The following is a 53760-nucleotide window of genomic DNA, read 5'->3' on the forward strand; positions in this document are numbered from 1 at the left end:
TTTATACAAACTTCATCCTTCCACTCTACTTGAATTTCATTTAATCTTTCATCCATTGCAGCCTCAATAACTTCATATAAGTCACTCTCCATTAAATGAAGCACTGATTGAGTTTCTGGGTCACCCATTCTAACATTGTACTCTAGTAGGTATACTCCCTTTTTAGTTATCATAAGACCAAAGAAAATAATCCCCTTAAAGTCAAAGCCTTCTTCTTGTATTCCCCTTAAAGTATTAGCCATAATGTTATCTTCAAAGTCTCTCATTACTTCGCTAGTAACATATGGATTTGGTGCAAGAACTCCCATACCACCAGTATTAGGACCCTTACCACCATCATATATTTGCTTATGATCTTTAGCAGATATAAATGGGATTATTCTTTTTCCATCACATATAGAAAGGATTGAAGCTTCAACACCTTCTAAGAATTCTTCCACTACTATCTTTTGCCCTGCTCCATTAAAAGCATCATCAATCATAAGGTTTTGCACAGCCTTCATAGCATCTTTTCTGCTTTCGCAAATAACTACACCCTTTCCAGCTGCAAGTCCATCTGCCTTTATAACTATTGGATATTGACAATCATAAAGATATGATAGAGCCTCTTCTGGGTTTGTAAATACTTCATATTCAGCAGTTTTAACTCCATATTTCTTCATAAAGAACTTTGAAAAACTCTTACTTCCTTCAAGTTTTGCACCTTCAGAATCTGGTCCAAAACATCTTAATCCTTCTGCCTTAAACTTATCAGTTATTCCTTTAGTAAGAGGGTCCTCAGGTCCAACCACTGTTAGATGTATATCATTATTTTTTGCAAACTCTACTAATTTATCTATATCTGTTATATTGATATTTTCACATTTATTTTCTAAAGCTGTTCCACCATTACCTGGCGCTACATATATTTTATCTACCTTTGGACTTTGTGCAAGCTTCCAAGCAATAGCATGTTCTCTTCCACCTGACCCAACTAATAATAACTTCATATTTATCCTCCCAAAAACTATTAATTCTTCACTAATTAGTGTTTGAAGTGTCTTAGCCCTGTAAATACCATAGCTATTCCATGTTCATTACATGCATCTATTGATTCTTGGTCTCTTAAAGATCCACCTGGTTGAATTATAGCCTTAATTCCAGCTTTAGCTGCTTGATCAACTACATCTCTAAATGGGAAGAATGCATCTGAAGCTAATATTGTAGCTCCCTTACCTCTCTTTAATGCATCTTCTGTTGGCCAAATTCTATTAACTTGTCCACCACCAATTCCTAGTGCAATTCCATCATGTGCTACCACTATAGCATTAGACTTAACATACTTAACTACCTTCATACCAAAAATTAAATCCTTCATTTCTTCTTCAGTAGGAGCCTTTTCTGTAACAACTTTTATTTCCTCAATTAACTTTTTATCTTCTTCTTGAACTAAGATACCACCATCAACTGTAACCATGTATCTTTCATCCTTTGGAGTGTTATGCATTCTAAGAACTCTTAAATTCTTCTTAGTTTTTAATACTTCTAAAGCATCTTCATCATATTCTGGAGCTGCTATTACTTCTAAGAATATTTTAACCATTTCTTCAGCAGTTTTCTTATCTACTTTTCTATTGAAAGCAACTATTCCACCAAAGATTGATGTAGGGTCAACTTCATAAGCCTTCATATATGCTTCATAAGCATCCTTACCAGTTGCAACACCACATGGAGTATTATGCTTTAATGCACAACAAGTTGGTTCATCAAATTCATTTACACATTTCCAAGCAATATCCATATCCTTAAAATTGTTGTATGATAACTCCTTACCATTTAATACATCAAATGTATTCATAGCACCTTCTACTGTTGTAGATTCATAGAAAGCTGCACTTTGATGAGAGTTTTCACCATATCTTAAACCTTGCTTTTTCTTAAATGAAACTGATAGATATTCTGGATATTCTTCAACTCCTTCTAACATAAAGTTAGCAATAGCAGCATCATATGCTCCCATTAAGTTAAATACTTTACCAGCTAATCTCTTCTTTGTATTATAAGAAACTTCACCTTCTGCCTCTATTTCTTCCATTACCTTTCCATAGTCATTCTTATCTGAAATTACAACTACGTCTTGGAAGTTCTTAGCTGCTGCTCTTAACATTGTTGGACCACCAATATCAATAAACTCAACCTTTTCTTCAAATGTTAAGTCTTCTTTAACCTTTTCAAAGAATGGGTATAAATTAACTACAACGTAATCTATTGTGTTTATGTTTCTTTCCTTTAAAGTGTTCATATGTTCTTCATTATCTCTTATTGCTAAGATTCCTGCATGAACTAGTGGATGTAATGTTTTTACTCTTCCATCTAACATTTCTGGGAAGTTAGTAACTTCATTTACTTCAATAACATTAACTCCATTTTCTTTTAAATGCTTGTAAGTTCCACCAGTTGAAAGAATTTCAACTCCTCTTTTTTCTAAAAACTTAGCAAATTCTAATACTCCATCTTTGTAAAATACGCTAATTAACGCTCTCTTTTTCATTAACTTGGCCTCCAATTTAATAAATTTTACTTCTTCCATCTATAACATTAACTTTACCTTCTGAAATCAACTTTATTGCTTTTGGTAGTAACAGGTGCTCTTTTACTAATATTCTTTTTTGAAGATCTTCCGCACTATCTTCAAAATATACTGGTACAGCTTCTTGTAAAATAATTGCTCCCCCATCTACTTCATTATTTACAAAATGAACTGTACAGCCAGAAACCTTAACTCCCTTCTTAATTGCAGCTTCATGTACATGAAGTCCATACATTTTAGGGCCACAAAATGAAGGTATTAAGGAAGGGTGTATATTAATAATCCTATTTTTAAACTTATCTAAAATTTCCCCATCTAGTATTGATAAATACCCTGCAAGGACTATTAAATCTACCTTTCCTTCAGTTAATTCTAAAATTCTATTTGATTGATTTTCCCCATATTCTTTCTTACTAACTACATATGTATCTATACCTGCTTCCTTTGCTCTCTCTAAGGCATAGACATAACTTTTACTACTTATGACCATTTCTATTTTGCAGTCTAATTCCCCAACTTTAACTGCATCTATTATGGACTGAAGGTTTGTTCCTCCCCCTGATACAAGAACTGCTATCTTAAACAAATACCTTCACCTCCAGAGGTTACATGACCAATTACATAAGCCTTTTCTCCCATTTCTATAAGAGCTTTTGTTACTGATTCAGCATCCTCTTTTTTAACACATAAAACAAATCCAATTCCCATATTAAATGTGTTATACATATGGTCTTTATCAACTCCAAGTTCAACCATTCTATCAAAAATAGCTGGTATTGGATAACTACCCTTGTTAATAACAGCTGTTAACTCTCTGCCATTAAACATTCTTGGAACATTTTCTATAAATCCTCCACCAGTTACATGAGCCATTCCTCTAACTTCAAAACTTTCCATAAGCTTTAAAACTGGTTTAACATAAATCTTAGTTGGAGTAATTAATGTTTTCCAAACTTCTTCTCCATTAAATTCTTCATCTAAGTTTGTAAACAGCTTTCTAACTAAAGAAAAACCATTTGAATGAATTCCTGAAGATGCTATCCCCACTAAAGCATCTCCATCTTCAATTTTTGAACCATCTATTATTTCGTTCTTATCTGCTATCCCCACAGCAAATCCTGCTATATCGTAGTCCCCCTCTTTATAGAAACCTGGCATTTCTGCTGTTTCTCCACCTACTAAAGCGCAATCTGATTGAAGGCATCCTTCTGATACACCTTTAACTAAATCTGCAGCTACTTCTGCTTCAAGCTTTCCACAAGCTATATAATCTAAGAAAAATAGTGGCTTTGCTCCATGACAAAGAATATCATTAACACACATTGCAACACAGTCAATTCCAACTGTATCATACTTTTTCTTTTTGCAAGCTATATCAAGCTTTGTTCCAACCCCATCAGTTCCAGAAACTAAAACTGGTTTCTTGTACCCTTCTGGAAGTTCAACCATTCCTGCAAAGCTTCCAAGACCATTTAAAACATAATTGCTCATTGTTCTTGCTGCATAGTCTTTTATAAGCTTAACTGATTTATAACCTTCTTCTATATTAACCCCTGAATCTTTGTAAGTTATCATTTTCTCTCCACTACCTTTCAAGATGATCTTTTGAAGTTTCTATTGGTGTTGATACTGGATATACTCCATTGAAGCATCCAACGCAGAATCCTTCTTTACCTTTGAATGTATTGTACATTCCATTCATGCTTAAATATCCTAAAGAATCTGCCCCTATCATATCTGCCATTTCTTCTATAGAGTGATTTGCACCTATAAGTTCACTTCTATATGGAGTATCAATTCCAAAGTAACAAGGGAACTTAACTACTGGTGACGCTACAAGGAAATGTACTTCTTTAGCCCCTGCTCTTCTTAAAGAATCAACTAAATGCTTTGAAGTAGTTCCTCTAACTATTGAGTCATCTATTAAGATAACTCTCTTACCTTTTACATTTACCTTTAAAGGATTTAACTTAACTGCTACAGCCTTCTCTCTTATTTCTTGAGAAGGTGTAATAAATGTTCTTCCTACATATCTATTCTTTACAAAGGCTGTGTCATATGGAATTCCTGATGCTCTTGCATATCCTATAGCTGCAGGTATACCTGAATCTGGTACTGCTGATACTATATCTGCTTCAATAGGATGTTCCTTATATAACTCTTCCCCTGCCTTAACTCTTGTAACCTGAACATCTAGTCCATCAATTACTGAATCAGGTCTTGCAAAATAAATATATTCAAATGCACAAGTGTGGCACAATGTGTTTTCTGAGTACTTTATAGATTTTATTCCATCTTCATCAATAACCACAACTTCCCCTGGTTCAACATCTCTAACAAATTCAGCTCCTACTGCATCTAATGCACAGCTTTCTGATGACATTACATATGCGTCATCAACCTTACCTATGCAAAGAGGTCTTATACCATGTGGATCTCTAGCTCCAATAAGCTTATCCTTTGTTGCTATAACCATAGCAAAGCTTCCTCTAACTGCTTGTATAGCATCTACAACAGCTCTTTCAATACCTCTCTTAGCACCTCTTGCTATTAATGTTGCTATAACCTCTGAATCTATTGTTGTGTGGAATACATGTCCACCATCTTCTAATAAATCTCTTATAACATCCGCATTAACTAGGTTACCATTATGAGCCATTGCTATATGACCAAGCTTTGATGATGCTAGAAGCGGTTGTGCATTTTCAACCTTAGTTGACCCTGTTGTTGAATATCTAACATGACCAATTGCTATATGTCCCTTTAATCTATTTAAGTCATCTTTTGTAAAAGCCTCAGTTATTAAACCTAATCCCTTATGAATATCTACTTCTGTCCCATTTCCTACTGCAATACCTGCAGACTCTTGTCCTCTATGCTGAAGTGCATATAATCCATAATATGTCATACCTGATACATCCATAGGTGAGTTTGAATAAACCCCAAACACACCACATTCATCCTTAAATTTATCAAGACTTGGATCTAGTATTAATTGAAAGTCAGCTTTTTTCATCCTAACTATTCCCCTTTAATTCTGTTTAAAATTTCAATGTAAGCTTCTTCTACGTTACCCATATCTCTTCTGAATCTATCTTTGTCTAACTTTTCTCCTGTAGTTGCATCCCAGAATCTACATGTGTCTGGTGAAATTTCATCTGCTAAAACAATTTCTCCATTTGGAAGTTTACCAAATTCAATCTTAAAGTCTATTAAGTTAATATTTAACTTAGAGAAGAATTCCTTTAATAAGTCATTTATCTTAGCTGTCATATCTAATATTGTTTTGATTTCTTCAAAAGTTGCAGCTCCAATTGCTACTGCATGATAAGAATTTATTAGTGGATCTCCTAACTCATCATCTTTATAAGAGAATTCAAATACTGTAGTCTTTAGCTTGTACCCTTCTTCAAGTCCTAATCTCTTAGCCATGCTTCCTGCTGCTACATTTCTTACTATAACTTCTAGTGGTACTATTTCAACTTTCTTACAAAGTTGTTCTCTGTCATTTAGCTTCTTAACAAAGTGAGTCTTTATACCATTTTCATTTAACATTTCAAATATCATTGAAGTTATTGCATTGTTTAAGATACCTTTGTTATTTATTTGATCTTTCTTTTCTCCATTAAATGCTGTTGCATCATCTTTGTAATATACGATAACCTCTTCTGCATTTTCTGTAGCATAAATCTTCTTTGCTTTTCCTTCATACATCATTTCTAACTTTTCCATTATAGTTCCACTCCTTCTCCATTTTCTTCTATAAACTTTCTTTTCATGTTAATTCTAAAATCAACTAATTTTTCTTTAATCTCTGGATATTTTAATGATAATATTTGTACTGCAAGCATCCCTGCATTGTAGCTATTATTAATTCCAACAGTTGCTACTGGAATTGATTTAGGCATTTGTACAATTGATAATAATGCATCCATCCCTTCAACTGCTGCTTTAACAGGAACTCCTATTACAGGTAAAGTAGTTTGTGATGCTATAACTCCTGGTAAATGTGCTGCAAGACCTGCTCCTGCTATTATTACTTCGCAACCATCCTTTTCAATCTTTTCAATTGTTTCTGCTAACTTTTCTGGAACTCTATGAGCTGATAAAATATAAGCCTTGTAATCTACTCCAAATTCTTTTAAGGCATTTGCTGCGCCCTTCATCACATCGGTATCTGACTTGCTACCAAAAAATATTGCTACCTTCATTTAAAATTCCCTCCTTAAGTTAATTAATAATCTATTACCTTCAACCAGCATTTTTCCTACATATTTATATAAATACATATTGTTATATTTATATATTGGTATATTTATATATTGTTTTATTTTTATATTTATATATTTTTAACTACTTTATTTTCTAAAGTAATTAACTCCTGATTTAAATATCTTTTGATCAAATTCTCCTGGAACATTTCTATATAAGTTTTCTCCAATTCTTTCAGAGTGACCCATCTTACCTAAGACTCTTCCATCTCTGCTTGTAATACCTTCAACACCTAACATTGATCCATTTGGATTGTATGGCATATCTAATGATACTTCTCCATTAAAGTCAACATATTGAGTTGCTATTTGTCCATTCTCTTCAAGTTCCTTTAATAAACTTTCTGGTGCTACGAATCTTCCTTCGCCATGAGAAATTGCTACATTATGAATATCACCTGCATTTACTTCACTGAACCAAGGTGATTTAACTGAAGAAATTCTTGTTCTTATTATTGAAGACATATGTCTATTAATATTGTTATAAGTTAATGTGGCCATATCTTCTTCGATATCTCTGATTTCACCATAAGGTACTAAACCTAGCTTAATTAATGCTTGGAAGCCATTGCAGATACCTAACATTAATCCATCTCTATTATTTAAAAGATCCATTACAGCATCCTTTATCTTTTCATTTCTAAATACTGTAGCTATAAATTTAGCTGATCCATCTGGCTCATCCCCTGCTGAGAATCCACCTGGAAGCATAATTATTTGAGCTGTTCTAATTTCTTTTTCTAATCTATCAACTGATTCTATTAATGCTTCTTTATTTAAATTTCTAATTAGAACTTGTACAACTTCTGCTCCTTCTTTTCTAAAGGCTCTTGTACAATCATCTTCACAGTTTGTTCCTGGGAATACTGGAATAACAACCTTTGGATGTTCTATTCTTTCCCTTGGTTTAGATGTATTTCTTTCAGTATAAAGCTTTGATTCAACCTTTTCTTCCTTCTTCTCAGTGCCTATCTTAAATACTCCATTTAATTTTCCTTCTATAGCATTTTCTAGTTCCTCAATGGAGAAGTCTATATCATAATCTCCTGAAATTATTCTTTCTTCACTAATTGTTACACCTACTACCTTAAAGCTTGTACCAGCAAATTCAGTTGGTACATCAACATTTCCTTCTACTTCTAGTAAAAGTGTTCCATAGTTTAATCCAAACAACTCTTCTAAAGTTAAATTAGAGAATTGAGCACCTATTCTGTTTCCTAAAGACATCTTTGTAAGCGCTTCTGCTGCTCCACCAAATTTCAATGAAGAAGCTGATATAACCTTTTTATCTCCTATTAGTGAATATAATACTTCTAAGTTCTTTTTGAACTTGTCCATATCTATTGTTCCATCACTTAATTTTTCACTCATAAGAAGAACTAATTTTGACCCAACCTTCTTAAATTCTGGTGAAATAATTCTCTCCGCCTTTTCATAACCCACAGCGAAAGACACTAATGTTGGTGGTACATCAATATCATCAAATGTTCCTGACATTGAGTCCTTACCACCTATTGCTGGTATTCCTAAATCTACTTGTGCTTTATATGCACCTAATAATGCTGCAAATGGTTTTCCCCATCTTTCAGCCTTCTTACCTAATCTTTCAAAATACTCTTGGAATGTAAGTCTAACTTTTCTGTAATCTCCACCCATAGCTGCTATCTTAGTAATTGATTCAATTACTGAATAGAATGCCATGTGGAAAGGACTCCAAGTACCTAAGTTAGGATTATATCCAAATGTCATAAGTGAAGCATCCTTTGACTCTCCATTCATAACTGGAATCTTAGCTGCCATACCTTCTGAAGGAGTCTTTGAATACTTACCTCCAAATGGCATAAGTACTGATCTTGCCCCTATTGTTGAGTCAAATCTTTCAACTAATCCTTGTTGTGATGCAATATTTAAATCCTTTAAGTTTTCAACCCACTTATCCCTGACGTTAACTGTTCCAACATTATATGGGAAGTTTTCTGGTGCTACTACCTTTACATCTGTAACTTGAGTTGCTCCATTTGTGTCTAAGAAGCTTCTATGAATATCTACTATTTTATTGCCTCTCCAGTACATTCTTAATCTTTCATTATCAGTAACCTCTGCAACAACTGTAGATTCTAAGTTTTCCTCTTCAGCAAACTTTATAAATCTTTCTACATCCTTAGCTTCTACTACAACAGCCATTCTTTCTTGAGATTCTGATACTGCAAGTTCTGTTCCATCTAACCCTTCATACTTCTTTGGAACCTTATCTAAATCTATATCTAATCCTCTGCATAATTCTCCAATTGCAACTGATACTCCACCTGCACCAAAGTCATTACATCTCTTAATCATCTTTGCTGCTTCTGGAATTCTAAACAATCTTTGAAGCTTTCTTTCTGTAGGTGCATTACCCTTTTGAACCTCTGCACCGCATGTATTTATTGATTCTGTAGTATGTTCCTTTGATGAACCTGTTGCTCCACCAACACCATCTCTACCAGTTCTACCACCTAATAAGATAACAACATCGCCTAAGCTAGGTTCTTCTCTAACTACATTTTCCTTAGGTGCTGCTGCAATTACTGCACCAACTTCCATTCTCTTTGCTACATAGTTTGGATGATAAACCTCTGTAACTTGTCCAGTAGCAAGACCTATTTGGTTACCATATGAGCTATATCCATGTGCTGCTCCCAGGGTAATAGTTCTTTGTGGTAATTTTCCCTTTAAAGTTTTTTCTACAGGAACTGTTGGATCTGCTGAACCTGTAACTCTCATTGCTTGGTATACATAAGTTCTTCCTGATAGTGGATCTCTTATTGCTCCACCTAAACAAGTAGCAGCTCCACCAAAAGGCTCTATTTCAGTTGGATGGTTATGTGTTTCGTTTTTAAACATTAAAAGATATTTTTCAATTCCTTTATCTGTTTCAACATCTATGTTTATTGAGCATGCATTTATTTCTTCAGATACATCTAAATCCTCTAACATGCCCTTCTTTCTCATTTCTTTAACTAGGATACAAGCTATATCCATAAGGGTTTCATTTCTATCTGTATTTTCTCCATATACAAAATTTCTTGACTTAATGTAGGCGTCATAAGCTTTTACTATAGGAGTTGTATATTTATTTTCTTCAATTTCTACTTTTTCTATTTTTGTTGAGAATGTTGTATGTCTGCAATGGTCTGACCAATAAGTATCAATAACCTTTACTTCAGTAATGCTAGGGTCTCTCTTTTCTTCATTTTTAAAGTATTCTTGAATCATCTTTAAATCATCAATGCTCATTGCAAGGCCTTGTTCCCTGTGGAACTCTTTTAAAGCTTCAAGACTCTTTTCATTAAACCCTTCTAAGATTTGAACATCATTAGGAATGCTAAGTTGTGTATCTATAGTTCTATCATCTATAGCAACTTCTTTAGAATCAACAGAATTTATATAATAGTTTTTAACTCTCTCTACATCATTATCTGATAAATCTCCCTTTAAAATTATAACCTTTGAAGATTTTACTTCTACTCTATCTCCACTAGTTAATAATTGAAAACACTGAGATGCTGAATCTGCTCTTTGATCGTATTGACCTGGTAGGTACTCTACTCCAAAAGCAATATCTCCTTTTTCAAGTGGTAATGTTTCTTCATATACCCTATCTACAGTTAATTCAGAAAATATAGTATTTAGTGCTTTTTTATAATGCTCTTCTGAAACTGCCCCTAAAATATATTTGTTAATAACTCTTACTTCTTGTAGGTTGTCCATTCTTAAATTGCTCTTAAAGTCATTTAATAAACTTTGTGCTTCTACGTCAAAACCTTTTTTCTTTTCAACGAATACACATCTGATATTCATCATTTAAATACCTCCACCCATTAATTGTCATACCGAATATTATATCTATATTTAATTTTATACTTCGTATTTATATTTTAAGATTAACACTCATTGTATTCATTGTCAATATTAACTATAATTATAAGTAATAACATTCGTATATATCCGTATATTAATATGCAATTATCCTTTAAATATACGCACTAACGAATATTTACTTATAGATTTTTATAAAAGCATAACTTTTATGCACAAAAAAATACCGATAGATAAAACTACCGGCAAAGAAACCTACGCAACCTAAAAGGTCATTTATATTATTATCTAAGAATCCGATACATATTCACATTATTAATAAATATTATTATAATCTCTCACTCCAACCTTACTTAAAACTTTTATAGAAAATTCTCTCTTATTTTTTATTTCCAATTCTTGTTGATTGATTAAATAAATAATATTCTACTTATCAAAGTTTAAATTAAACATTACTTAAATCCTTCCAATCTGTTAAATGTGACCAAAATTTTTTATTGACAAAACAAACCATCTATGTATACTATATCTTGTGAAGTTTAATATTGTTTAACTTTAAGTTTAGTTTAACTAAACTTTTGCAAAATTTTTTCATAATTTTTCTTACCTATTCTAAGGGAAATATAAAATTAAGGGGGTTTTAAATTGAAACTTGAACAGTTAGGAAGACATATCTTAGTAGAGTTTTATAATTGTGATACTGATATTTTAGGGAATCACGAAAAAATTGAAAAAATTATGTGTGAAGCAGCAATTAAGTCAAACGCAACCATAGTAACTAGTTGTTTTCACAAATTTAATCCTTGGGGAGTAAGTGGAGCTGTAATTATACAAGAGTCACACTTAACAATCCATACATGGCCTGAATATGGATATGCATCAGTAGATCTATACACTTGTGGAGATTCAGTTAATCCATGGATAGGCTTTGACTATCTCGAAAAAGAATTATGCTCTGAGAGAAGTGAGTCAACAGAAGTTGCAAGAGGCATGGTAGAAAAAATCAAAAATTTTTCCCACACAACTTTTGAACAAGTAACTCATAAACCAACAGCTTAGAAAGGAGAACAATATGGAACTTTGGTACACAGAGAATCAAACAGATAATGTTAAATTTTCAATGAGAGTAAAGAAAACTCTTTATTCTAAAAAGAGTCAATTTCAACAAATAGATGTAATAGACACCTATGATTTTGGAAGAGTCCTTGTAATTGATGGATGGACTATGATTACTGAAAAAGACGAATTTATATATCACGAAATGATAACTCATGTTCCTATGATGGTGAATAAAGATATAAAAAATGTTTTAGTAATAGGAGCTGGAGATGGTGGTACAGTTCGTGAACTTACTAGGTTTAATTCAATCGAAAGAATAGATATGGTTGAACTTGATGAAGAAGTGGTTAAAGCAGCAAGGGAATATTTACCTTTTACTTCTTGTAAATTAGATGATCCTAGAGTTAACCTATATTTTCAAGATGGAATAAAGTTTGTAGAAAACAAAAAAAATCTTTATGACTTAATAATAGTTGATTCTACAGACCCTATAGGACCTGGTGAAGGTTTGTTTACAAGAGAATTCTATAAAAATTGCTATGAGTCATTAACAGATAAAGGTATTCTTGTTAATCAAGGAGAAAGTCCATATTATGATATGAATAAGAAGGAAATGAAAAGATCCAACGAGAAGTTGAAAGATATATTTCCAATCTGTGAAGTATATCAATATATGATTCCAACTTATCCTTCTGGCTATTGGTTCTTTGGATTTGCTTCAAAAAAGCTTCATCCAGTTAATGATTTTGATGAAGGATTTTATAACAGCTTAAACTTAAATGATAGATATTATAACAAAGACGTACATAAAGCATCCTTTGCTTTACCAAACTACGTTAAAGAGTTATTGAAATAACATTGGAGCTATCGCATTAGCAGATAAAAAAATTAGCTAGCGATAGCTCCTTTTATTTATTTTACTAAAAGTTATTGTATATTTAAAAATAGATTATTAATAAAGCACTCTTCCCTCAATCCTCTTGTCAAACCTACTCCATTCCCCTTTTCCAATTCCTTCTCCAATTATATCTAACTTATTCATAGTTGCATCAACATAATCAGCATAATGTACAACATAAGATTCTACAGTTCTTGGTTGAATAGGGGAACCATACTCCAACTTACCATGATGTTGTACAATAATTCCTTTTATTCTATTCTTAAAATCCTCACTAAAATCTAATCCGCTTTCTATAAAAGCTTTTTCAATCATTGTTACTCCCATTACAATATGTCCTTGAAGGCTTCCTACTGTTGTATATGAAAATGGTCCATTATAACTCATCTCATACACTTTCCCTATATCATGTAGCTTTGCCCCTAGTATTGCAATCTCTTTGTATCTTATATCATATCTATAAGCTAAGGTTTTAGCTAAATACATAACATTTAATGTATGTTCAGCTAAACCACCTAAATAGTTATGATGATTATATACTCCTCCTATTGCTTTTTTAAATTTACTTACAAAATTCTCATTCTTAAAGAAATAGTCATTTAAGGCCTTGCCTTCCTCTGAAGTTACTTCTTCTTTTGTCATACTTTCTAATTCACTCATTATGTCATTAATAGGTCTTTTTACTGTAGGTAAATAATCTTCTATGTTATACTCCTTAACATATTCAACTTTATCAGGTTTAAAAGGCTCTCCGTAATGACCCTTTAATAGAACAACATCCCCTTCCTTTAATAACACATCTGAAGAAAACAAACATTTTATCTCTTTAAATTTATCACCTGCATAGGCCCAAAGCATATTCTCATTTCTATCTAAAATTTTGTTTATCATAAGGGAAACTTCTATTTTTTCTCCCCATTTACATTCTTTTAAATTTTTCTTTCCCATTATATACACCATCCTTACCCACTTAGTATGGATATTTAAATAAAAATAATACAAAAAAGGCCAGTCATTTCTGACTGCCCTATATATTTTTATATTTTTATTCCTCTTCTTACTGATAATATTATGGATACAATACCAATTATACCTATTATTAAAGGAATAGCAGGTATTCCTATAGAAAACATCTTGAAATAATCTTGTTCATACCCTGTTGTTGTAACTAAAAATATTAATATTGAAAATCCAGTTAAAGCCTTTGAAGATTTTTTAACCATTCCTACATATAGTGGAATAAATGTTATAAAGGAAAAACACAAATCATTATAAATAGTCATAACAATACATTCTTTTAATTCTGAAAACATTAAAGAAGCACTTGCAAAATTAAAAGTTATAGCTATAAATGAAGATATAATTGTTGATATTACTTGTCCTAAAATAGTTGCCATTAAAATAGAAAACCAAGCCAATATAATCTTACTTACCAAAAACTTTATTTTATTAACTCCACAGGTAAATGGTATGTTGATTGTTCCATTTTCATATTCATCTATAATAGTTTTATTTAATAATTGTCCCCCAATTATTATCATTACACCTCTATACAAAACATCAATTATTCCCGGCACTCCATCATAAGAAAAAGGATTAACACTAATTCCTAAAGCGTTATTAGACTTATTTATACTATGATAAAAGTATATCCCTAATATTGTTATTACTAATGCAATAGCCAGCATTACATATGTATACTTCTTCTTTTCTATTTTTCCCAGTTCAATTCTTATATACTTAATCATGAATATTGCCCCCCCGATATAATATCCATAAAAAATTCTTGTAATTTTCTTTTATTCCTATTGAAGCTCTCAACAAAAACGCCAGATTTTATTAATTCAAAAATTACTTTATTATAATCTTCCTTTAAATCATACAGCCTAATAACATTATTATTTATAACCTTATATCCTTTTATCCCCAACTTTCCTTCAATTACAAATGCAGCTTTAGATACATCGTCACAAACAATCTTTACATAATCTCTCTTTTCATCAATTAAATCATATCCACCTAACTCATAGCCAATAGAGCCATTATATAAGAAGCCCACCCTATCAGCTACAACCTCTAATTTATCAAGCATATGTGTAGATATTAAAAATGAGGTTTCATTTTCTCTTTTTAAATTAGTTATTAAATCTATAATTTCTTTAATTTTGATAATATCCAACCCATTAGTAGGCTCATCTAAAATAAATAAATCAGGTCTATTTAATAAACCTCTTCCTATTGCTACCCTTTCTCTCATACCTAAAGAAAGCTCCTTTGGTTTCTTCTTTAATACTCCATGTAATCCAACAAGCTTTTTAACTTCTTCAATTCTTTCTTTATGATTTAAGTCCATATATCTACATACTATTTCAAGATTTTTTTCTATGGTAAGCTCCTCATAAAATATTGGTGTTTCAATAATTGCACTTATCCTTTTGTAAACATCTTTATCGTATCCAGTAACCTTATTACCAAATAAATAAACATTTCCTTTAGTTGCTTTTAAAGTATTCATGATAATTTTCATCAATGTACTCTTTCCAGAGCCATTAATTCCAACTAATCCATATACTTCTCCAGCTTTAATATTTAAATTGATATTATTTAATACTTCCTTATTATTAAATTCTCTACTAATACCTTCTAACCTAAGCACACTACCCATATCTCTCTCCACTCTTTAGCCAACCACCTTAGTAGCTATTCTTTCTATTTCCTCTAAAACTTGACTAACTCTATCTTCAGCAACTAAAACCACAAGAAAATCTCCACTTTCTATCTTTGTATTACCTTTAGGTATTATTTCTTTATCACCTCGTTTAATAGCCACTAATAAACAATCTGCAGGCCAATCTACCTCTTTTAAATATTTACCTTCAATAATACTTCCCATGAATACAGCCACTTCTATTAGCGTTTTATTTCCTTTTTGAAGAACTGCTTCTCTTTTATTATTTTTTAATACTCTTTCTAAAAGACTTTCGTATATTGGTTCTGATTTAAGTATATCAGCTGTTAAATAAGAAATAATAACTACAAAAGCTAGCGCTAACATATGCTCAAAAGAGCCTGTCATTTCTGTAATTAAAATTATCCCTGTTATTGGTGCTTTAACTATTGCAGCAAAGTGCCCAGCCATAGCTAATATAATAAAATTTACAATATATTCACTTGGTAATCCAAAGACATTACAAACAATAACTCCAAATATATTTCCTACCAAGGCCCCTAATACTAATAATGGAAAGAAAATTCCTCCAGGTGCTCCTGATCCAAAACTAACAAAGGTAAAAATAAACTTTACCAAAAGAAATATAATTAAAATTTTAAGTGTAAAACCTTCATTAACTAAAGACATTATTAAATCATGTCCTCCACCTAATAATATAGGGGATATTATTCCAACCACTGCTGCACAAAGAAAAGGAATAGCAACCTTAACTTCTACAGGTACTTTTTTTAGTTTTCCATATATATCTTGAGATTTAAGCAATCCCTTATTAAATATCATTCCTGAAATACCTACAAAAACTCCCATAATCAATAAAAGCCAATAATATTTCAATGGAAAAACATCTACATTTTTAAAACTCATAGCTGGTTCTAATCCTAAGAACTGTTTACAAACAAAATCTGCTGCTAGAGATGATGCCATAGCTGACAATAAAACTAATGGAGAAAAATTTTTATGCACCTCTTCTAATGCAAATATTACTCCTGATAGTGGAGCATTAAATGCTGCTGATAGTCCTGCACTTGCACCACTTGTTATTAAAAACTTTTCTTCAATATTTATTCTTTTAAAAACTTTAGAAAATCCTTCTCCTACAGCTCCCCCCATTTGCACAGATGGACCTTCTCTTCCTACTGAAAGTCCAGCAGACAAACTAAGAATTCCTCCTAAGAATTTATAAACTAATACCTTCAACCAATTTATCTTTATTTTTCTCCCTAAAACACCTTCTAATTGTGGTATCCCACTTCCAGATATCATAGGCTCCTTCTTCACCATAATTCCTACTATTATTCCAACTACCGTTACAACGCAAAGAACTTTTAATACATTCAAAAAACTACCACTAGCATCACTATATAAATTTTTGAATAAAGGAGATAATTTAGTAATTAATATTCTATTTAATACAATTACTATTCCAACTAAAGCTCCTATAATGGTGGCTTCTCCAACCAACTTAAATCTTAAACTATTTCTGTGATTAATTATTTCTGATATTCCATTTTTTTTATTACTCATTTTGTTTCCTCCTAAGCCGTTACAACAGTCCACTATACATTTTATACTATTTTGTATTTTTTTTCATTTTATTGTTGTAAATTATATATGAATTTAGTATTTAACTAAATTATTATAAAAAAAGAATATTCGTAAGATTTTTTTCTTACGAATATTCTTAGTAAAGAAAGACCTTTTTTAAAGTTCTTTCTATTCTGTCATATGTTTTTTCCAATCTCCATGTTCAACTAGAACTGCTTCATCATGGAATCTTGTATCAATACTTTTATTATAAAAATATGAATAACACTTTTCTTTTGTACCATCTTCAAATTCTACTTCAACCAAGACTTTATTATATTCATTGTTAGGGTTTCCTTCTCCAAGAACTCCCTCCATCTTGTCAACTGCTGCCATTACTTCATCATAATTAGAAAGTTCCATAACTTCCCCAACTACTTCACCTAACCCACTTAAAACAGCTGGATATCCTTTATAAGGCATATGATATAGTACTACATCCTTAATCTTAGCCCTTCTATTAGATATAACATTACCTTTTAAGTATTTATCATAATTGAAAAAACCTTCTCTTAAACTTCCATAAGCAAACATTTTTATTTGACTCATTAGCAGATAGTCCCTCCAACAGCCTTTACATCTGTGTCATTTTCAACAGCTGCCTTAATGCATAATTCTAATCCCTTAGCTATATCATCTAAGGACATTGCTGGAGTATTTGGCTTTGTAACTACTTGTGATGGAATATATGGTACATGTATAAATCCACCCTTCTTACCTGCATACTTCTTATGAATCATATATAATACACCATACATTACATGGTTACATACAAATGTTCCTGCTGAGTTTGAAACAGATGATGGAATTCCACCTTCTTGCATCTCCTTAACCATGGCCTTAATAGGTAAGTTAGAAAAATAAGCATTTTCTCCATCTTCAAATATAGCTATATCAATTGGTTGATTTCCTTCGTTATCCTCTATTCTAGCATCATCCATATTAATTGCTACTCTTTCAGGAGTAACTCCAAATCTTCCACCAGCTTGACCTATAGATATTATTATATCTGGATTATGTTTTTGCACCGCTTCTTCTATCTTTTCTAATGCCTTTCTAAAAACTGTAGGTATTTCTAACTTAATAACTTCAGCTCCTGAAATTTCATTAGGTAACTTTTTAACTGCTTCTAAGGCAGGGTTTATTTTTTCTCCACCAAATGGATCAAATCCTGTTATTAAAACTTTCATATCTATCTCTCCTTTATCTTTAGAATGCTAAGAAATACATTAATGGAATATGTATTGCAAGTAAAACTATAGCATATACAGATTGTACTTTTATTACTGCATTTTTATCTTCTATTTCTAATAGTGCCACTGGTAAAACATTAAAGTTTGCTGCCATAGGAGTCATTAATGTACCACAGAATCCTGCTGTCATTGCAAGAGCTGAAGCTACTATTGGATCTCCACCTTGCATAAATACAAAAGGAACACCTATACCAACTGTTATTACTGTAAATGCTGCAAAAGCATTTCCCATTATTGCTGTAAATAATGCCATACCTACACAGTAAGCTGTAATACCAAGCCAGATATTACCTTCCGGAATAACATTTGAAATCATATTAGATATAATATCTCCAACACCTGCTGCTGTAAATAATGCACCTAATGCTGCTAGTAATTGAGGTAAAATTGCTGTAGAGCTTACTGATTGAAGCATTCTATCACTATCTTCCACTACTTCAGAAACTGAACATTTAGTAATTATAAGCGTTAATATAAGAGCTGCTACTGCTGAAATACCTATAGCTGCCACCCCAGATATAGGTGTAAATTGAGCAATTGCAAGTGCAACGAAAGCTATAACTAATGATGGTAAGAATATTTTTAACCCTATCTTTTCAGCTTTAATCCTAGAAAAAGTATTATCTAACTGCTTAATTGTACCCATATTAACTTGATTAAATCCTGATAATACAGCTATAACTATTATCAACCCTCCAACTACTTCAGCTGGTATAAACTGTCCAAATATAAATATAACTGCTAATATTCCCCAAAATGCCGCTGTACCATATCTAGTTTTATGTTTTTTATCTTTTAATGTATATATCATAGTTAATGTCATCATTAATCCAACCATGACATAGAATATGTTCAATAATATATCTGAAAGTGCTTTTATATCCATTTAGATTTTCCTCCTTAGTTTATTTCTTTATTCCGTACTTTCTCTTTAAGCTTCTATCTAATAAATAATTTTGTAATACACCTAATATAAAGGCTATTATTGCAACCGGAATAGATGCCTTAGCTATTGCTAGTGTATCAACAGTTTCTCCAAGTCCTGGTAAATTCAAAGTACCAAGTGTACTTGCAATTAATAAAACTCCTGAGTTAGCCATAAATACGTTTTGTCCAAAAAAGTTAGCTATATTATCTGATGCTGCAGAATAAGCTTTTATCTTATCTTCGTCCTTTTTATCAATTTCTCCGTACTCTGCTATAGCTGCTCCTTGAGCCATTGGATTTATAAGAGGTCTTACAAACTGAGGATGTCCACCTAATTTAACTGATAGTGTAATAGCTATTTCTCTTACAAATAAATATCCACTTATTATCTTACCAGTAGATAATCCTTTCGCTTTTTTAATTAACATAATTGCCTTTTCTTTTAATCCATATCTTTCACACAGACCTATTACTGGCAATGTTAAAAGAAATAAACACATTTCTCTTTTTGCTACAAAAGTTTCACCTAAAGTTCTAAGTATTTCTACAATACTCATATCAGCTACTAAACCTGTTACAACACCTGCCGATATAACTACTGCAATTGTGTTAAGTTTTAATGCGAACCCAACAATAATAATTAATATTCCAATTAAAGCCACTTTTAATCAATCCCTTCTCTTTTGTACAAGCTTAATTTAATTTATTATAACTAATTTTTCGACTTTTTTCCACGATTATAATTCTCATTTTATAAATAAATCCTGAAATTACATATCATTTTGTCGATTTTTCGTATATTTTTCTTACTTTTTTATACCAACTTACCTTTATTAATAAGTTGTTACTTAAAGTTTACGTTATAAAAAAAGAGAGGATTATATTATAACTCCTCTCTTCAACTCTAATTAATTTGTTCAAAAATTAACCCTTCAATTAACTTTCCTTTATCCATAGATACAATCCTGTCTGCTACCTTTTTAGCAAAATCCATATCATGTGTTATTATAAGGGTAGCCATTCCAGTCAAACTCAAACTTTTTATAAGCTTTGCCACCTCATCTGTTAACCCTGGATCTAAAGCTGATGTGGGTTCATCAAAACATATAAGCTTAGGTTCTAATGCTAATGCTCTTCCTATTGCAACCCTCTGCTTTTGCCCACCTGATAATTGAAATGGATAACTATTAATTTTATCCTCAAGGCCTAAAAATCCTAAAATTTCCGTAGCCTTATTTATGGCAACCTCTCTTTTTATCCCCAATACCTTTTGAGGTGCCTCTATTAAATTTTCTAAAACACTCATATGAGGAAATAAATTAAACCCCTGAAAAACCAGCCCTATATCTCTTCTTATATCTTTAAGCCCCTTTTTATCTATATACTTACTACTATGACACAACTCTTTCCCATTAATTTCTATGTCTCCAGAATCTGCTTCCTCTAATGCATTAATGCACCTTAAAAGAGTAGTTTTACCTCCACCAGAAGGCCCCACAACAACTAATATTTCTCCTGATTTAATTTCTAAGTCTACCCCTTTTAAAACCTCTACTTTCCCAAAGCTCTTAGTTAACCCACTAACTTTTAGCATAAATACCACCTCTATTCATAATAACTAAATTTCTTTTCTACATTTGATAATATCTTAGTTAATAATCCAATAAATAATAGATAAATTGCCCCTACCATTACTAGTGGAAATAATGATGCTGTTCTATTTAAGGCTATAGTCCCTACCTTTAATAGCTCGTCCAATCCTACAACATAAATTAAAGCAGTATCCTTAACTAAAGTAATTATCTCATTTGACACTGGCGGTAATATTCGCTTAAAAGCTTGAGGAAGTATTATCCTAAAAAATATATGTTTATTTGATAATCCTAATACATATGCTCCTTCATACTGTCCTTTATCTATAGATTGAATTCCAGATCTAAATATTTCTGCAAAGTATGCCCCATAATTTAATACTAATGCTAATATAGCTGCTGGAAACCTTGATATTCCTATATCTAATAAAGGTAATCCAAAAAATATAAATATAATTTGAAGCATTAGAGGAGTACCTCTCATTATAAGAACGTAAATTCCAGTTATCCATCTTATAAAACCTAACTTTGATATTCTTCCTAATGCAATTATTAACCCTAACGGAATAGACATAATTAAGGTTAATATAAATATTTTTAATGTCGTTCCAAAGCCTTGAACTAACTGTGGCATAAGTTCTACTATCATAGTCTCCATAGAGTACTCCTCCTTAAATTAATTATTTTACCACTATATCATCACCAAACCATTTCTTTGAAATTTCTGATGCCTTTCCAGACTCTACAACTTGGTCATAAGCCTTATTAAATGCTTCCACAAGCTTTGTGTCGCCTTTTTTCATACCTACCGCATAATCTTCTTCACCAAAGTTGTCTTCTAGAAAATTAAATTTATCTGAACCTTTTTTATTTGTATAATATTTCAATAAAATTTCATCTGCTACAATAGCATCAGCTCTTCCCGCCTCTAGGTCTCTTAAAGCTTGCTCATTAGTATCAAATGTAACTAACTCCTTAAAATTGTTCTTATAATCTCCAATAGCATTAATAGCACTAGATTCACTTTGAGCTACAACAACCTTACCCTTTAAATCCTCCTTAGTTTTTATAGATGATCCAACTAAAGTTACAATAACTTGTCTATTTCTTAAATAAGGTTTTGAAAATTCAACTTGTTCCTTTCTTTCATCAGTAATAGAAAAACCATTCCATATAAAATCTATATTACCATTGTTAAGTTCTGATTCTTTCATATTCCAATTTATAGGTTGGAACTTTATTTTTTTACCCATAACATTTGATATTTCCTTTGCCATTTCAATATCAAAACCTGTATATTCCCCATTATTATCCTTAAATCCCATTGGAACAAAAGTATCATCAAATCCCAATACTAATTCTTCCTTATCTAAGGAACTTGTTTCACTTTCCTTATTATCGCCACAAGCCACTAGCCCTAAAGCCATAGCCCCTATCATTGTAAGTAACAAACCTTTTTTAACTATTTTTTTTAAACTCATATTTATACCCCCAATTTATTTTCTTTATCTATTTATTACTTTATCATACTAAAGCAATAAAATCAACATTTTTAACAAAAAAAATTGTAACCACAAAATTTGTGATTACAATTAATCTTTATTGAACCTCTTTTTCAAAAAACAACTTAATTTTAATAAAAGTACTGTAGTATCTACAGTACTTTTAAATAATTCTTATTTTTCTCCTTTAAGCATTTCCCCTATTGCTGCTATGCTACCAAGAGATGATAATGTTTCATTTGGTAAAATAAGCTTGTTAGCTGGATTATTAGCCATTTCTTTAAGAGCTTCAACTTGCTTTAACGCAATAACTCTTTCATCAGTTCCAGATTCTATAATAGCTTTGTTTACCTTTCTTATAGCTTCTGCTTCTGCAATAGCTATTTGTTCTATAGCCTTAGCTTTACCTTCTGCTTCTAATAATTGAGACTCTTTTAAACCTTCAGCTCTTCTAATATTAGCCTCTTTTTCAGCTTCTGCTTGAAGAATCTTAGCTTGCTTTTCACCATTTGCTTTCTCTATTTGAGATTGTCTTTGACCTTCTGCTTGAAGAATCATAGCTCTCTTATCTCTTTCAGCCTTCATTTGCTTTTCCATAGCATTTTGAATTTCAGCTGGTGGAATTATATTCTTAATTTCAACTGAAAGTATCTTTATACCATAAGCATCTGTAACTTCATCAATAATACTTAATAGATCTTGGTTAATCTTATCTCTGCCTGATAATATTTCATCAAGTGACATATTACCTAATATATTTCTCATATTTGTTGTAGCAGAATAAACTATACCTGATTTGAAATCTTCTATATTATATACTGCATCCTTTGCATTAAGTAATTTATAGAATATTACATTATCAACAGATATCTTAACATTATCCTTAGTAATAACTGATTGAGGTGGTACGTCTAAAATTTGTTGCTTTGTAGATACTCTTTTTCTAACAAAGTCTACAAAAGGTATTGTAAAATGCCAACCTGGCTCTAATATCCTATGGAATTGACCAAAACGTTCAACTACATATAAGTATCCAGTATTAACAATTTTAATTGATGATAGAATTATTATAAGAACTATTAATAATCCTACCCCTAATAATATTAATCCAACCATTATTATTCCTCCCTTATTCCTTCAATAACTAATTTATTTCCTTCAATTCCAACTACTTGGAACTTTTGGCCTTTTAATATTTTTTCTCCTTTATTTTCGCCTGTCCAATAGATTCCACTAACCTTGAATCTATATCTATCCTCTATATCCTCTGAGGCGATAAAAGTTTTTCCTATATACTCTTCTTCCATAAGCTTAGTACGATTAACAGTATTCTTAAACTTTTTCCTTGACCAAGGATAACCTATTGAAATTGCAATTATACTTGAAATTCCAAACAATATTAGTTGCCACGCAAAACTTAAACCAGCTAAAGCAGCAATAATTGCAACTACAGATCCTATTGCAAACCATACAAATAAGAATAAACTTGTACCAATATCAAGTAGTATTACCCCTACGCCAATAACCAACCATAATATAATAGCAGGTATCATTATTTTCCCTCCTCCTCTGGGATTTACTCCCATACATGATATTATTATACCACTTTTACTATTTTATTTATATATTATTTACTTTATGCTTTTATTATACGAGAACTATTAACCTTATACAAAGTTTATTTTTACCCTTTAAGAGTTATTTAATACCGTATTATAAAATATCTCTCTCCATTTCTTTTGTTTTCATTGATTTTCTAATATTTTCATCTTATTATGTTTATATAATTAGATTTTTTCAAATAATACACTAGTAAGAATATATTAATTGGAGTTGAATTATTATGGATTTTATAAAAGTTGCATCAGCTTGCCCTGTTACTAGAGTAAGTGATGTTGAATTTAATATTAAAAACATCCTGACTTGCATTAATGATGCTGTATCTAATAATGCAAAAATGATAGTTTTTCCAGAGCTATCTATTACTTCTTATACCTGTGGAGACCTTTTTCTTCAAGATACTTTGCTTAGTAAATCTCTAGAGGGTATAGAGAACTTACTTTCATCTACAAAAGACTTAGATATTTTAATAGCTGTTGGTGCACCATTCTTGCACAAGGCTACACTGTACAATTGTGCTTTTGTTTTATTTAAAGGTAAGGTATTAGGAATAGTGCCTAAGTCATTTATTCCTAATTATAGTGAGTTTTACGAAAAACGATGGTTTACAGAAGGAGTAGGTATTAGAGATAAGGTTGTATCTCTTCCTTTCCAAGAAGATATTCCATTTGGAACTAATTTAATATTCTCATGTAAAGATTTTAATTATGCTTTTGAAATATGTGAAGATTTGTGGGTTACTATACCTCCAAGCTCATATTTAGCTTTAATGGGTGCTAATATAATAGGAAATCTTTCAGCATCAAATGAATTAGTTAGTAAGATGGAATATAGAAAATCTCTTATATCTAATCAAAGCGCTAGAGCTTTATGCTCCTATGTATACTCCTCTGCAGGTGTTCATGAATCATCCACTGACCTTTTATTTAGTGGACATTTATTAATTAGTGAAAATGGTACCTTATTAAAAGAAAATAAGAGATTCCAAAGAGATAATGAAGTAATTTATGGAATAATCGATTTATTCAGATTAAAAGCTGAAAGAATGAAGAACTTAAGTTTTAGAGACTCTTCAAAACAAGTTAATATTGAACCTAAAATCATAAAATTTAACTATGATAATACAGAACTAAAATCTTTCGATAGATTTGTAGATAAGCATCCTTTTGTTCCTTCTAATGAATATGAAAGAGAAACAAGATGTAAGGAAATATTTGATATCCAGTCTGCTGCATTAGCAAAAAGATTTGAACATGTTGGTTTAAAGAAAGCTGTTATTGGAATTTCAGGTGGTCTAGATTCTACCCTAGCTTTACTTGTAGTGGTTAAAACATTTAAATTATTGAATCTACCTATGGAAAATATAATTTCTATTACAATGCCTGGTTTTGGAACTACAGATAGAACTTATAATAATGCTCTTACTCTATGTAAAGAACTTGGTTGCGATTTAAGAGAAATAAATATAGTAAAAGCTGCTCTTCAACATTTTGAAGATATTGGCCATGATAAGGATATCCATGATGTAACTTATGAAAATGTTCAAGCAAGAGAAAGAACTCAAATACTTATGGATATTGCCAATAAAGAAGGTGGATTACTAATTGGTACTGGTGATTTATCAGAACTTGCATTAGGATGGTGTACTTATAATGGTGATCATATGTCAATGTACTCAGTAAATCCTTCTATACCAAAAACATTAGTAAGATATCTTGTTAGATATGTTGCTGAAAAGGAAGTTTCCAAAGAAGTTTCTGAGACTTTACTTGATATTTTAGATACTCCTGTAAGCCCAGAGCTTTTACCAAAGGATGCAAAGGGTGAAATTGCCCAAAAGACAGAAGATATAGTTGGACCATATGAACTACATGATTTCTTCCTATATCATTTTATTAAACATGGCTCTTCAAAGGAAAGAATATACTTCCTAGCAAAAGAAGCATTTAAAGATGATTATAGTGATGAAGAAATTCAAAAATGGTTAGACAAATTTATGTGGAGATTCTTCACTCAACAATTTAAGAGAAGCGCTCTTCCTGATGGACCAAAGGTTGGTAGTATATCCCTTTCTCCTAGAGGTGATTGGAGAATGCCATCAGATGCAGCACCATGGAAATAAGTTTAAGATAATATGGATAAAAAAGTTAATAAAGATAAAAAGGACCACCCGTAAAACGGGTGGTTTGCTCTGCACCTAAAAGGTGCTTTATTTTTTGCTTCCTTTTACCAGCTCACCCGTAAACGGGTCAATATATTATTTAAAACTCAATTGCTCATATGCAATATCTATATTTCAAGTTTGCATGTCTATCAAATATCATCAACGAACTCTTACCTTTTAGATATCCCATAAATTAAGCTACGCTCAATTTCAGTGGTATACTAACAAGCATATGTATATGATATTTACAATTCCATTTGCTATGCACTAAACTACTATTGTCCATTGGAGGTTTTTTATTTTCTACTCACCGCTAAAAGCTCTTTAGAACCACCAGCGTAGCAGGTGGTATTCAAAATACAAAAAAAGAAATCCAGCCCAGCTGGATTCCTCCTATCTCTCTTATCTTTATTCAATATTATCTCTTTTATCCCTACTACTCTTCTTACCTAGTACCTTGTACCTTCTTAACCTTATTATCTCGTTTATCCCTATTATCCTTCTTATCTTTTTTATCCTTAATCTACTTCTATAGGTTTTAACTCTTTTTTATGAAGAATATCATAAATTATAGGTACTACAAATAAAGTAAGAATTGTAGCATATGTTAATCCACCTATAGTTACTATTGCCATAGGTTGAATCATGTCTGATCCCATTCCAATTCCCATAGCTAAAGTTGATAATCCAAGTATTGTTGTTAATGCTGTCATAAGAATAGGTCTAATTCTTGTTCTACCAGCAACTATTAGGGCTTCCTTTTTATCTACTCCCTCTAATCTTAATTGATTTACATAATCCACGAACACTATACCATTATTAACTACAACACCTGCAAGAACTAAGAATCCAAGCATTGCTATCATACTTAAGTTGAAACCTGTTAATAATAATGCAAGTAATCCACCTGTAAATGCTAATGGTATTGTAAATAAAACTATAAATGGTGATAAGAATGATTGGAACTGAGCAACCATGATAGCATAGATAAATACTATTGCAAGTAATAACATACTTACTAAGTCTGAATATGTGCTATCCATTGATTCCTTTTCTCCACCCATTTCTACTGTATATCCTTCTGGAACATTGTAAGTGCTTAATTTCTTCTCTACATCATCACTAACTAATCCAACGTTATGATCACTATCAACTCCAGCTTTTACAGATATATTTCTAACTTGATTTTCTCTATTTATGCTTGATAAACTTTCCTCTTCACTTATAACTGCAATATCAGTTAGTTTTATCTTCTTCTCTTCGCCATTAACAGTTGAAGTTATTTCATAATTATTTAGCTTTTCTTTAGTTAATGATTTTGCATCATCATTAACCAATACCACAGGATATTCTTTAGAATTTAAATTTAAAGTTGTAGAATTTGATTCACTCTTTATGGCAGAAGCTATATCTTGATATACTTGTGCTACTGTCAATCCATGTTCCATAGCTTTATTCTTATCTACAGTAATCTTAGTTTCCATAGAACTTTCATCTAATCCATTTTGAATTTCCTTAGTTCCTTCTACGCTTTCCAGAATTCCAGCTATATCTTTAGCCATTGATTTTAATGTGTCTAGGTTGTCTCCCTTTATCTTTACTTCGACACCAGAACCCCCTAAAGCAGACATATCCATAGTAGACGAATTTATTTTTAGCTCACAATTTAAATCTTTAGTTTTTTCTGCAATTTCTTTTGATACTTCCTTGCTTGTTGCTTTTTTATCTTCTTTTAAAAGAACATAATAAGAAATAGATTTACTTTGTCCTCCCATCAAGCTTCCTGTTCCTGATTCCATAGCTCCAACAGTTTCTACGTCATCTATTTCTGTAATTCTTTCAATTACCTTATTACTCATTTCTCTCAAATCACTTTGAGGAGTATCTTTCTCCATACTCATAGTAACTGAAATTTGAAGACTATCCATTTCTGGCATTAATATCATTCCCTTTGCCATAACACCAATAAAACTTATAACCAGTAATATAGCTACTGAACCTAATACTACCCACTTATATCTAAGAGCTTTCCTAAGTAAACCTTCGTAAAAGTTCACAAATCTATCAAATAATCCATGCTCTTTCTCATCAATATTGGTTAATACCTTTGAAGATATTGTAGGTACTAAAGTTAAAGCTACTATTAAACTTGCTATTAATGAATATGCAATTGTAAGGCCCATATCAGTAAATAACTGTCTTGATAATCCATCCGTAAAAACTATAGGTAAGAATACACAGATTGTTGTAAGGGTTGATGCCACTATTGCACCTGCTACTTGTGATGCCCCTTGTACTGCTGCCTTTTTTATACCCATGCCTTCATTTCTCAATCTATAAATATTCTCTATAACTACAATACTATTATCTACTAACATACCAACACCTAGAGCTAGTCCAGCTAATGATATAACATTCATTGTAACTCCACTAAAGTACATCATTGCAACTGCAAATAATAAACTTATTGGAATACTTAAAGCTATTATTATTGTTGGTTTTATATTTCTTAAGAATACAAATAATATTACTACTGCTAATAATCCACCTAAAACAAGATTATTTAATACAGAACTAATTACTATATTGATATATACCCCTTGGTCTTGAAGAGGAGTAATATGTAGACTGCTATCCTTTTCTTGAAGCTGTTCTATTTTTTCATTTACTTTGTCTGATACCTCTGCTGTGGATGAAGTGCTTTGCTTTTGAAATGCAAGAATAACTCCATCATTCCCATTTATCTTTGCATACATATCACTAGAGTTATCTACCATTTCAACTTTTGCTATATCCTTTAACTTAATGTTTCCAACATTATCTACTGGAACATTAAATAATACCAAATTCTCTAATTCATCTAAACTTGTAAATGCATCTCCTACTTTTACAAGAATTTGCTCGTCCCCTTCTACTAAATAACCTGCAGGCATACTAAAGTTTTCTGCCATTAATATCTTGCTTATAGTATCCTTTGTTATTGCACTACCTATACCAGCCTTTTTATAAGCTTCATCTCTTGACTTTTCAAATTCTTCATAGGCTTTATTTAATTCAGCTTCAGCATTATCTAAAGTAATTGAAGCTTTTGTTAATTCTCTTGTTAAAGTTAATTTCCCCACTTCAATTTGCTTTTGAGTTTCTACTAAATTCTCTAATTGTTTTTCTAAATCTGGAGTTTTTTCATTAATTGAAGCTATTGCTTTATCAATAGTATCTACTCCAGCTGATATTTGATTTAAGAAAGCTTTTATTTCATCGCTAACAGGAATATTTAACCCATTAAAAAATTCTATTAGTTTATCTAAAACTTCCTTTTGTTTTATTAATTGTTCTTTTTGACTTATTAACTCTTCCTTAGTTTTGGGTAAATTCTCTAGTGCATCTTCTAACTTTAACTTTCCATCCTGAATAGCTAAGCTACCTTCCACTAACTCCTCTGTCTTTAACTGTGTTTCTTTTTCTAATAATTTTTTACTTTCTGCAATTTGCTTTTTACCTTGGTCTAACTTGGCTTGAGCTTCTGCTAATGAACTATCAACTGTAGCTAAAACCTTATTATTTATCTGGTTTATTTTATCTTCATTCAATTGAACTTTTATGCTTTCTTCAACTAATCCTGTTCCACTTACTGATGCTACTCCCTCAATTCTCTCAAATTCTGGAATAACATCATTGCTTACATACTCAGATAAATCTTTTACATCTTTGCTATTATAGTCTACACTAGCAACCATAATTGGCATCATATCTGGATTCATCTTCATGAACATAGGAGTTCCAATTTCATCTCCTAATTGTCCCTTTACCATATCAAGTTTACTATTCATCTCAATTATGATGCTGTCCATATTTATACCTTGCTCAAATTCTAACATGATCATACTAGAATTTTCTCTAGATATACTGTTTATCCCCTTGATTCCACTTGTAGTTGCTAAGGCTTGTTCTAGTGGTTTTGTAACTGATAACTCTACCTTTTCAGGACTTGCACCCGGATAAGTAGTCATAACAATAACATATGGCAAATCCATGCTTGGAAGTAAATCAGTAGTCATTTTCGAAAATGAAATAAATCCTAATATACTTACTAATATTGCTGATACTATAATTGTTAGTGGCTTTTTTACACTGAATTTTGATAACATTCCCACACCATCCCTCTATACTTTAAAAACTCGATGATATCATTTTAACATTTTTATTATGACTTAGGATATAAAAGTAAATAAAAAAAAGTATTGAATCCAATACTTTTTTTTACATAATATTAAATAAATAATAACAAATTTAACTTTTTTCTCTTTTGCTACTATTGCCTATTCTTTAATTTTTCTTCTACTAATCTAATAAGTTCTTTCTTATCTTCTTCACTATTTACTATATCTAACTTATCCATATCTATAATTACAACATCTGAAGCACTATAACAATTATTAACCCAGTAATCATACCCTTCCCAAAGGAACTTGTAATATTCCATTAGGGAATCATCTACTTCAAATTCTCTACCTCTAAGCTTTATTCTATTTATTACAGTATCAAATGACCCCTTTAAATAAACCATTAAGTCTGGAGCTTTCTTTGGTATTTCCTTTAACTCCTCCATCATATTTTCTAAAAGATCTTCATATATCTTCATTTCTAATTCTGATATTCTACCAAGTTCCATATTCTTTTTAGCAAAATACCAATCTTCATAAATAGATCTATCTAAAACATTATTATCAGCGTATAATGCTTCCTTAATACTCTTAAATCTAGTATTTAAGAAATAAAGTTGTAGCAAAAAAGGATATCTCTTTTTTTGAATTTCCTCTTCTGATTCACTATAAAAAAGGGGTAGTAATGGATTATCATCTACACTTTCATAGAATACTTCCGAATTAAAATGTTCCCCTAAAACCTTTGATACTGAGCTTTTTCCTAAGCCTATCATCCCTCCAACAACTATCACCATGATTCACCTATCCTTACTTTATCTTTAATTCATTTATAAGAATACAAAGTTACTCTTCCTTAGTCAAGAGAAAGATTTACTAATTAAAATACTTTGCATTATTGTTCAAAGTAAGCTATACTTAGAAAGTTAGTGTCGATACAATAAATTTATTTAAATATATACATGAAGGGAAAATTACATGAAAGAAATTACATTCAGAGATTTAAAATTAAAAGAAACATTATTAAGCGCAATTGATGACTTAGGATATATTAATCCTTCTCAAATTCAAGCTGAGGCTATTCCTTTAGCAATAGAAGGATATGACATAATAGGGCAAGCTCAAACAGGTACAGGAAAGACAGCAGCTTTTGGATGCTCAATAATTAATAATATTAAAAGAGGAAAAGATATATCTTCTATAATATTAACTCCTACAAGAGAATTAGCTATCCAAATATATGAAGAATTAAACAAACTTTCTAAATACGATAAGTTAAAAGTTCTTCCTATATATGGTGGAGATTCAATCACAAGACAAATTAAAGACTTAAAAAGAGGAGTAGATATAGTTGTTGGTACTCCAGGAAGAGTATTAGACTTGATTGGCAGAAAGGCTCTTCCACTATCACATGTACAATTCTTAGTTCTTGATGAAGCTGATGAAATGTTAAATATGGGATTCATTGATGATATTGAAGAAATAATAAAGGAATTACCATCTCAAGAGGAAAGACAAACTTTATTATTCTCAGCTACAATGCCACAACAAATTAAAAAGTTAGCTCAAAACTATTTAAAGAAGGACTATAAAGTAGTAAATATAAAGAAAGTTTCAATGACTGTTTCAAAGATTACTCAAGGTTTCTTTGAAGTTAATCCAAAAACTAAGTTTGAAGCCTTCTGCAGAGTGTTAGATTTAGAAACTCCAGCATCATCAATCATATTCTGTAAAACTAAAAGGGGTGTTGATGAATTAGTTGAAGCACTTCAATCTAAGAGCTACGTTGCTGAAGGTATGCATGGAGATATGTCTCAAATGCACAGAATGAGAACTTTAAAGAGATTTAAAGAAGGTTCATTAAACTTCTTAGTTGCAACTGATGTTGCTGCAAGAGGAATTGACGTAGATGGTGTTACTCACGTATTTAACTATGATTTACCACAAGATGTTGAATCATATGTTCATAGAATAGGAAGAACTGGTAGAGCTAATAGAGAAGGTACAGCTTATTCTTTTGTTACTCCAAGAGAACATTCAATGATTAAGCAAATAAAGAATGTAACTAAAGGATCTATTCCTAAGTTACCAATTCCTACAGTTCAACAAATTATTGACTCAAAGTTCAATAGTAAGTCTAAAGAAATATTAAAAGAACTTAACGATGGTAACTTTGGTAAGTATCTAATACTTGCAAATGAACTATGTGAAAATAATAATCCTGTTGAAGTAGTTGCAACCCTTATGAAGATGCAATTTGATAAAGAAATGAGCTTTGATTATAGTAAGAATGCTTTAGAGGCTCCATCAAGCAATGACGTAAGATTATTCTTCTCTATCGGTAAGAGAGATAAACTTACTCCTAAGGCATTAGTTACTTATATAACTGAAAGAGCTAATATTAGCGGAAAGAAAGTTAATAAAGTAGATATATTAGAAAGCTTCTCCTTTGTAACTGTTGATAAAGATGTATCACAAAAAGTTCTAGAAGCTTGTTCTGGTAATAAAATTAACAAAAGAAAAGTTAATGTAGAAGTTGCTACTAAGAGAAGATAATAAAAAAGGCGAGATATCTCGCCTTTTTTTATTTTATATTTATTATATTCTCACTCCAGCTTCTTCATCTGATATAGGTATTAACGTGTCTCTTAAAAACCCTTTTACTCTACGTGCATAAAAATAAAAATCATCCCCTACTTTGCATCGTATATTAGTATTCTTTTCTATATTGTACTTTTTACCGTTATAATCTTCACCAATAAAAAAGTTTCCTTTTTCTTTTTTGATAATGCATCTGAATGTATCTGACAACTTAATTCCTCCCACTAACGTTTGCACTACCATTTTAATACACTTTTATTATTTTTTCAACATAATATTCCAATTAATTTATTTTATATAAAATTCTTTAACTGTATTCAACAATAAATAATAGATATTTATTATATTAAAAAATCACAAAATGTAGAAAACTATTTAAAGAATATAAATCTAACCTATAACCTACAAATGTATCTTTATTTAACTAGTATCTCTTCAAGATTTTTAGACAAACTATAAATGTAAGGAGTTGATGAACCATGGGAAATAAAAAACAACATAGAACAGACGGAGTAATTAATTCATCAGAAATTAGATTTCCATCGTCTATGAAGTCATTTAATACGCCAACCTCAGAATACTCTTACACTAGAGGGGAACATGCAAGTAAAACTGCATTCCAGGTCCCTACAAAATTTTAAAAAGAAAGGCATTACGCCTTTCTTTTTTATGCTCCTTCATTTAAGAACTCATATTGTGACATATATAAATTATAATAATTTCCTTTAATAGCCATTAAACTTTCATGATTGCCATGCTCTATAATCCTACCATCTTCAACAACCATAATTCTATCGCAGTCTCTAATAGTAGATAATCTATGGGCTATTACAAAGGAAGTTCTTCCTTGTAATAGTTTTTCAATACCTTGTTGCACTAACCTTTCAGTCTTTGTATCTATATTAGATGTAGCCTCATCTAATATTAGAATTCTTGGATCTGCAAGAAGTGCTCTAGCAAATGATATAAGTTGCCTTTGTCCAAGAGATAATCTTGAGCCTCTTTCATTAACTTCAGTATTATATCCCTCTTCAAGATTCATAATAAAATCATGTGCATTAACTGCCTTTGCTGCATTCATTACTTCCTCATCAGTAGCATCTAACCTACCATATCTTATATTTTCCATAATTGTATCTGAAAACAAGAAAGTATCTTGTAGCATTATTCCCATATTAGATCTAAAAGACTCTATATCCAAATCTTTTAGATTTTTACCATCAACTAATATTTCTCCAGAAGTAACATCATAAAATCTACTTAATAAAGATACTATTGTAGACTTACCAGCTCCTGTACTTCCTACTAGTGCTATTCTTTCTCCTGATTCAACTTTAAAACTAACATTCTTTAAAACATTTATTCCATCTTCATATGCAAAGTATACTTTTTTAAATTCCACATCGCCTTTTATATCCTCTACAACTTTTGCATTATCCTTATTTTTTATATTTCCTTTAATATCTAAAATATCAAAAATCCTATCTGCAGCTGATAAGTTAGTTACAAAAGTATTATAAAAGCTTGATATATTCATTATAGGTCTCCAGAACATTCCTACATACATAGAAAAAGCTAATAGGGTACCAATTTCTATTTCTCCATTAATGATTAGATTATATCCAACTGCAAATACCACTACTGTTCCAATTCCCCAAGCAAGTTCAGATAAAGGCCAGAAAAAATCATTAATTCTTACAGCCTTTATAAAGGCTTCTACCACTTGATGAACTAGCTCTTTAAACTTATTACTAGTATGGTCTTCTCTAGCAAATCCTTCAACTACTTTAATGCCTGAAAAATCTTCATGAGTAAAAGCATTTAAATTTGAACGTTTATTTCTATAAACTTCCCAGCGCTTTCTAGAAACTATATCAATAACCACCATTGCAGCACCTAGCAAGGGTAATAAAGCCATACATGCTAATGTTAACTTTACATTTAAAAATAACATTACTACTGAAACACAAATAAAACTTAATAATTCAGGGATTAATGATTGAATACTTTGATTAAATAAATTTTTTAATGCATTAACATCTCCAACCACTCTTGCTAGTATTTTTCCAACTGGCCTACTATCAAAAAACTCAAAAGATAAAGTTTGTATATGAGAATATAGTTCATGTCTTATATTAATTAAAATATTATTAGTTATTTCTGAAATCATATTCCATCTTATTCTTGAAAATACCCATGCAATTAGATTTAAAACAACTAAAACCACTCCTATTAATACTAATCCACTAACATCCTTATTAACAACTTTATCATCAATAGCTACCTTTAAAAGATAAGGATTGATAACTGAACATAGCATTACAAAAAACATTAATAAAATTACTATAACAGATTGTTTTTTATATGGTTTTAAATATTTTGATAATCTAATTATTATATCTTTTTTACTTCTTCTCGTTACCTTTTCATCTTGTTTTGTACTATTTTTAGCCATTATATCGCCTCACTTTCTAAGGCTTCAAAATCTTTAAATTGTTCACGGTAAATATCATAGTATATTCCCTTTTTCTTTACTAATTCATTATGCTTTCCTATTTCTCTTATTTCACCATTTTCTAAATATACTATTATATCTGCATTTTTTACTGCTGAAATTCTATGAGCTATTATAAATGTTGTAGAATTACTTTCCCTTTTCCTTAAATTTGCTAACAACTCATGCTCTGTTTCCATATCTAAGGCTGATGTAGAATCATCTAAAATTAATATAGGGGCTTTCCTTACTAAAGCTCTAGCTATTGATATTCTTTGCTTTTGTCCACCTGATAATCCTACCCCTCTTTCACCAATTTCAGTTTCAAAAGATTGTGGTAAATCCTCTATAAATTCATAGCAACAAGCATCTTTACATGCTTTATCTATTTCATCCTTTGTGGAATTAAGATTACCAAATCTAATATTATTTATAACAGTATCTGAAAATAGAAAGACATCTTGTGGAACTATAGACATATTACTTCTTAATTTATTTAAGTTATAGTCCCTTATATCAACTCCATCAATTAAAACCTCTCCATTGCAAACATCGTAATATCTACCAATTAAATTCATCAAACTAGACTTACCAGAGCCTGTTGTCCCCATAATTGCTACTGTACTTCCTGCTGGTATTTTAAGATTAATATTCTTTAGTACTAAATCTTCATTGTACTTAAATGACACATTTCTAAGCTCTATATCTCCCCTTATATTTTCCGGGAAATATCCATCTTCTTTTCCTTGGATATTAGATATTCTATCCATAATCTTAAATACTTTTTTTGCTGATGCAATAGTTCTTGATAATAAGTCTGTAAGTTGCCCAAGCATTTTCATAGGCCATATCAAGTTCCAAATATAACCACTGAAAGCTACTAATACGCCTAAAGTTATTTCTTCAGTTAAAACAAAGTATCCCCCTAAAATAATCATAATAACTAAAGATATATTTGTTAAAAAATCAATTGGAGGAAAGTGATTTCCCATTATCTTTGCCTGTTCCATATTTAAATCATAGTATGACTTATTTAATTTATAGAACTTTTTAATTTCATACTTTTCCCTAGCAAATGCTTTTACCAATCTTACTCCTGCAATATTCTCTTGAGCTGTTGTATTAATTTCTGCTGTTTTATCACTTATCTTGTCATAACATTCCCCAAACTTTTTCTCAACCTTTATAGCTATTACTCCAATAGGAATCATAACTACAAAGCAAGCTAAAGCAAGTTTCCAATTAAGATAAAAAAGTATAATTGTAGATAAAACAAAATAAAATATATTTTCTACAAACAGTCTTAGTCCATATCCAATGGTTTCCCATATAGTATCTGTATCTTCACCTATTCTTGACATTAGTTCACCGGTATTCATACCATCAAAGTATTGAAACTCTAGCTCTTGTATATGGTTAAATAAATCGTTTTTTAGTTCTTCACTAACCTTACTACTAGATACATCATATAAATATTCTTTTAAATATCCAAAAATTGCTTTAACTACGGATATTCCCACTAGCAATACTATAATCGGTACAAATAATTCCTTTTTCCCACCTATTATCCCTTCATCTAAAAAAACTTTTTGAAGATAAGGAACACATAAATCTACTGCAATTACCCCTAACATTGAGAGGCTTCCAATAATTATGCTCACTTTATACTTGAGCAAATAATTTAATATTCTTTTCATGATGTCACATCCCCTTTTTCTTGTCCATCTACTTTTGATTTATTCTTCTAAAGAATAAAAAAAGGTCATGGTAATACCATGACCTAAAAGTACATTGCTGCAGTTATACAAAAAGGTCATGGAACTATAGTCCATGACCTCTAATACTTCAAAATAAACCAATAAAGGTAAATCTTATTTAATCTTCTCAAATAAGATAGGACTATAGAAATATTCTTTTATTCTTATACTTACACTAATTAAATTAAACATAATCCTACCTCCTTTTAAATATTTTTACCATTTATTTCATTGTATATGTGTATCTAAATTTTGTCAATTATTATTTTAATAAACTATTCATATCTGCTTCTGTAATACCTAAAATAACCTCCAAAAGCGAATCATCCTCTACAACCTTCCAGTCATCACCTGACTTTGTTAGATTCACTACACCAGTTCTTTCCTCTACTGGTGCATCATTAATTGATTTTACTAATACATCAGTAACTAATTTTTCAGTTTCTTCATCAGTCATATTAGCAGCACCACTCTTCATAGCCTCTGCCATTAAATTTCCCATGAAGTTACCTATTACAGTTTTAAAACTTACCCCTTTAATAGTTACATTAACTGTAGCTTTTTCTCCATCAATTTTTTCATCTGTTGGTGAAACCTCTAATTTTCCTAACATATTTATCATTGCATCTGCAGCCTCTTTAGGCATGTCCTCATCTGATAACTGTGCAGCTATCATTTGTTGTGCTATCTTACTTTCAGTTCCACTTTTTACATCTTTAAAATAGTCAGTTACATATTCTTTTGGGCCTTTACTACCTCCACACCCTACTAATAAGAAAATTGAAAGTATTAAAGACATTAATATTGATATTTTCTTTTTCATTATACCCCTCCTCCATTATAATTTACTACCTTTTATAGTATTTGTAAATAATTAACATGTTGCCTTAAATTTTTTTAAGGTAACATGTTTTTAAAGAAAAAAGGCTGCATCATAACAATGCAACCTTCTAATTTATTATTCTTCACTTGCAAATTTCTTATATTTATTATATCTTTCTAATGCATCTTCTTCTGTTTTCTTAAATAACTTTTCAGCTGTTTCTGGGAATGTTTGTGCTAATGATGCATATCTTACTTCTCCCATTAAGAAATCTCTAAAGTTTGCTTTTGGCTCCTTAGAATCTAAGCTGAATGGATTCTTCTTTCCTAGAAGTTCTGGATTATATCTATATAATGTCCAGTATCCACAATCAACTGCTCTTCTTTCCTCTTCTTGTGAATTTGACATTCCTATCTTAATTCCATGAGCTATACATGGTGCATAAGCAATTACTAATGATGGTCCATCATAGCTTTCTGCTTCTGTAATAGCTTTTATAGTTTGATTCTTATCAGCACCCATAGCAACTTGAGCAACATAAATATATCCATATGTCATTGCTATAGCTCCTAAGTCTTTTTTCTTTGTTCTCTTACCTGATGCGGCAAACTTAGCTACTGCTGCTGTTGGAGTTGACTTTGATGATTGCCCTCCTGTATTAGAATAAACTTCTGTATCAAAAACTAATACATTAACATTTTCTCCGGAAGCTAGAACGTGATCAAGTCCTCCATAACCAATATCATATGCCCAACCGTCTCCACCAAATATCCATTGGGATCTCTTAACAAAGAATTCTTTATCATTAAGTATCTTTTTAGCTATCTCACTATTTTCCTTTTGAAGAACTTTTTCTAGTTTATTAGCTCTCTCTCTTGTTCCTTCACCAACATTCATATTATCTAACCAATCCTGTAATACAGCTTTGGTTTCCTCAGACATATCAGACTCTAATGCTTTTCTAACGTTATTAGCTATTCTAGTTCTTATTGTTTTTACAGCTATAAACATACCTAATCCATATTCAGCATTATCCTCAAATAAAGAGTTAGCCCAAGCAGGACCATTTCCTTCTTTATTTGCTGTATATGCCATTGCACTTCCCCCAGAAGCCCATATAGATGAGCATCCTGTAGCATTGGATATCATCATTCTATCTCCAAATAGTTGTGTTACTAACTTAGCATAAGGTGTTTCACCACATCCTGCACAAGCGCCATTATATTCAAGTAGTGGCTGTTCAAATTGGCTACCCTTAACTGTAGTTTTCTTCATAGGATTTGGTTTTACAGAAAGTTCTTCTACAGCATAGTTCCAACATTCTATTTGTTCATGTTGACTATCCTGAGGCTTCATTACTAATGCCTTACCTGGTGCTGGACATGTTTCTACGCAGTTACCACAACCAGTACAGTCTAAAGGAGATACACCTATCATGTAATACATTGCCTCTCCTTTAAATCCATTAGCAGGTATTATTTTCATACCTTCAGGAGCATTTTCTTTTTCCTTTTCATTTATAAGGAATGGTCTAATTGTTGCATGTGGACATACGTAAGAACATTGATTACATTGAATACAATTTTCAGGTATCCATTCAGGAACATTTACTGCTATACCTCTCTTTTCATATGCAGTTGTTCCAGACATAAATGTTCCGTCTGTCATATCAGCATTTACAAAAGCTGATACAGGTAGTTTGTTACCTTCTAGCTTATTCATTGGTTCACAAATATTCTTTATGAAGTCTGGAACATCCATATTTTCTTCAATTTTTCCATCTTCTTTTGCATCCTTCCATGAATCTGGAATATCTATTTTAACTATAGCATCTAAACCTGCATCAATAGCCGCATGATTCATTTTAACAATCTTTTCACCTTTTTTGCTATATGTATTAACTACAGCTTCCTTCAAGTACTTAATAGCATCCTCTACTGGAATTATATTAGCAACTTTGAAAAATGCTGATTGCATTATCATATTTATTCTTCCACCAAGCCCTACTTCCTGAGCAATCTTAACAGCATTTATTATATAGAACTCAATATCGTTATTAGCTATGTATCTTTTTAAATTTGCAGGTAATTTTTCATCTACTTCTTCTGGTGACCAAATAGTATTTAAAACAAATTTACCACCCTTTTTAAGGCCATCTAATACTGGAAATGTATATACATAGGCTTGATTGTGACAAGCTACAAAGTCTGCTCTATCAACTTCGTAATGAGCCTTAATTGGAGTTTTTCCAAATCTTAAGTGAGATACAGTAACTCCTCCAGATTTTCTTGAATCATATGAAAAATATGCTTGAGCATACATTTCTGTATGATCCCCTATAATTTTTATAGCACTCTTGTTAGCACCAACTGTACCATCTGAACCTAAGCCCCAGAACTTACAAGCTGTTGTACCTTCTTGGGCTACATCTATATCCTTAACTGGTTCTAGTGAAAGATTAGTAACATCATCTATGATACCAATAGTAAATCTATCCTTTGGCTTACTTTCTGAAAGATTCTTAAATACAGCTGCAATATCCGATGGTGTAGGATCTTTTGATCCAAGGCCAAATCTTCCGCCAATAATCATAGGAGCACTTTCTTTTCCATTATATGCTTTTACAATATCTAGGTATAACGGCTCTCCAATTGATCCTGGCTCCTTTGTTCTATCTAATACAGCGATTTTCTTAACAGAAGTAGGTATAGCCTTAAGAAGCTTTTCTACTGAAAAAGGTCTATATAACCTAACCTTAACTAATCCTACTTTTTCTCCATTTTTATTTAAATAGTCAACTACTTCCTCAACAACCTCGGAAACTGCACCCATTGAGATAATAATTCTATCTGCATCTTTTGCTCCATAATAGTCAAAGCAATGATACTCTCTTCCTGTAAGCTTTGTTATTTCGCTCATATAGTTTTCAACTACATCTGGTATATCCTCATAATATTTATTAATGGACTCAGCCATTTGGAAATACACATCTGGATTTTGTGCTGTCCCTCTAGTAACAGGATGGTTAGGATTTAAAGCTGAATTTCTAAAATCCTCTAATGCTTCATAATCTATAAGTTTTGCAAGTTCTTCTTGCTCAATAACTTCAACCTTTTGAAGTTCATGAGATACTCTAAAGCCATCAAAGAAATTTAAAAATGGCATTCTTTTCTTTATAGCTGTTAAATGTGCCACCCCTGATAAATCCATGACCTCTTGAACAGAACCTTCACAAAGCATAGCAAATCCTGTTTGCCTTGCTGCCATTACATCTTGGTGATCACCAAATATACTTAAAGAAGATGTAGCTATTGCTCTTGCTGAAACGTGTATAACAGCTGGTAACCTTTCTCCCATCATCTTATACATATTAGGTATCATTAAAAGTAATCCTTGAGAAGCTGTATATGTTGAACTTAAAGCACCACCTTGAAGCGACCCATGTAATGCACCTGCTGCCCCTGCTTCAGATTGCATTTCTACAACTTTTACTGGCTCTCCAAATATATTTTTCTTTCCTTTTGCAGCCCACTCATCAACAGTTTCTCCCATAGGTGTTGATGGTGTAATTGGATAGATTGCTGCAACTTCAGTGAACCCATAAGAGATATGAGCTGCTGCTGTATTTCCATCCATTGTTTTCATTTTCCTCATACTGTTCCCTCTTTCTATTTTAAAATTTTATATACTAATTCAACAAATATATCTTTTACAAATATTAATAAATATATTTATAATATTTAGTATTTCTAACAATAATCTTTTTATTTATCAAAGAATATTTTTAAGATGAACTGTTAATAATACTAGTAGACCTATGATATATAAAATTTAATAAGAAACAAAAAATAGAGCACTACCTTTTTATAAGTAATGCTCTATTTTTATACCTATTTTAAATCATATAACTTTGTATATTTTTCTTCTAAATAGTCTAAGAAATACCTTGTTTTAAGTTCTTCTCCTGTTACTTTCCTAACTAATTCATCAGGAGTATATATTCCTCCATGAACATGAATATTATCTTTTAACCAGTTATTTATATACGTTAAATCTCCATTAACCACTTCTGTTATAGCCCTTGGATTATCCTTTAACATTGTATTTAGGAACTGTCCACCATAAAGGTTACCTAAAGCATAGCTTGGGAAATATCCTATATTACCTGCAGACCAATGCATATCTTGAAGAACCCCCTCTTCATCATCCTTTGGTGAAACCCCTAAATATTCCTCATATTTTTTATTCCACACCTTAGGTAAATCTTCCACCTCTATTTCTCCATTTATAAGTGCTTTTTCAATTTCATATCTGATTATTATATGAAGACTATAAGTTAATTCATCTGCCTCTATTCTTATTAGAGATGGTTTAACACAATTTACCCCCTCATAAAACCCCTCTAAAGTTATATCTGATAAACTTGGGAACTTTTCTTTTATATGAGGTAGAATAAAGCTTAAAAATTCTTTACTTCTTCCTACTATATTCTCATAAAATCTTGATTGCGATTCATGAATTCCCATTGAAGCACCACCATCAAGCCCTGTATTTATAAGAGTATCTGGAATATGTTGTTCATATAATGCATGTCCACCTTCATGTATAATACTAAAGATATTAGATAATAAATTATCCTCATAATAATGTGTAGTAATTCTTACATCCTTATTTCCCATATTTAAAGTAAATGGATGTGTAGTTTCATCTAATCTACCAGCTTCTTTATCAAACTTTATTACATCTAGCAAATATTCACTTAATTCTTTTTGTGCTTCTATAGAATATAGTCCCTCTAATAATTCACTAGTAACTACCTTATTACTATTTTTAATTCTACTTAATAGATTTAAAATTCCTTCTTTTAACTCATTAAATAACTTATCTACCTTTTTAACTGTAAGTCCTTCTTCAAATTGATTTAGTAATGCATCATATCTATTTTCTTCATATCCATAATATTCAGTAAATTCCCTTAATAAAGAAACTATATTTTCTAACTTTGGTTTAAATATTTCAAAATCCTTTTTAGCTTTTGCTTCTTCCCAAGCTGCTTCTCCTAAAGATGTTGCTACTGTATATTCCTCAAATTTATCTTGTGGAATATTTTTTATTTCATAATAACTCTTTTTTAATACTTTTATCATAGATCTATCAACTAAATCTAATTCATTCATAATAGGTTCAAAGAAATCAATAAATTCTTTAACCTTATCTGAAGTTACCATCTTAAATATTTCTCCAGATAAAAATCCTAAAGTGCTCGCTCTTTGTTCAGTTGCTTTAGATGGCATACTCATTTTCATATCCCAATATGCTAAGGAGCTTAGTTTACCAAGTTCACTTATTCTTTGGTTGTACTTTTTAACTTCTTCTAACTTTTCTTGAATTTTTAAGTCCATATTTTTCCCCCTTAATAATAATTAAAATAGCCTCGAAGAAAATTAATTCTCCGAGACTTAATTAAAGCTATAACCAAACCTGAGTTAGAAACAACATTACTAAAAAATAAATTAATAATATTCCTAACACAAATGGTAGTACTAATTGAAACATTGCAACTATAAGGGCTATGATATCTCTTCCAGGAAGATTTTCCGCTTTAAGCTTCTTTATGCCTTCCTCTAGTTCACGCTTCTTTCTATTTTTATCTTCTATCTTTTCTATGTTTCTCTCAAATATTGCCACTAAAGCGCCCCCTTATAATCTATTTAAATTTTATATTTCTCCAACTCTATGACAAGCAACAAAATGTCCTTCTTTAATCTCTCTGTATTCAGGCGCTTCTTCCTTACATTTATCAGTAGCGTATGGACATCTTGTATGGAACTTACATCCCTTTGGAGGATTAGCAGGTGAAGGTATATCTCCTGTTAATATAATTCTATCTCTCTTAATTGTTGGGTCTGGTATTGGAATAGCAGAAAGTAATGCCTTTGTATAAGGATGTAATGGATTATCAAATAATTCATCCTTATCTGCAAGTTCAACCATTGATCCTAAGTACATAACTCCAACTCTTTGACATAAATGTTCAACAACAGATAAGTCATGTGATATGAACATATATGAGAATCCTTTTTCTTTTTGTAGCTTTACTAATAAATTTATAATTTGTGCTTGAATAGATACATCAAGTGCAGATACAGGTTCGTCAGCAACAATGAACTCTGGATCAAGTGCTAGTGCTCTCGCAATACCTATTCTTTGTCTTTGTCCACCTGAAAATTCATGTGGAAATCTATCTATTTGATATTCAGCAAGCCCACATAGATCCATTACTTCTAAAACTTTAGCTCTTAAGTTTTCTTTAGTAGCCATTTTATGATCTATTAAAGCTTCCCCAATTATTTGTCCAACTGTCATTCTTGGATTTAGTGAAGAATATGGATCTTGGAATATTAATTGCATCTTAGGTCTAAGTGCTCTCATTTCCTTTTTACTTAATTTACTTAAGTCTTGGTCTTTAAAGTATACTTTCCCCCCTGTAGGCTTAAGTAATTGAAGTATAGCTCTACCAGTTGTAGATTTACCACAACCTGATTCTCCAACTATTCCTAAAGTTTCTCCTTTTCTTACCTCTAAAGATACACCATCAACAGCTTTTACATTACCTATAGTCTTAGAAAAAAATCCACCCTTTATTGGAAAATATTTTTTTAGATTTTCTACTTTTAGTATAACTTCTTGTTCCATCTACTAATTTTCCTCCTTTGATGCATTTTCTTCATATAACCAACAAGCTACCTTATGGTTATCTTCTATTAATCTTAAATGTGGTATTGTATTCTTACATTCTGGCTTACAATATTCACATCTTTCACTGAAATAACAAGAATCTGGTATTCCAACAGGATTAGGAACTTGTCCAGGTATAGAATATAATTCCTCTTTTCTTTCAGTAATTATAGGCTTTGACTTTAAAAGTCCCTTTGTATATGGATGAGATGGATTTTTGAATATCTCCATAACTCCACCTTCTTCAACAACCTTACCTGCATACATAACAACAACATAGTCTGCCATTTCTGCAACAACCCCAAGATCATGAGTTATTAATAAGATTGATGTATTAAGATCTTTTTTTATTTTTCTCATTAAATCAAGAATCTGTGCTTGTATTGTAACGTCTAATGCTGTTGTTGGTTCATCTGCAATTAGGAGCTTTGGCTTACAAGCAAGCCCCATAGCTATCATAACTCTTTGTCTCATACCACCTGATAGTTCATGCGGATAACAATCAACAATTTCATTAGCTCTAGGTATTCCTACCTCTTCTAATAATCCTATTGCTCTCTTTCTAGCAGTTTTCTTATCTAAACCTTCGTGTAAAATCAAAGGTTCCATAACTTGAAATCCTATTGTAAATGTTGGGTTAAGAGAACTCATTGGTTCTTGGAATATCATTGCGATATCCTTACCTCTAATACTTCTCATTTCTGCATCAGTTGCTTTAACTAAATCTTTTCCTTCGAAAAGTATTTCTCCACCATCATTAAAGCCAGTATCCTTAGATACTAATCCCATAATACTCATAGCTGTAATTGATTTACCACATCCTGATTCACCAACTACACATACAGTTTCACCTTTTTTGACCTTAAAAGAAACATCATTTACTGCTTTAACTATTCCTGCTTCTGTTTTGAAAAAGGTTTTTAAGTTTTTTACTTCTATTAAATTTTCACTCATACCTCTTCCTCCTATCTTCTCTTCTTAGGGTCAAGTGCATCTCTTAGGGCATCCCCAAATAGATTAACTGCCATTACTGTAATTACCATACAAGCACCTGGTGGCATCCAAAGCCATGGTCTTTTTTGTAAATCAATTGCTTTATTTGATGCTGAAATCATATTTCCCCATGATGGTGTAGGTTCAACTACCCCCATACCTAAATAACTTAATGCTGATTCAGTAAGTATTGCAGATGCAACTCCTAGTGTAGCATTAACAATTATTGTAGGGATAACATTTGGAATTAAATGTTTTATAATCTTTCTAGTATCTTTAAGTCCTAATGATTCTGTAGCTTGCATAAATTCTTGCTCTCTTAAAGATAATATTTCTCCTCTAACCAACCTTGCAATAGATGGCCAAGAAAGTAAACCAAGCATAAACATCAATGCTACTATTCTCATATTAGGATTTACTTTTAAATCAGACAACATACTTCCCATTAAAATTACTATTGGTAAAAATGGTATTGATAAGAATATATCTGTAAATGCCATTAAGAAATAATCTATTTTCCCACCATAATATCCTGCTATAGAACCTACTAAAGTACCTACAACAACTGATATAACAACTGATACTACACCAACTGCTATTGAAATTCTTCCACCAACCATAACTCTTGTAAGTACATCTCTTCCAAGATAATCAGTACCAAACCAATGTTTTAGAGATGGTGCTGCTTTAACTAAGGCACTTCTATCATTATAACCATATGGAGATAATAAAGGTCCTATAAAGGAAAATACAAACATAAATATTAATAAAGCCAACCCTATCATTGCAAATTTATTTTGCTTTAGTCTTCTTAAAACTAATTTTCCAGGGGATTCAATTTCATAATTTGTTGCATGTTTTTTTTCAACATTAGATTCATCTATTTCTTTTGCTTCTATTTGTTGCTTGTTTTTCTTTAATTTATCTAGCATTGTTTCCCCTCCTACTTTAGTTTTATACGTGGATCAACCACTGCATAAAGAATATCTGATAGTAAATTACCCATTAAAGTAAGTACAGCCATGAACATATTAAAGCCCATAAGTAAAGTATAATCTCTATTTAATATTGCTTCATATCCTATCCTACCTATACCTGGCCATACAAATATTGTTTCAGTAATAAGTGCACCTGCAAATAAACCAGGTAAACTCATACCAATATAAGTTATGACTGGAATCAATCCATTTCTTAAAGCATGTTTATAAATAACAACCTTCTCTTTTAGACCTTTGGCTCTAGCTGTTCTTATATAATCTTGATTAATTACTTCAAGCATAGCTGTTCTAACGTATCTTATTAAAGACCCTGCTTGTAAGATAGTTAAACTAACAACTGGTAATACCATATGAATCAGTACATCCTTGTAATGAGCAGCTCCTGTTAAACTAGAGCCTGCTGTAGTCATTCCCCCTATAGGAAATAATTTAATCTTTAATGAAAATGCATTTATAAGCATAAGTCCAAGTAAAAAAGATGGCAATGATATAGAAACAAATGTCAGTATTGTAGTTGCTTTATCTGCAAATGAATACTGTTTTGTTGCACATACTATACCTAATGGAATAGCAATTAATATAGATAATAAAAATGCTGTTCCAGCTAAAACAAATGAATTCCAAGCATAATCTTTTATAATTTCACTTACTGGTTGTCTTAACTTAAGAGACTCATCAAAATCTCCTTTTACTGCTTTTTTAAGCCAGTTTACATATCTTTCTCCAAAAGGCTTATCAAATCCGTATACCTCTTTTAACTGTTCTAACTTTTCTACTGTCATATTAGGATTAACCTTAGTATCCAGGAAATTTCCTGGTGCTAAATCAATAACCTTAAATAACAATAAAGAGATTATTAACAACGTCGGTATCATTTTCAATACTCTTTTTACTGTATATTGTAACATTTTCTCTCCCCATTTCTCAGCTCGTTAATTACATTTACTTGAATAATTAGAAAAATAAACTAATTTATTCTTCTAATTATTAGAGGCATTTCATTATGAAATGCCTCACAAATTAATTAGTGAACTATTATTCTGCTAAAGTTGCCTTATAAAGGTTCCAAGTATAGTGAACAAATGGTGAGTTTTCTAATCCTTTAACTCTTCCATTGTAAGCCCACATATCACTTCTTTGATATACAAATATATATGGTAAATCATTATTTAATTCAGTATATAATTGCTTATATAACTCTTTAGCTTTTTCTTTATCTAATTCTTTATTAATTTGATCATATAATTTGTCAACCTTCTCGTTGCTGTAATTTGTCTTATTTTGAGAACCATTTGTTCCATAAACATCCATGTCGTTAGGGTCATTAGTTAATCCCCAAGCCATGAACATCATATCCCAATCATTACCTTGTTGCTTTTCTCTCATAGCAGTGAAGTCCATCTTTTCATTAGTGTACTTAACTCCTAATGCTTTCCAGTCACTATCAGATACTGAAAGTATTGAATCTACAACATCATTATCAGCAGAACCAGTAAAGTTAATTGTTAATTTAACTCCATCTTTCTCTCTGATTCCATCTGCTCCTACTTTCCAACCAGCTTCGTCTAAGATTTTCTTAGCTTCTTCTAAGTTATATTCGTATTTATTATCACCCTCATAGTAAGCCCATGAAGCTTTTGTTTGTGGAACATTTATAACTTCAGCATACTTATTAAAGATTGAAGAAGTTATAGTTTGTCTATCTAAAGCAACTGTTAATGCCTTTCTAACTGCTGGATCTTTAAATTGTGGTTTGTTATGATTAAAGCAAATATATCCGTAACCATTTGTTGGATATAATTTGTATCCAAGATATCCTAATTCTTCACTATGACTTACATTATCTTCACTTACTGATAATTCAACAAAATCAATATTACCAGCTTCTAACATTTGAAGTTTTGTAGCTTCAGTAGTAACTTTATAAACTATATTCTTAATTCCAGGTTTTCCAAGAACAAAGTTATCATTAGCTTCTAGAACTAATTCTTGTCCCTTCTTGTAGCTCTTGAAATTATAAGCTCCTGATGTTGGACCTGGATTTGTAAATGTATCTTTTAATTTATCTGTATGCCCTTGAGAATAGTACTTAGCCATGTACGCTGCATTAACTGGTTGAGTACCTCCTAATACTATTTCAGCTGAAGAGCTCTTTTCTACTAATGTAAACTTAACAGTTTTATCATCAACTATTTCAACACCTGATACTGAATCAGCTTTTCCTTCAAAATATTCTTGAGCTCCCTTAATTTTTACTCTTCCTGTTCTATAGTCTGCAATCCCTGTGTAGCTACTATCACAAGCTATCTTTATTGCCATTTCTACATCTTTTGCAGTAACATCTGTTCCATCAGACCACTTTGCGTCTTTCTTAATCTTATAAGTATAAGTTAGACCATCTTCTGAAATTTCTGGTAATCCTGCTAGGTATTCTCCCATAGAACCATCAGCTTGAGGTACTGTTAATGCACCGAACATTAATTCAGTTGGATACATGTCATATGCACTTTCTGCGTACAATGGATTAAATACTCCATCTGGTACAATAGTACCAATTACTAAAGTATCCTTTCTATTTTTTGCAACTTCAGGATTATTAGTCATATCCTTAGCTTCATATGTTGTAACAACATCTGATGATAAATCTGTAGTACCACCATTACCTCCGTTATCACTTCCTCCGCATCCTGCTAATACAGATACAGAAAGAGCTGCTGATAACGCAATAGCTATTTTTTTACGTTTCATGTTTTTATCCCCCTTTATTTTTTATGTATGATTATTGCTTTATATAATTCAATATATTCATATTAACTAACATTTTATGTTAATCTTTTTATAAATATACTGACTATATTCATTACTAAGGTATTTATAATAAAAGGGTATCAGACAAGTTAATTACGTCTAATCACCCCATTGTTATCTAGCCGTTCCTTATAATACCTAGTTACCAAAATTGTACCATATAATTAATATAATAGTAGGTGGCTTGTCCTTTGTCAATATTCTTCAATAAATTTCTTATATTTTTAATAGTTTAATATAAAAATACATGGTACTCTTAGCAATTTAATATTTTGTTATAAATTTTACAATTCTTTATATTAATTTGTCAATTCATTTTTTAACAATTACATTATTATAATTCAAGCAAAAAAGACTCAATGAAATAACCTTAGATTATTCATTGAGTCTTTTTTATTATTTATTTGCAAACTGACTATTGTATAATTTTTCATAGAACCCTTTATAATTCATTAGTTCTTCATGTGTACCTTTTTCAACAATATCTCCATCATTAATAACTAATATTAAATCTGCATTTCTTATTGTAGATAATCTATGAGCAATTACAAAACTTGTTCTACCACTCATTACGTTTTTCATTGCATTTTGAATCATAAGTTCTAATCTTGTATCTACTGAACTAGTAGCTTCATCAAGTATTAAAATAGCAGGGTCAGCTAATATTGCTCTAGCAATAGTAAGTAATTGTTTCTCACCTTGAGATATATTTGAGGCTTCCTCATTTAGAATCATATCATATCCATCTGGTAGTGTTTTAATAAAATGATGTACATTTGCAACTTTTGCTGCATTTATAACTTCTTCATCACTTGCATCAAATCTTCCATATCTAATATTATCTTTTATTGTGCCTTTATAAAGCCATGTATCTTGAAGTACCATTCCAAACATCTTTCTTAAGGCTTCACGCTTCATATCTCTAATATCTACACCATCAATTTTAATAGATCCTCCTTGAATCTCATAAAATCTCATTAGTAGATTGATAATTGTTGTTTTTCCTGCACCAGTTGGTCCAACTATTGCAACCATCTGACCGCTTTTTATATCTACATTCAAATCTTTAATAAGAGTTTTATCTTCAGAATAGCCAAATTTAACATGATCAAAGCTTACATTTCCCTTTGGGTCCTTTAGTGTAATTGAATCTACTTTGTCTTTTATTTGTTCTTCTTCATCTAAGATTTCTATTACTCTTTCCATAGCTGCTACTGCTGATTGCATAGCAGAAGATAATTGAGTTACTTGCGATAAAGGTTGGTTTATTTGCCATATATATCTTATGAAGGCTTGTAAATTTCCTGTAGTAATTATTCCCCTAATTGCATCTATAGCTCCTATTGCCCCTATTATAGCAATGCCGATATAACTAACTAATGAAACAAGTGGAGACATTGTGCTTGATATAAACTGTGCTTTAAATCCAGTTTTACAAAGTTCATCATTGGTTTCCATAAACTCTTTTATAGAATCTTCTTGTTTTCCATAAAGCTTTATTTCATTAAAGCCAGTATACATTTCTTGTACTTTACCATTTAACTTTCCTAGTGCCTTCTGTTGTCTATAAAATAGGTTTTGTGATTTACTTACAATAAATCTTGATACTAATATACTTAACGGAATTATAAAAATAGCTATGAATGCCATTTTTATATTTATAGTAAACATCATTATAAGTGCAAGAGTAATTGATAGAAATGAATTTACAACTTGCACAAAGCTTTGTTGAAGGGCATTAGATATTGTATCTACGTCATTAGTTATTCTACTTAATACATCTCCATAACTATTCCCATCAAAATAGCTTATTGGTAACCTTCTTATCTTATCTTGCACAGCATTTCTAAGTCCTTTTACTGTATTTTGAATTGCATTAGTTAAAAGAAAACTTGCAATATAAGTTGAAGCAGTACTTGAAACATAAACTACTCCTAAGACTATCATTACCTTTATTACGTATCTAAAATTAACTCCTGCGCCCTCAATTCCCTTCATTATATTGAAAGAATCCTCAGTTAATTGAGTGATTATTAATCCTTCAGTTACTGGAGCTAATGCATTAAATATTGCAGCTGAAATTATAAAAATTATGGCTCCAAAAAATGCCCATCTGTAAGGTTTTATAAAAGGAGAAATTTTCTTAACTATAACTTTAAACTTATTCATATTCTAATTCCTCCTTTGTTAATTGAGATGATGCAATTTCATTATAAATTGTACAAGTTTTTAATAACTCTTTATGCTTTCCTATTCCAACTATTTCTCCTTCATTTAGAACTACAATTCTATCTGCCTCCATTATAGATCCAACTCTTTGAGCAACCACTAACACAACAGACTCTTTTGTTTCTTCCTTAAGTCTTTCCCTAAGTATTGAATCCGTCTTAAAATCTAAGGCTGAAAAGCTATCATCAAATATATATATTTCTGGCTTTCTAACTAATGCTCTAGCAATAGATAATCTTTGCTTTTGTCCTCCAGAAACATTCTTACCACCTTCACTTATTATTTCTTCAAATTGTTTAGGTTTCTTTGATATGAAATCATATGCTTGAGCTACCTTTGCAGAATGAATTACTTCACCTGTTTTTGCATTTTTCTTACCAAACTTTATATTGCTAGATATACTTCCTGTAAATAATAAAGTCTTTTGTGGTATAAAACCTATTTTCTTTCTTAAAGCCTTAAGGTCATAATCTCTTACATCAACACCATCAACTTTTATACTCCCCTCAGTAACATCATAAAATCTAGGTATAAGATTTATTAATGTACTTTTACCACTTCCTGTACTTCCTATAAATGCAATCATTTCTCCCTTCTTGCATTTAAAAGATATGTTTTTAAGTACTGGCTCTTCTCCATTAGGATAAACAAATGTTACATTATCAAACTCAACTTCACCCTTTACTTCTGTTTGCTTTACTCCATTTTCAGGATTTTTAATTAAAGGTTCTTCATTTAATAATTCCTCAATTCTATTAGCAGATACCTGTGCTTTTGGATACATTACAAATACCATTGAAAATAACATTAATGAGAACATTGCATGAAATAAATATTCTATAAATGCAACTAGCTCTCCTATTTGAAGAGTACCAGAATCTATCATATTACTGGAAACCCAGAATATTGCTAAGATTGCTACATTAAGTAACAAAAAGAATGATGGCTGTGACACTGCCATCAGCTTAAATAACTTTTTAGATACACTTGCATATGCTTCATTTGTATCTTCAAAACGTTCTTTTTCATGATTATCATTACCAAATGCCCTTATAACTCTTATACCTGTTAGATTTTCTCTAGATATTCTATTTAATTTATCTAGTCTTTTTTGCTGAGTTTCAGATAATGGCTCAGATATTTTAGCAATAATAATAACCCCTATAACTATAAATGGTACAGTAATAGCAAGTACTGTTGATAGCTTTACACTAGTTCTAAGTATTAGCACTAGACTAATTCCAAACATAACAGGAGTTAATACTGCCGTCCTTAAAAGGGTATTAACAAATTGCAGTAAAACAAATGCATCATTTGTAGTTCTTGTAATCATTGATGATATACCAAACTTATCATATTCACTATGAGAAAATTCTTGAGCTTTCTTAAAAATATCATTTCTTATATCCCTAGTAATTCCGGTGGATATTTTAGCTGAACAATATCCTAAAAGAATTGTTCCTGCAACACCTAGAATTGAAATAATTACTATAATTCCACCCATCCTTTTTATATATTGAATGTCTTTATTAGCTATTCCACTATCAATTACTTTTGCCATTATAGTTGGTATTCCTAACTCTACTAAGGCAAATCCAAATACTGATATAACATTAATAACTACTAATAACTTATAATTCTTTAAATACTTCAATATCAGCTTCATCTTCTTCTTATCCTCCTTTATTAATTATGTATTTCTCATTCAATTATATATCATATAATATATTATCTATTATTGTACATATTTTTATTTGTAAAAAAGTGGAGTAAATATTTATTTTCCTTGTTCCATAACAAAAAAAAGAATAGCTATTGCTATTCTTTTTATAACTTGGCAACGTCCTACTCTCCCACACGGTCTCCCATGCAGTACCATCGGCGCTATAGAGCTTAACTTTCCTGTTCGGTATGGGAAGGAGTGTTTCCTCTATGCCATCATCACCAAATGCCTGACATTCCAAATTTTATATTTGGTTACTGGAAGGTATGCAATCCCTTAGGATTGTATTCCTTAATCAGAGTTGTTCTCTGAAAATTGCACATAATCATTGAAATATCTTTAACTTGGTCAAGCCCTCGACCTATTAGTATCAGTCAGCTACATACATTACTGCACTTACACCTC

Annotated in this window: 41 protein-coding genes, 1 rRNA gene and 1 pseudogene; 4 read left to right on the forward strand and 39 right to left on the reverse strand. The window is 31.1% G+C overall.

Going from position 1 to position 53760, the window contains the following annotated elements:
- From purD to I4V16_RS04540, 8 genes are all read right to left on the reverse strand, one after another.
- On the reverse strand, positions 1 to 989 hold a 989-nt coding region (gene purD / locus I4V16_RS04505; RefSeq protein ID WP_195966542.1), incomplete at its 3' end, for a phosphoribosylamine--glycine ligase.
- Between the two features lie 35 nt (positions 990 to 1024).
- Positions 1025 to 2530, reverse strand: coding sequence for a bifunctional phosphoribosylaminoimidazolecarboxamide formyltransferase/IMP cyclohydrolase (gene purH / locus I4V16_RS04510; protein WP_049180376.1), 1506 nt, complete (start codon positions 2528 to 2530; stop codon positions 1025 to 1027).
- A 16-nt stretch (positions 2531 to 2546) separates the two neighbouring features.
- Entirely contained in the window at positions 2547 to 3155 is a 609-nt protein-coding gene (gene purN / locus I4V16_RS04515; RefSeq protein ID WP_049180342.1) for a phosphoribosylglycinamide formyltransferase, read from the reverse strand.
- The gene (purM, locus tag I4V16_RS04520) at positions 3143 to 4144 is read right to left on the reverse strand and encodes a phosphoribosylformylglycinamidine cyclo-ligase (protein WP_099329586.1); all 1002 of its coding nucleotides are present in this window, start codon (positions 4142 to 4144) and stop codon (positions 3143 to 3145) included. Before purM ends, purN begins: the two co-directional genes overlap by 13 nt.
- Positions 4145 to 4154: 10 nt before the next feature.
- Positions 4155 to 5585, reverse strand: a complete 1431-nt coding sequence (gene purF, locus I4V16_RS04525) for an amidophosphoribosyltransferase (protein ID WP_049180345.1) — start codon at positions 5583 to 5585, stop codon at positions 4155 to 4157.
- A 5-nt stretch (positions 5586 to 5590) separates the two neighbouring features.
- A complete protein-coding gene (purC, locus tag I4V16_RS04530) occupies positions 5591 to 6301 on the reverse strand; it encodes a phosphoribosylaminoimidazolesuccinocarboxamide synthase (protein ID WP_049180346.1) in 711 nt (236 codons plus the stop codon).
- Entirely contained in the window at positions 6301 to 6780 is a 480-nt protein-coding gene (gene purE, locus I4V16_RS04535; RefSeq protein WP_049180347.1) for a 5-(carboxyamino)imidazole ribonucleotide mutase, read from the reverse strand. Before purE ends, purC begins: the two co-directional genes overlap by 1 nt.
- 147 nt (positions 6781 to 6927) lie before the next feature.
- Positions 6928 to 10683 carry a phosphoribosylformylglycinamidine synthase gene (locus I4V16_RS04540; protein WP_049180349.1) on the reverse strand — a complete coding sequence of 1252 codons (3756 nt, stop codon included), beginning with the start codon at positions 10681 to 10683 and terminating at the stop codon, positions 6928 to 6930.
- A 660-nt stretch (positions 10684 to 11343) separates the two neighbouring features.
- Here I4V16_RS04540 and speD point away from each other — a divergent pair.
- Both speD and speE read left to right on the forward strand, forming a co-directional pair.
- Entirely contained in the window at positions 11344 to 11757 is a 414-nt protein-coding gene (speD, locus tag I4V16_RS04545; RefSeq protein WP_049180350.1) for an adenosylmethionine decarboxylase, read from the forward strand.
- A gap of 13 nt (positions 11758 to 11770) precedes the next feature.
- A complete protein-coding gene (gene speE, locus I4V16_RS04550) occupies positions 11771 to 12613 on the forward strand; it encodes a polyamine aminopropyltransferase (protein ID WP_099329585.1) in 843 nt (280 codons plus the stop codon).
- A gap of 96 nt (positions 12614 to 12709) precedes the next feature.
- Here the strand turns inward: speE and I4V16_RS04555 are convergent, their stop codons facing one another.
- From I4V16_RS04555 to I4V16_RS04615, 13 genes are all read right to left on the reverse strand, one after another.
- The gene (locus tag I4V16_RS04555) at positions 12710 to 13603 is read right to left on the reverse strand and encodes an HD domain-containing protein (protein ID WP_049180354.1); all 894 of its coding nucleotides are present in this window, start codon (positions 13601 to 13603) and stop codon (positions 12710 to 12712) included.
- Positions 13604 to 13692: 89 nt separating this feature from the next.
- Complete coding sequence (locus I4V16_RS04560; RefSeq protein WP_099329584.1) at positions 13693 to 14403, reverse strand: ABC transporter permease; 711 nt, start codon at positions 14401 to 14403, stop codon at positions 13693 to 13695.
- Complete coding sequence (locus tag I4V16_RS04565) at positions 14400 to 15332, reverse strand: ABC transporter ATP-binding protein (RefSeq protein WP_049180363.1); 933 nt, start codon at positions 15330 to 15332, stop codon at positions 14400 to 14402. Before I4V16_RS04565 ends, I4V16_RS04560 begins: the two co-directional genes overlap by 4 nt.
- Before the next feature lie 3 nt (positions 15333 to 15335).
- A complete protein-coding gene (locus tag I4V16_RS04570; protein WP_099329583.1) occupies positions 15336 to 16910 on the reverse strand; it encodes a ClC family H(+)/Cl(-) exchange transporter in 1575 nt (524 codons plus the stop codon).
- Positions 16911 to 17099: 189 nt separating this feature from the next.
- Positions 17100 to 17519, reverse strand: coding sequence for a gamma-glutamylcyclotransferase family protein (locus I4V16_RS04575; protein ID WP_099329582.1), 420 nt, complete (start codon positions 17517 to 17519; stop codon positions 17100 to 17102).
- The gene (gene pcp, locus I4V16_RS04580) at positions 17519 to 18160 is read right to left on the reverse strand and encodes a pyroglutamyl-peptidase I (protein ID WP_049180368.1); all 642 of its coding nucleotides are present in this window, start codon (positions 18158 to 18160) and stop codon (positions 17519 to 17521) included. The genes I4V16_RS04575 and pcp overlap by 1 nt, the downstream gene beginning before the upstream one ends.
- A 19-nt stretch (positions 18161 to 18179) precedes the next feature.
- Entirely contained in the window at positions 18180 to 19109 is a 930-nt protein-coding gene (locus I4V16_RS04585) for a DUF979 domain-containing protein (protein ID WP_049180369.1), read from the reverse strand.
- A 19-nt stretch (positions 19110 to 19128) separates the two neighbouring features.
- Complete coding sequence (locus I4V16_RS04590) at positions 19129 to 19812, reverse strand: DUF969 domain-containing protein (protein ID WP_049180371.1); 684 nt, start codon at positions 19810 to 19812, stop codon at positions 19129 to 19131.
- A 242-nt stretch (positions 19813 to 20054) separates the two neighbouring features.
- On the reverse strand, positions 20055 to 20744 hold the full coding sequence (locus I4V16_RS04595; RefSeq protein WP_195966543.1) for an amino acid ABC transporter ATP-binding protein: 690 nt from the start codon (positions 20742 to 20744) through the stop codon (positions 20055 to 20057).
- Positions 20745 to 20755: 11 nt separating this feature from the next.
- Positions 20756 to 21400 (reverse strand): amino acid ABC transporter permease, encoded by a 645-nt coding sequence (locus I4V16_RS04600; protein ID WP_049180374.1) that lies wholly within the window; start codon positions 21398 to 21400, stop codon positions 20756 to 20758.
- A 22-nt stretch (positions 21401 to 21422) separates the two neighbouring features.
- A complete protein-coding gene (locus I4V16_RS04605; RefSeq protein WP_027097298.1) occupies positions 21423 to 22223 on the reverse strand; it encodes an amino acid ABC transporter substrate-binding protein in 801 nt (266 codons plus the stop codon).
- 195 nt (positions 22224 to 22418) lie between these two features.
- The gene (locus I4V16_RS04610; RefSeq protein ID WP_049177418.1) at positions 22419 to 23360 is read right to left on the reverse strand and encodes an SPFH domain-containing protein; all 942 of its coding nucleotides are present in this window, start codon (positions 23358 to 23360) and stop codon (positions 22419 to 22421) included.
- 2 nt (positions 23361 to 23362) lie between these two features.
- Positions 23363 to 23797: an NfeD family protein gene (locus I4V16_RS04615; protein WP_207738450.1), complete on the reverse strand. Its 435-nt coding sequence runs from the start codon at positions 23795 to 23797 to the stop codon at positions 23363 to 23365.
- 290 nt (positions 23798 to 24087) lie between these two features.
- Between I4V16_RS04615 and I4V16_RS04620 the strand changes: the two genes are divergently transcribed.
- Entirely contained in the window at positions 24088 to 25986 is a 1899-nt protein-coding gene (locus I4V16_RS04620) for an NAD(+) synthase (protein WP_049177419.1), read from the forward strand.
- Between the two features lie 135 nt (positions 25987 to 26121).
- Here I4V16_RS04620 and I4V16_RS04625 read toward each other — a convergent pair.
- The 3 genes and pseudogenes from I4V16_RS04625 to I4V16_RS04635 all read right to left on the reverse strand — a co-directional run bounded on the left by I4V16_RS04625 (position 26122) and on the right by I4V16_RS04635 (position 30988).
- Positions 26122 to 26314, reverse strand: a pseudogene (locus tag I4V16_RS04625) (transposase).
- A 232-nt stretch (positions 26315 to 26546) separates the two neighbouring features.
- Positions 26547 to 30176, reverse strand: coding sequence for an efflux RND transporter permease subunit (locus tag I4V16_RS04630; RefSeq protein ID WP_111937601.1), 3630 nt, complete (start codon positions 30174 to 30176; stop codon positions 26547 to 26549).
- A gap of 164 nt (positions 30177 to 30340) precedes the next feature.
- Positions 30341 to 30988: a deoxynucleoside kinase gene (locus tag I4V16_RS04635; protein ID WP_027097292.1), complete on the reverse strand. Its 648-nt coding sequence runs from the start codon at positions 30986 to 30988 to the stop codon at positions 30341 to 30343.
- Between the two features lie 181 nt (positions 30989 to 31169).
- Here I4V16_RS04635 and I4V16_RS04640 point away from each other — a divergent pair, with 181 nt between their 5' ends.
- Entirely contained in the window at positions 31170 to 32747 is a 1578-nt protein-coding gene (locus tag I4V16_RS04640) for a DEAD/DEAH box helicase (RefSeq protein ID WP_027097291.1), read from the forward strand.
- 42 nt (positions 32748 to 32789) lie between these two features.
- Here I4V16_RS04640 and I4V16_RS04645 read toward each other — a convergent pair whose 3' ends face one another.
- From I4V16_RS04645 to rrf, 15 genes are all read right to left on the reverse strand, one after another.
- Positions 32790 to 33002, reverse strand: a complete 213-nt coding sequence (locus tag I4V16_RS04645) for a hypothetical protein (RefSeq protein ID WP_027097290.1) — start codon at positions 33000 to 33002, stop codon at positions 32790 to 32792.
- Between the two features lie 457 nt (positions 33003 to 33459).
- Entirely contained in the window at positions 33460 to 35247 is a 1788-nt protein-coding gene (locus I4V16_RS04650; protein WP_055185280.1) for an ABC transporter ATP-binding protein, read from the reverse strand.
- Entirely contained in the window at positions 35247 to 36983 is a 1737-nt protein-coding gene (locus I4V16_RS04655; RefSeq protein WP_111937554.1) for an ABC transporter ATP-binding protein, read from the reverse strand. Before I4V16_RS04655 ends, I4V16_RS04650 begins: the two co-directional genes overlap by 1 nt.
- A gap of 322 nt (positions 36984 to 37305) precedes the next feature.
- A complete protein-coding gene (locus I4V16_RS04660; RefSeq protein WP_111937553.1) occupies positions 37306 to 37866 on the reverse strand; it encodes a DUF5105 domain-containing protein in 561 nt (186 codons plus the stop codon).
- Positions 37867 to 38001: 135 nt separating this feature from the next.
- Positions 38002 to 41520, reverse strand: coding sequence for a pyruvate:ferredoxin (flavodoxin) oxidoreductase (gene nifJ, locus I4V16_RS04665; RefSeq protein WP_111937552.1), 3519 nt, complete (start codon positions 41518 to 41520; stop codon positions 38002 to 38004).
- Between the two features lie 236 nt (positions 41521 to 41756).
- Positions 41757 to 43268 (reverse strand): carboxypeptidase M32, encoded by a 1512-nt coding sequence (locus I4V16_RS04670; RefSeq protein ID WP_111937551.1) that lies wholly within the window; start codon positions 43266 to 43268, stop codon positions 41757 to 41759.
- Between the two features lie 67 nt (positions 43269 to 43335).
- Positions 43336 to 43554, reverse strand: a complete 219-nt coding sequence (locus I4V16_RS04675; RefSeq protein ID WP_049179515.1) for a hypothetical protein — start codon at positions 43552 to 43554, stop codon at positions 43336 to 43338.
- A gap of 30 nt (positions 43555 to 43584) precedes the next feature.
- Positions 43585 to 44562, reverse strand: coding sequence for a dipeptide ABC transporter ATP-binding protein (locus I4V16_RS04680; protein WP_049179514.1), 978 nt, complete (start codon positions 44560 to 44562; stop codon positions 43585 to 43587).
- Between the two features lie 3 nt (positions 44563 to 44565).
- On the reverse strand, positions 44566 to 45558 hold the full coding sequence (locus tag I4V16_RS04685; protein WP_049179513.1) for an ABC transporter ATP-binding protein: 993 nt from the start codon (positions 45556 to 45558) through the stop codon (positions 44566 to 44568).
- A gap of 11 nt (positions 45559 to 45569) precedes the next feature.
- Positions 45570 to 46529, reverse strand: coding sequence for an oligopeptide ABC transporter permease (gene opp4C, locus I4V16_RS04690; RefSeq protein ID WP_080351868.1), 960 nt, complete (start codon positions 46527 to 46529; stop codon positions 45570 to 45572).
- Positions 46530 to 46540: 11 nt separating this feature from the next.
- On the reverse strand, positions 46541 to 47503 hold the full coding sequence (locus tag I4V16_RS04695; RefSeq protein ID WP_049179512.1) for an ABC transporter permease: 963 nt from the start codon (positions 47501 to 47503) through the stop codon (positions 46541 to 46543).
- A gap of 127 nt (positions 47504 to 47630) precedes the next feature.
- Positions 47631 to 49343: an ABC transporter substrate-binding protein gene (locus I4V16_RS04700; RefSeq protein WP_099330107.1), complete on the reverse strand. Its 1713-nt coding sequence runs from the start codon at positions 49341 to 49343 to the stop codon at positions 47631 to 47633.
- Positions 49344 to 49799: 456 nt separating this feature from the next.
- A complete protein-coding gene (locus I4V16_RS04705) occupies positions 49800 to 51572 on the reverse strand; it encodes an ABC transporter ATP-binding protein (RefSeq protein WP_195632027.1) in 1773 nt (590 codons plus the stop codon).
- A complete protein-coding gene (locus I4V16_RS04710; RefSeq protein WP_195632029.1) occupies positions 51565 to 53298 on the reverse strand; it encodes an ABC transporter ATP-binding protein in 1734 nt (577 codons plus the stop codon). Before I4V16_RS04710 ends, I4V16_RS04705 begins: the two co-directional genes overlap by 8 nt.
- 166 nt (positions 53299 to 53464) lie before the next feature.
- Positions 53465 to 53581: ribosomal RNA gene (rrf, locus tag I4V16_RS04715) — 5S ribosomal RNA — on the reverse strand.
- Positions 53582 to 53760: the final 179 nt, after the last annotated feature.

Source organism: Clostridium sp. 1001283B150210_160208_E6 (genome assembly GCF_015669365.1).
GTDB lineage: Bacteria > Bacillota > Clostridia > Clostridiales > Clostridiaceae > Clostridium > Clostridium paraputrificum.

What these genes read in the sequence shown, in the direction of transcription:
- purH (WP_049180376.1), bottom strand. Translation starts at nt 2,530, where the DNA reads ATGAAAAAGAGAGCGTTAATTAGCGTATTTTACAAAGATGGAGTATTA.
- purM (WP_099329586.1), bottom strand. Translation starts at nt 4,144, where the DNA reads ATGATAACTTACAAAGATTCAGGGGTTAATATAGAAGAAGGTTATAAA.
- purF (WP_049180345.1), bottom strand. Translation starts at nt 5,585, where the DNA reads ATGAAAAAAGCTGACTTTCAATTAATACTAGATCCAAGTCTTGATAAA.
- purC (WP_049180346.1), bottom strand. Translation starts at nt 6,301, where the DNA reads ATGGAAAAGTTAGAAATGATGTATGAAGGAAAAGCAAAGAAGATTTAT.
- purE (WP_049180347.1), bottom strand. Translation starts at nt 6,780, where the DNA reads ATGAAGGTAGCAATATTTTTTGGTAGCAAGTCAGATACCGATGTGATG.
- I4V16_RS04540 (WP_049180349.1), bottom strand. Translation starts at nt 10,683, where the DNA reads ATGATGAATATCAGATGTGTATTCGTTGAAAAGAAAAAAGGTTTTGAC.
- speE (WP_099329585.1), top strand. Translation starts at nt 11,771, where the DNA reads ATGGAACTTTGGTACACAGAGAATCAAACAGATAATGTTAAATTTTCA.
- I4V16_RS04555 (WP_049180354.1), bottom strand. Translation starts at nt 13,603, where the DNA reads ATGGGAAAGAAAAATTTAAAAGAATGTAAATGGGGAGAAAAAATAGAA.
- I4V16_RS04560 (WP_099329584.1), bottom strand. Translation starts at nt 14,403, where the DNA reads ATGATTAAGTATATAAGAATTGAACTGGGAAAAATAGAAAAGAAGAAG.
- I4V16_RS04570 (WP_099329583.1), bottom strand. Translation starts at nt 16,910, where the DNA reads ATGAGTAATAAAAAAAATGGAATATCAGAAATAATTAATCACAGAAAT.
- I4V16_RS04575 (WP_099329582.1), bottom strand. Translation starts at nt 17,519, where the DNA reads ATGAGTCAAATAAAAATGTTTGCTTATGGAAGTTTAAGAGAAGGTTTT.
- pcp (WP_049180368.1), bottom strand. Translation starts at nt 18,160, where the DNA reads ATGAAAGTTTTAATAACAGGATTTGATCCATTTGGTGGAGAAAAAATA.
- I4V16_RS04585 (WP_049180369.1), bottom strand. Translation starts at nt 19,109, where the DNA reads ATGGATATAAAAGCACTTTCAGATATATTATTGAACATATTCTATGTC.
- I4V16_RS04595 (WP_195966543.1), bottom strand. Translation starts at nt 20,744, where the DNA reads ATGCTAAAAGTTAGTGGGTTAACTAAGAGCTTTGGGAAAGTAGAGGTT.
- I4V16_RS04600 (WP_049180374.1), bottom strand. Translation starts at nt 21,400, where the DNA reads ATGGAGACTATGATAGTAGAACTTATGCCACAGTTAGTTCAAGGCTTT.
- I4V16_RS04605 (WP_027097298.1), bottom strand. Translation starts at nt 22,223, where the DNA reads ATGAGTTTAAAAAAAATAGTTAAAAAAGGTTTGTTACTTACAATGATA.
- I4V16_RS04610 (WP_049177418.1), bottom strand. Translation starts at nt 23,360, where the DNA reads ATGGTTGGATTAATATTATTAGGGGTAGGATTATTAATAGTTCTTATA.
- I4V16_RS04615 (WP_207738450.1), bottom strand. Translation starts at nt 23,797, where the DNA reads ATGATACCTGCTATTATATTATGGTTGGTTATTGGCGTAGGGGTAATA.
- I4V16_RS04620 (WP_049177419.1), top strand. Translation starts at nt 24,088, where the DNA reads ATGGATTTTATAAAAGTTGCATCAGCTTGCCCTGTTACTAGAGTAAGT.
- I4V16_RS04630 (WP_111937601.1), bottom strand. Translation starts at nt 30,176, where the DNA reads ATGTTATCAAAATTCAGTGTAAAAAAGCCACTAACAATTATAGTATCA.
- I4V16_RS04635 (WP_027097292.1), bottom strand. Translation starts at nt 30,988, where the DNA reads ATGGTGATAGTTGTTGGAGGGATGATAGGCTTAGGAAAAAGCTCAGTA.
- I4V16_RS04640 (WP_027097291.1), top strand. Translation starts at nt 31,170, where the DNA reads ATGAAAGAAATTACATTCAGAGATTTAAAATTAAAAGAAACATTATTA.
- I4V16_RS04650 (WP_055185280.1), bottom strand. Translation starts at nt 35,247, where the DNA reads ATGGCTAAAAATAGTACAAAACAAGATGAAAAGGTAACGAGAAGAAGT.
- I4V16_RS04655 (WP_111937554.1), bottom strand. Translation starts at nt 36,983, where the DNA reads ATGAAAAGAATATTAAATTATTTGCTCAAGTATAAAGTGAGCATAATT.
- I4V16_RS04660 (WP_111937553.1), bottom strand. Translation starts at nt 37,866, where the DNA reads ATGAAAAAGAAAATATCAATATTAATGTCTTTAATACTTTCAATTTTC.
- nifJ (WP_111937552.1), bottom strand. Translation starts at nt 41,520, where the DNA reads ATGAGGAAAATGAAAACAATGGATGGAAATACAGCAGCAGCTCATATC.
- I4V16_RS04670 (WP_111937551.1), bottom strand. Translation starts at nt 43,268, where the DNA reads ATGGACTTAAAAATTCAAGAAAAGTTAGAAGAAGTTAAAAAGTACAAC.
- I4V16_RS04680 (WP_049179514.1), bottom strand. Translation starts at nt 44,562, where the DNA reads ATGGAACAAGAAGTTATACTAAAAGTAGAAAATCTAAAAAAATATTTT.
- I4V16_RS04685 (WP_049179513.1), bottom strand. Translation starts at nt 45,558, where the DNA reads ATGAGTGAAAATTTAATAGAAGTAAAAAACTTAAAAACCTTTTTCAAA.
- opp4C (WP_080351868.1), bottom strand. Translation starts at nt 46,529, where the DNA reads ATGCTAGATAAATTAAAGAAAAACAAGCAACAAATAGAAGCAAAAGAA.
- I4V16_RS04695 (WP_049179512.1), bottom strand. Translation starts at nt 47,503, where the DNA reads ATGTTACAATATACAGTAAAAAGAGTATTGAAAATGATACCGACGTTG.
- I4V16_RS04700 (WP_099330107.1), bottom strand. Translation starts at nt 49,343, where the DNA reads ATGAAACGTAAAAAAATAGCTATTGCGTTATCAGCAGCTCTTTCTGTA.
- I4V16_RS04705 (WP_195632027.1), bottom strand. Translation starts at nt 51,572, where the DNA reads ATGAATAAGTTTAAAGTTATAGTTAAGAAAATTTCTCCTTTTATAAAA.
- I4V16_RS04710 (WP_195632029.1), bottom strand. Translation starts at nt 53,298, where the DNA reads ATGAAGCTGATATTGAAGTATTTAAAGAATTATAAGTTATTAGTAGTT.